The following is a 41,201-nucleotide window of genomic DNA, read 5'->3' as shown; positions in this document are numbered from 1 at the left end:
ACAGAAGTTAAGCTTCTTAGCGCCGAGAGTAGTTGGGGGAGCACCCCCTGCGAGGGTAGGACGTTGCCATGCTATTTCATTTGGAGGTTTAGCTCAGCTGGGAGAGCACCTGCCTTACAAGCAGGGGGTCACAGGTTCGAACCCTGTAATCTCCATTTGAGCCGTTAGCTCAGTCGGTAGAGCATCTGACTTTTAATCAGAGGGTCAACAGTTCGAACCTGTTACGGCTCATTGCCAGTTTTTGCGGGTGTGGCGGAATTGGCAGACGCACTAGATTTAGGATCTAGCGCCGCGAGGCGTGGGGGTTCGAGTCCCTTCACCCGCAGTTGTATTGTGTAGTAGTATGCCGACTTAGCTCAGTTGGTAGAGCATCTGATTTGTAATCAGAGGGTCGGGCGTTCGAATCGTCTAGTCGGCATTTTATTGTTATGCGGAAGTAGTTCAGTGGTAGAACATCACCTTGCCATGGTGGGGGTCGCGGGTTCGAATCCCGTCTTCCGCTTAGTTCCGAATTTTTCAACCTTGCCGGGGTGGCGGAACTGGCAGACGCACAGGACTTAAAATCCTGCGGTGAGTAATCACCGTACCGGTTCGATTCCGGTCCTCGGCATTAAATAAATATTTGCACCCATAGCGCAATTGGATAGAGTGTCTGACTACGAATCAGAAGGTTGTAGGTTCGACTCCTACTGGGTGCATTTTTTTGTTTTTATAAAAAAGTAACATCGGGAAATAGCTCAGCTTGGTAGAGCACTTGGTTTGGGACCAAGGGGTCGCAGGTTCGAATCCTGTTTTCCCGATTATATTAATATTTTACATGCGGAAGTAGTTCAGTGGTAGAACATCACCTTGCCATGGTGGGGGTCGCGGGTTCGAATCCCGTCTTCCGCTTGTTTTTTGGTATTTTTCGGGAAGTAGCTCAGCTTGGTAGAGCACTACGTTCGGGACGTAGGGGTCGCAGGTTCGAATCCTGTTTTCCCGACTATTGAAAATAAGATTATTCGAAGATTCAAAACTAGGACTATCTCGTAAACTATTTACGAGATAGTCCTTTTTAATTATCGGTCCAAATTAATTAGAAATGTATCACAGAGAGTGTCTGAATCAATTTTATTGACGATATGCGCTCAGAAACTCATTTCAACATACAATCTTAAGCGCAGTCTTACTTGATTACCATTTTTAGCAAAACTTATCTTAAATACCAAAAATGACGTTCTATTTTGAACTGCCAACAATTATTTAATCTAAATTCTTTGCAAATTTACAATTATCTTCTATAATGATAGTCAATATTAGTCAAAGTTAAGGTGAGAGCAGATGCAAGGGCAAAATATTTCTGATATTATCGAGGCCTATTTAAAACAGATCTTAAATGAATCAACTCGTGTCGAAATTCGGCGTTCCGAGATAGCAGAATTGTTTAACTGTGTTCCATCCCAAATTAATTATGTGATTAATACTCGTTTTACAATTCAACGTGGTTATCTTGTTCAAAGTAAGCGTGGCGGTGGTGGTTACATTCGCATCGAAAAGGTGAAATTATTAGACGATCGTGATATGCTAGACACACTTATAGGACTGGTTGGACAACAAATTAGTCAGCGTGATACGTTGGCAATTGTTCAAAAGCTTTATGAGGATAATGCGATCGAGCGAAGAGACGCCAATTTGATTTTGGCTGCAACTAGCCACGAGACGTTAGCTTTAAATGATCGACAATTGGAAGCAGAGTTAAGAGCACGAATTTTAACTAGTCTTCTAAATCATTTGCGTTATGAAAGAGAGTAAGCGAAAGTGAGGGACGCTTAATGGATAATTTATTTACACCGAGTGCAAAAAACGTTTTAGTTCTCGCACAGGAACAAGCAAAGTATTTCCGCCATCATGCTGTGGGTACGGAGCATTTATTACTTGCACTTGTCATTGAAAATGACGGGATTGCAGGTAAGACATTGCGGCAATTATCAGTTAATGAAACTGACATCCGTGAGGAAATTGAACGTTTTACCGGCTATGGTACTTCAACAGAAACCAAAAAGGACGTCTACCTTCCTTACGCACCTAAGGCCAAACAAGTGCTTTCGTATGCCGGTGATGAGGCTAAACGCATGGGCGCAATGAAGATTGGTACGGAACACATCTTACTGGGGTTACTTCGTGAAGATGATATTCTGGCTTCACGTATTTTAACTAACTTAGGATTAAGTTTGAGTAAAACTCGCCAAATGGTTCTCAAAAAATTAGGTGTTAATGATACAACAACTAAGCGCCGTGGCCAAACTAGAAATCGGCAGGCACAGCAAAGTGAAGGAACACCAACGCTGGACTCTTTAGCGCGTGATTTAACGCAATTAGCACGCGAAAATAAAATGGATCCAGTTGTCGGACGAAGTAAAGAAGTTCGGCGCTTGATTCAGGTCTTATCCCGCCGAACTAAAAATAATCCCGTTTTAATTGGGGAGCCCGGCGTGGGTAAAACTGCCATTGCTGAAGGCTTAGCACAAAAGATTATTAATGGTGATGTACCAGACGATATGCGTAAAAAGCGATTAATGGCGTTAGATATGGGATCGTTAGTTGCGGGCACAAAATATCGTGGGGAATTCGAAGATCGTTTAAAGAAAGTAATTGACGAAATTTATAAAGATGGACAAGTTATTCTATTTATTGACGAATTGCATACTTTAATTGGTGCCGGGGGTGCTGAAGGCGCGATTGATGCTTCTAATATTTTGAAGCCAGCCTTGGCTCGTGGTGAAATGCAGGTTATTGGCGCAACTACTTTAGATGAATACCAAAAATATATTGAAAAAGATGCTGCCTTAGAGCGCCGATTTGCTACAATTCAAGTTAATGAACCGACGGAGAAAGAGGCAGAAGAGATTTTACTTGGACTACGAAGTCGTTATGAAGAACATCATGGTGTCACGATTACTGACGAGGCTGTTCATGAAGCGGTTGTCCTTTCGGCACGTTATATTAGTGACCGTTTCTTACCAGATAAGGCAATTGATTTAATTGATGAATCGGCGGCTTCAGTGCGTCTAGATGCCGCCAGTAAGAAAACACCAGAAAATAAATTAGAAACACAGCTAACTAAATTAACTAAGTCTAAAGAAAAGGCCATTGAAGAACAGGACTTTGAAAAGGCTGCCGCTATTCGTGAAGACGAAATGAAGGTAAAGGCAAAGCTGGAAGCTAAGGCGGCCAAGGCCGGTGAAACAAACGGTGTGCGTAAGGATGTTAAGGTCATGCCAGAAGACATTGCGACGGTTGTTTCGCAATGGACTGGGGTACCGTTGACCCAATTGCGTAAAAGTGAAAGTGACCGTTTAGTTAATTTGGAAAAGGTTTTGCATAAACGAGTAGTGGGCCAAGAAGAGGCAGTTTCAGCTGTTTCACGAGCAATTCGCCGAGCGCGTAGTGGGCTAAAAGACCCACAGCGGCCAATTGGATCATTTATGTTTCTTGGACCAACTGGGGTTGGTAAAACTGAATTAGCGAAGGCTCTGGCTGAAGCAATGTTTGGTTCAGAGGATAATATGATTCGAGTTGATATGTCCGAATATATGGAGAAGTATTCAACCTCTCGTCTTGTGGGAGCACCGCCTGGCTATGTTGGTTATGACGAAGGCGGTCAGTTAACTGAGCAAGTTCGGCAGAAACCATACTCAGTTGTATTATTAGATGAAGTTGAAAAGGCGCATCCTGATGTCTTCAATATTTTATTGCAGGTGTTAGATGATGGTTATTTAACTGACTCTAAAGGGCGTAAAGTTGATTTTCGTAACACAATTTTGATTATGACGTCTAACCTTGGTGCAACAACCTTACGTGATGAAAAGTCGGTTGGTTTTGGCGCTAAAAATGCGCAGCAGGATTACAAAGCAATGCGAAGCCAAATCCTTCAAGAATTGAAAAATTCCTTCCGACCTGAATTTCTCAACCGGATTGATGAAGTTGTTGTCTTCCATTCCTTAACTAAGGCCGAGTTACATGAAATTGTGAAGATTATGGCTAAAACCGTGTTACGACGTTTACAAGAACAAAAAATTGCGGTTAAAATTACACCGGCTGCAATTGATGTAATTGCTAAGGTTGGTTTTGATCCTGAATACGGTGCGCGACCAATTCGGCGGGCACTCCAAACTGAAGTTGAAGATCGCTTGAGTGAGGAACTGCTTTCAGGACGAATTAAAATTGGCGATTCTTTAACTATTGGTGCGCGGCAGAATAAGATCACAATTAATATTCGCGACGAAAATAAAAAAACAACAGATTCAACCGTAAAAGCATAGTTGTTCTAGCTGTTTAAGGGTGTGAAGAAAATTCTTTCTTCGCACTCTTTTTTGTATGGCACTTACTGGCTAAAAAAGCGAACAATTGGTTTTCTATCGACTGAAATCACTCAGACGGCGAACATAAGGAAATTTGGCTTTTGAATTAATAAGGGTGGCGTAAAAAACAGATAGCAATACCCGTTGGAGGGAAAATCGGTCTAGCGTACCTGGTAATTAATTGTACCGCGGGTGGATTTGAAAAAAGTGGCTAAATCCTTTTTGAAACGTACTTTTGGCCGACCCAACGTTTTCAATTAATTTGAAGTATGTTATTCTAAAAACAATTAGCGCTTAATCCGTTATTAAGAAAGAAGCGAAGAGTTTGATCGATATAATAGCGACTGTGGACTCACAGGAGCAAGCAAAAATGTTATTAGCGGCAGACGTTGATACGTTATATTTAGGTGAGGATTTTTTTGGCTTACGCCTACCTCATAGTTTTAAAAGACCGGAAGTAGCAGAAATTGTTCATTTGGCCCATGCTGCAGGTAAAAAAGTAACGGTGGCAGTTAATGCCATCATGCATAATGATCGGATTGCTAAGGTTGCCGACTATTTAGATTTTTTGGCCGCTTTGCAAGTAGATCAAATTACAGTTGGTGATCCCGGTGTTATCTACTTATTGCAGCAAAAGAAATTAAACTTACCATTTATTTATGATGCGGAGGTATTAGTTACCAGTGCGCGGCAAGTTAATTTTTGGGCAAAACATGGTGCTAGCGGAGCAGTAATTGCCCGTGAGGTTCCCCATGATGAATTAACTGAAATGGTGACGGAATTACAGATTCCTGGTGAAATTCAAGTTTACGGCGCGACTTGTATTCATCAATCTGGACGGCCACTATTACATAATTATTTTAACTTTGTTAAAGAACATCAAGATCGTGCGGACCGGGCGCGGGGGTTATTTGTTTCGGCGCCCCATAAACCAGAGACACATTACTCAATTTATGAGGATTTTAACGGTACCCACGTGTTTGCCAATAACGATCTGAACCTGATAACTAAATTGGCCGAGTTAAATGATTTAGGGCTGACTCACTGGAAGTTAGATGGCTTGTTTGCTGACCGCGATCAATTTGTTAGTATTGCGCAAACCTTTGTGGCCGCAAAAAAAGCTATTTTGGCACAAAAATGGACGCCAGATCTGGTTGAGCAATTAGATGAGCAAGTAAGTACTAATCAACCGGCCAATCGTGGCTTGGATACTGGTTTTTACGAAATAGATCCTAGCGAGGTGCAATAAAATGCGAACTATTACAAATAAACCTGAAGTATTAGCACCAGCTGGTACCTTGGAAAAGTTAAAAGTTGCTATTAATTATGGTGCAGATGCTGTTTATATTGGCGGTGACGCTTATGGATTACGAACCCGCGCTGGTAATTTCTCATTTGATCAAATGCGTGAAGGGGTAGCATTTGCCCAAGCACATAACGCAAAAGTATACGTGGCGGCAAATATTGTTGCTCACGAAGGCGATGTTCAGGGTGCCGGTAAATTTTTCCGGACTTTACGTGACATCGGTATTAGTGCAGTAATCGTGTCCGACCCATCCTTGATTGAAATTGCGATTACTGAGGCACCAGGTTTACCGGTTCATTTATCAACCCAGGCTTCGGCCACTAATTACGAAACGTTAAATTTTTGGCAAAATGAAGGTTTGGAGCGAGTTGTATTGGCCCGTGAAGTGGGTATTGAAGAAATAAAGGAAATGCGGCGGCATACCAACGTTCAAATTGAGGCCTTTATTCACGGGGCGATGTGTATTGGGTATTCCGGACGTTGTGTTTTGTCCAATCACATGAGTATGCGTGATGCCAATCGTGGTGGCTGTGCCCAAAATTGTCGTTGGAAGTATGACTTGTTTGAAATGCCGACGATGGGTGAAAAACAAACTGAGGCGGACCCGAAGACGCCGTTTACAATGAGTGCCGTTGATATGGCAATGATTGAGCATATTCCTGATTTAGTTGAAGCCGGCGTTAATTCATTTAAAATTGAAGGCCGAATGAAATCAATTCACTATGTGTCGACAGTTGCCAATGTTTATCGTCGTGCAGTTGATAGTTACTGTGCCGATCCTGATCATTACGTTTTAAACCAAGCTTGGGTGGATGAATTGTGGAAGGTCGCCCAGCGAGAAATGTCAACTGGGTTTTACTATGGCACACCAACGGAAGACGATGAATTATTTGGTAAGCGCCGTAAGCGACCACAGTATACATTTGTTGGCCAAGTGCTTGATTATGATGCTAAACGACAAGTTGCGATGGTTCAACAACGTAATAACTTTGGTGTTGGCGATAAGATTGAATTTTACGGTCCGCATTTCACGCACCATGAAGAAGTTATTCAACAGTTGTGGGATAAAGATAATGATATTTTACGTCGTGCCCCTGACGCAATGATGGTTTACCAAGTACCAGTGGGTATTCCAGTAAAGGCCGGCGATATGTTACGTAAGGAACGGGCCAAGTAGTTGCTATTTTACTGATTTGGGTTAGACTGAAAGCATCAGCGTGTTTAGTATGCTTAATTTGCTAGCAGTCCACGCGCTAATAGCTAATCTGGTGGTAGCGTGTTTGGAGAGGCAGATTCTTGGGTTCGTCCAATTGACGAACAATTCATTTAATGGCCAAGTATCTTTTTCTAATACGCGCTGGTTTGTTGACAGCTAAATATAACAAGTGTATGATTAGTAATTGCTAAAACTGCGAATACAACTACTCTGCGATCTATTGTCCGGAGGGTAGTTTATAAGAAAACTCAAAAGTAGCTGACAAGTTTGAATAGAACAATGTCCTATTTTTGGTTTTTTTTTGCTTAAAATTCGGGTTAATTAGCAATTGTAATGCAACTTTAACAATTGTAATGTTTTTGTAATGTGAAGGCTAGATATGTTTGAAAAGGCGGCTTTTTACGTGCATGTGTTCAAGTTGATGCTTTTCGTCTTCGTTGAACAATTAATGTTCCAGAGCATTTGGATTGGCAGCAGTCTTGTTAGCAGTCCACACTGTGGGAAAACCAGACACTTTTCAAACATTCTCTAAGCAATTCGTAGATACTACAGAAGGGGTGAACAATTTGGCAGGTCATTTAGTTAAATACGGAAAACACCGTACGCGTCGAAGTTATTCACGTATTAAAGAAGTGCTGGATTTACCAAACTTGATTGAAATTCAGTCAAATTCGTATAACTGGTTCTTAGATGAAGGCCTGAAAGAAATGTTCAACGACATTATGCCGATTGAGGATTTCGCAGGGAACCTATCATTAGAGTTCGTTGATTATCAATTATTGGAAGCAAAGTACTCAGTAGAAGAAGCACGGCAGCATGATGCTAATTATTCAGCACCACTCCACGTGACTTTACGCTTGACTAACCATGAAACAGGCGAAATCAAATCGCAAGACGTTTTTTTTGGTGATTTTCCATTAATGACCGATCAAGGTACCTTTATTATCAATGGTGCCGAACGGGTTATCGTTTCCCAGTTAGTACGTTCACCTGGTGTTTATTTCAACAGTGAGCTTGATAAGAATAGCCGCACTATTTATGGTGCCACTGCCATTCCTAATCGTGGGGCGTGGTTAGAATACGAAACTGACGCCAAGGATATTTCATACGTTCGAATTGACCGGACGCGTAAGATTCCAATGTCAGAATTAATTCGTGCCTTGGGCTTTGGTTCTGATGACGACATTATCGGTATGTTAGGCGATAATGATAGTTTGATGCTAACCCTTGAAAAAGATGTTCATAAGAACACTGACGATTCTCGGGTTGAAGAATCGCTAAAAGATATTTATGAACGACTTCGGCCAGGTGAACCAAAGACAGCTGATAGTTCAAGAAGTTTATTGAACGCACGCTTCTTTGATCCAAAACGCTATGATTTAGCAGCGGTTGGTCGTTATAAAATTAATAAGAAGTTAACTTTAAAAACACGTTTATTGAACCAGACATTGGCCGAAACTTTGGCTGATCCAGATACTGGTGAGGTTCTTGCACAAAAGGGTGACGTTGTTGATCGTGGGGTTATGGAAAAATTGAGTCCTTATTTGGACCGCGATGATTTCATGACAACGACTTACACACCATCAGATGAAGGTGCCGTTACTGACCCAATGATCTTACAATCAATTAAAATCTTCTCTAAAGTTAATCCTGAAAAAGAAGTACCGTTAATTGGTAATGGTCACATTGAACTTGCTTGGAAACACATTCGTCCAGCTGATATCATCGCGTCAATGAACTACTTCTTAAACTTGCAAGAAGGCATTGGCACAACTGATGATATTGATCATTTAGGTAACCGGCGGATTCGTTCAGTTGGTGAATTATTACAAAATCAATTCCGGATTGGTTTGTCACGGATGGAACGTGTTGTACGTGAACGAATGTCAATTCAGGATACGTCAACCGTAACACCACAACAATTGATCAATATTCGGCCAGTTGTTGCTTCAATTAAGGAATTCTTTGGTTCATCACAATTGTCACAGTTCATGGATCAGACAAATCCGCTTGGTGAATTAACCCATAAGCGGCGGTTATCTGCCCTTGGCCCTGGTGGCTTAACGCGTGATCGTGCCGGTTATGAAGTTCGTGATGTGCATTATACCCATTACGGTCGGATGTGCCCAATCGAAACACCTGAAGGCCCCAACATTGGTTTAATTAACAGTTTAGCTAGTTATGCCGTTGTTAATAAGTATGGCTTTATCGAAACACCATACCGCCGTGTTGATTGGACGACACATAAAGTTACCGATAAAATTGACTATTTAACGGCCGATGAAGAAGATAACTACGTTGTTGCCCAGGCCAACTCACCATTAAATGATGATGGCTCATTCGTTGACGAAACCGTTTTGGCGCGGCGTGTTGATGAAAACTTAGAAATTTCTACTGATCGGGTCGATTACATGGATGTTTCGCCTAAGCAAGTTGTTGCCGTGGCGACAGCCTGCATTCCTTTCTTGGAAAATGACGATTCTAACCGTGCCTTGATGGGTGCCAACATGCAGCGACAAGCTGTTCCGTTGATTAACCCCCACGCACCATTAGTCGGAACTGGTATGGAATATAAGGCGGCCCATGACTCAGGGACTGCTGTTGTTGCTAAGCACGCCGGTACTGTTGAATACGTTGATGCTAAGCAAATTCGCATTCGCCGTGAAGACGGTACTTTAGACAAATATAATTTAATGAAATTCCGTCGTTCTAACTCAGGTAAGAGCTACAATCAGCGGCCAATTGTTAAGTTAGGCGATAAGATTGACGCTAGTGAAATTCTAGCTGACGGACCCGCAATGGAAAATGGTGAACTTGCTTTAGGGCAAAACCCAATCATTGCTTTCATGACTTGGAATATGTATAACTACGAAGATGCCATTGTCTTATCTGAAAAGCTAGTTCGTGAAGATGCGTACACGTCAATTCATATTGAAGAATATGAATCAGAAGCTCGTGATACAAAGCTTGGACCGGAAGAAATCACCCGTGAGATTCCTAACGTTGGTGAAGATGCTTTGAAGGATCTAGATGAATTTGGGGTCGTTCGAATTGGTGCTGAAGTTAAGGATGGCGATTTGTTAGTTGGTAAGGTAACGCCTAAGGGAGTTACTGAATTATCGGCTGAAGAACGTTTGTTACACGCTATCTTTGGTGAAAAAGCGCGTGAAGTTCGGGACACATCGCTACGAGTACCTCATGGTGGCGGCGGAATTATTCAAGACGTTAAGATCTTTACTCGTGAGGCCGGCGATGAATTATCACCTGGCGTTAACATGATGGTTCGGGTCTATATTGCCCAGAAACGTAAGATTCAAGTTGGGGATAAGATGGCCGGACGTCATGGTAATAAGGGGACTGTTTCAATCGTCGTTCCGGAAGAGGATATGCCTTACTTACCAGATGGCACACCAGTTGACATTTGTTTGTCACCAATGGGTGTTCCATCACGTATGAATATTGGTCAGGTTATCGAACTTCATTTAGGTATGGCAGCACGTAACTTAGGTATCCACGTTGCAACGCCAGTCTTTGATGGTGCGCAGGATAAAGATATCTGGGATGCTGTTAAAGAAGCCGATATGGATAACGATGCTAAATCAGTACTTTACGATGGCCGTACTGGTGAACCATTTACTAACCGTGTTTCCGTTGGGGTTATGTACTATATGAAATTAGCCCACATGGTTGACGATAAATTACATTCTCGTTCAATCGGACCTTACTCATTAGTGACACAACAACCATTAGGTGGTAAGGCTCAGTTTGGTGGGCAGCGTTTTGGTGAAATGGAAGTTTGGGCTCTTGAAGCTTATGGTGCAGCTTACACACTTCAAGAAATTTTGACTTATAAATCTGATGACGTTGTTGGCCGGGTTAAGACCTACGAGGCAATCGTTAAGGGTGAACCAATTCCTAAGCCTGGTGTACCAGAATCATTCCGTGTTTTAGTCAAGGAATTACAATCTCTTGGTTTGGACATGAAGGTTTTGGATGCCGATAATAAGGAAATTGAATTACGTGATATGGATGATGAAGACGATGATGTTGTAAGTGTTGACGCTTTGTCTAAATTTGCCAAGGAACAAGAGGCAGCTAAGGCTAAAAAGGCTGCTGAAGAAGCAACAAAAGCTAACAATGACAACGATAAATAATAGGAGGTCGGCCAAGTGATAGATGTTAATAAATTTGAGAGTATGCAGATTGGACTTGCATCTCCCGATAAAATCCGCAGTTGGTCTTATGGTGAAGTTAAAAAGCCAGAAACAATCAACTACCGAACACTAAAGCCCGAACGCGATGGCCTGTTTGATGAACGGATCTTTGGCCCGACGAAAGACTGGGAATGTGCTTGTGGTAAGTACAAACGAATTCGCTATAAGGGAATCGTTTGTGATCGCTGCGGGGTTGAAGTTACGCGTTCTAAGGTTCGTCGTGAACGAATGGGTCACATTGAACTAGCAGCGCCAGTTTCACATATTTGGTACTTCAAAGGTATTCCAAGTCGAATGGGTCTTGTTTTAGACATGAGCCCCCGCGCTTTGGAAGAGATCATTTACTTCGCATCCTACGTTGTCATTGAATCCGGCAACACTGCCTTAGAAAAGAAACAACTTTTAACTGAAAGTGAATACCGTGAAAAGTATGAACAGTACGGTCATGAGTTTAAAGCTAAGATGGGTGCTGAAGCCATCAAAGAATTATTAGATGACGTTGACCTAGATAAAGAAGTTGCTGGGCTTAAGGAAGATCTAAAGACTGCTCAAGGCCAAAAACGGACTCGTGCTATTCGACGTTTAGATATTCTTGAAGCTTTCCGCCAATCTGGTAATGAACCTAGTTGGATGGTTATGGACGCAATTCCTGTCATTCCACCGGATTTACGACCAATGGTTCAATTAGAAGGTGGCCGTTTTGCTACTTCTGATTTAAATGATTTATACCGGCGGGTGATCAACCGGAATAATCGTTTGAAGCGACTACTTGATTTAAATGCACCCAATATCATTGTTCAAAACGAAAAACGGATGCTCCAAGAGGCCGTCGATGCTTTGATCGATAATGGTCGTCGTGGCCGTCCAGTTACTGGGCCTGGTAATCGTCCATTAAAATCACTTTCGCATTTATTGAAGGGGAAACAAGGACGTTTCCGCCAGAACTTGTTAGGTAAGCGAGTTGATTATTCAGGTCGTTCAGTTATTGATGTCGGCCCAACGCTTAAATTCTATCAATGTGGTTTACCCCGTGAAATGGCGCTTGAATTATTCAAACCATTTGTCATGCATGAATTGGTTAAACGTGAATTGGCTTCTAACATTAAGAATGCTAAGCGTAAGATTGATCGCCGGGATGAAGATATCTGGGATGTTTTGGAAGATGTTATTAAAGAGCACCCAGTATTATTAAACCGGGCACCTACATTGCATCGTTTGGGGATTCAGGCATTTGAACCAGTTTTAGTTGATGGTAAATCAATTCGTCTGCATCCACTTGCCTGCGAAGCCTACAATGCCGATTTTGATGGTGATCAGATGGCGATTCACGTACCATTATCTGATGAAGCTCAAGCTGAAGCCCGGATGTTAATGTTAGCTGCTCACCATATCTTGGCACCACGTGATGGTAAGCCAATTTCAACACCTTCGCAGGACGTTGTGCTTGGTAACTACTTCTTAACAACTGAAGAAGCTGGCATTAACGGTGAAGGCATGATCTTTAAAGATCCTAATGAAGTTGTTTTGGCCTACCAGAATGGCTACGTTGAATTGCATACACGCATTGGTTTATCCACCAATTCGTTACTAGATAAGCCATTCTCTGATGAACAACGAAATAAAATTATGATTACTTCAGTTGGTAAGGTAGCCTTTAACGCAATTTTGCCAAAGGACTTCGTTTATTTGAACGAACCAACTAACGGTAACTTGATGGATGGGATTGATGATAAGTTCTTCATTGAACCTGGTACTGATATCAAGGCGGCAATTAAGGATCGTGATTTGAACCAGCCATTTAAGAAGAGCTTTTTAGCCGACATTATTGCACAAGTCTTCAAGATTTATAAGGTAACGGAAACATCTGAGTTATTGGATCGAATGAAGACTTTAGGCTATACAGAAGCAACACATTCTGGTATTACCGTTGGGGTTTCTGATGTCAATGACTTGCCTGAAAAGCCTGCCTTAGTTGCAGAAGCGCATAAGCAAGTTGCTTTGATTACGAAACAGTTCCGTCGTGGTTTAATTACTGATGATGAACGTTATCAACGTGTCATTGGCATTTGGAACAGCGTTAAGGATCAAATCCAACAACGGTTAATGGAAAATATGCCTGCGAACAACCCAATCTTTATGATGAGTGATTCTGGTGCCCGTGGTAATGCATCTAACTTTACACAGTTAGCCGGTATGCGTGGTTTAATGGCTGCTCCTAATGGACAAATCATGGAATTACCAGTTATTTCAAACTTCCGTGAGGGTCTTTCCGTTATGGAAATGTTTATTTCAACCCATGGTGCGCGTAAAGGGATGACCGATACGGCACTGAAGACCGCTAACTCCGGTTACTTAACTCGACGTTTAGTCGATGTTGCCCAGGATGTTATCGTTCGTGAAGAAGATTGTGGAACTGATCGTGGCTTAGAAGTATCTGCCATTATGGAAGGTAACGAAGTCATCGAACCACTTTATGATCGAATTCTTGGTCGTTACACGATGAAATCAATTTATGATCCTGAAACTGGTGAAGAATTTGCCGGTAAGAACGTTATGATTGATGAAACGTTGGCGCAAAAGATTATTAATGCCGGAATTAAGACCGTCACAATTCGTTCCGTCTTTACTTGTAACACTGAACATGGTGTTTGCCGTTATTGCTTCGGTCGTAACTTGGCCATTGGCGAAACCGTCGAAGTTGGTGAAGCCGTTGGGACAGTTGCTGCGCAGTCAATCGGTGAACCTGGTACACAGTTAACAATGCGGACTTTCCATACCGGTGGTGTTGCCGGTGGTGATATTACGCAAGGGTTGCCTCGTGTTCAGGAAATTATGGAAGCTCGTAATCCTAAAGGCCTTGCAACGATTACTGAAGTTACTGGTGAGATTACAGCAATTGATGAAAATCCAGCTGACCACACTAAGGAAATTACGGTTCAAGGCGAAACTGATACACGAACTTATAGTGTACCGTTTACGTCGCGAATCCGAATTAAGGAAGGCGACCTTGTTAATCGTGGTGATTCACTAACTGGTGGGTCAATTGATCCTAAACAACTATTACAAGTCAGTGATACCTTAACAACTGAAATCTATATGCTTCGCGAAATTCAAAAAGTATACCGGATGCAGGGTGTTGAAGTTTCTGATAAGCATATGGAAGTTATGGTTCGGCAAATGATGCGCAAAGTTCGTGTTATGGATCCTGGCGACACGGATATCTTGCCAGGAACATTACTTGATATTGCCGACTTTAAGCGAGCAAACTATAAGACCTTAATTGCGGGTGGCATTCCAGCAACAGCACGTCCTGTTTTACTTGGGATTACTAAAGCTGCTCTAGAAACTAATAGTTTCTTATCCGCAGCTTCATTCCAGGAAACAACTCGTGTCTTGACTGACGCCGCAATTCGGGGCAAGAATGATCCATTACTTGGTCTAAAAGAAAATGTTATTATCGGGAAGATTATTCCTGCTGGTACTGGTATGGCTAAGTATCGCCATACAGAACCAAAAGAAGTTGGTGTTGTTTCTGAGAACGTCTATTCAATTAGTGATCTTGAAAAGCAAATGAACGCCAATAACGGTGAGGGTCAACAACCAGATAATAATTAAAGATACAAAAAAACGTCGGACATTATCCGGCGTTTTTTTTGAAGGGAGTAGGATAAAGCCCGGTTTTGGATTTGTACGCTAATCTAATAACTGCGCTATGGATATTGGAAGGCCGGCGAACCCAAAACTTTAGCGCATGTTCTAGAACAATGTTCGAAAATAGTGAGAGGCTGGGACAAAAGTCCTGGCCCCTTTTTAGTGCCAGAAATATAAAATAAAAAGGGCCATACTTAAATAAGGAATGAAAGCAATTTGGTGTATTTTATGGTAGTACAAAATTGGATAGGTTAGCAAACAGAGACTGCAGGCCAGGACAATAATTTGGCCTAAACGCCAGCTACCAAATAATAGGGCGCATAGAACAAGTAGATCAACGTCACCACAGCCAAAACTATGTGTTAGACTACTGAATAGATAAAAAATACTTGCCGTAAACAGGGCACTTTTCCAATTCAGCGTTGAATGAGAGCAAAAAAAGCTAATGCCAGATAAATAAATTGCAAAAATTAAAAAAGTTGGAAAGTGAATAGCGTGGTAAAAAAGATCCATGAGACTGAAACAAAGACAGAAGGCCAGTAAACTTAGGCTGAAAATTAATTGCGATTTTGTACTACTAAAATAAAAGCAACTAACACTTAATGAACCGGCTACAATCTCGCCTAATAACAGTACTGGAGACAACTTTTCTTTGCAGTAACGGCAGCGTCCTTTATTCAATGAAAAGCCTAAAATTGGTATCAAGTCAATCGTATCTAAATAGTGTTGACAGTTGTCACAGTGCGACCGTGGTGCGATAATGGATTCGTGTCTAGGAACGCGCCAAGCAACAAGGGTCAAAAAAGAGCCAATAATTGTGCCGACTAGAAAATATAACATTAGCATTATAATTAACCTCGTTTCAGTTCTTACTGTATTGATGGATAGTAGTAGGGAAAGAGTGCTTCTATTCTAGAATGGTTCGTTACTAGTGAGTTAATCGTTAAATATGAAGAACGATAAAATGTGTACCGGGGGAAGTTTCCTTTATTTCAACTCCTTATTAATAAGCTACGTAAAAGCGTTGAATCTTTGTGACCGGTTGACACGCCTAGTACATCATGGTATTCTTACAAAGGTGCTTTTTGTTGAGCAGTTTTCCGCAAATGCGGACGTGCTGACTGTGAGCGACAGCACATTGTCTTCCAGATGTGTTTTCACTCTTTTTTGTTGCTTGAAACCAAGCCAAAGCAGTCGCTAAAAGCTACTTATTTAGTTACTCATGGTATTGGAGTTTTCTGTAATTCAAAAAGAGACGCCTGGAAGTGTGGACTTAAATTTTTATATGTTAAGAAGGGAGAATGCTTTAGATGCCTACTATTAATCAATTAGTACGAAAAGGCCGTAAATCTAGAACAACAAAATCTGATGCACCTGCTTTGAATTTTGGGTACAACAGTATGAAAAAGATCCAAACGAACAACCCTGCACCACAAAAACGTGGGGTTGCCACTCGTGTCGGCACGATGACACCAAAGAAGCCTAACTCAGCATTACGTAAGTATGCTCGTGTACGCTTATCTAATTTAATTGAAGTAACAGCTTATATCCCTGGGATTGGCCATAATCTTCAAGAACATAGTGTTGTCTTAATCCGTGGCGGACGTGTTAAGGATTTACCTGGTGTCCGTTACCATATTGTTCGTGGTACTTTAGATACTGCCGGTGTTACAGATCGTAAACAAGGCCGTTCTAAATACGGTACTAAGAAACCTAAAAAATAATTAAACTGGTTTAAAGTCAATTTTATTTAACTCGGGAGGTTACGTAATATGCCAAGAAAAGGCGCTGTTGCAAAACGCGACGTATTACCAGATCCAATTTACAATTCTAAATTGGTTTCCCGCTTAATTAACCGTTTGATGGTTGATGGTAAGCGCGGTACTGCGTCAACAATTCTTTACAAAGCATTTGATATTATTAAAGACTCAACTGGTAACGAACCATTGGAAGTCTTTGAAGAAGCAATGAAAAACATCATGCCCGTCCTTGAAGTTAAGGCTCGTCGTGTTGGTGGATCTAACTACCAAGTACCGATCGAAGTTCGTCCAGATCGTCGAACAACATTAGGTCTTCGTTGGTTGGTTCAATATTCACGTCAACGTGGTGAACACACCATGGATGAACGCTTAGCTCGTGAAATCATGGATGCTGCAAACAATACTGGTGCAGCAGTTAAGAAACGTGAAGATACCCATAAAATGGCAGATGCCAACCGTGCATTTGCACATTATCGTTGGTAATCTAAGTTATTTCGAAAGTAGGGCTATTATATGAGTTTTCCATATAGTAGCCCCTTTTGTTGAGATTGGACAGCGTGCTTGAAAAGGCGCTGGGATACCACTGGACAATTATGGCTGAACAGAAAGTCGCCTTTTTCTGGCACGCTTCGTTTATGCCGGCTTTGTTAGGGATTACTCACTTAATAAACTGAAATAAAAAATATAGTTATGCAATTATTGAGGCTGTTTAATCAGCTTTTTAAACGAGAGGAGAAACATTCTTAAATGGCAAATACTCGTGAATTTCCATTAGAACGAACACGGAATATTGGTATCGTTGCACATATCGATGCTGGTAAGACGACTACGACCGAACGTATTTTGTACTATACCGGTAAGATTCATAAGATTGGTGAAACCCACGAAGGTGCTTCACAAATGGACTGGATGGCACAAGAACAAGAACGTGGGATTACAATCACTTCTGCCGCAACAACGGCACAGTGGAAAAATCACCGCATTAACATCATTGATACCCCAGGACACGTTGACTTCACTGTTGAAGTTGAACGTTCATTACGTGTTTTAGATGGTGCAGTGGTTGTACTTGATGCTCAGGCCGGTGTTGAACCACAAACCGAAAATGTTTGGCGTCAGTCAACAACTTATAGTGTTCCCCGGATTGTTTTTATCAATAAAATGGATAAAATCGGCGCAGATTTTGACTATTCCGTTGATACAATTAGGGATCGCCTACAAGCCAATGCGTTACCTATTCAAATGCCAATTGGTGCCGAAGATAACTTTGAAGGTGTCATTGACTTAATCGAAATGAAGGCTGACCTTTATGACGAAGATGAATTAGGTACAAAATGGGATACCGTAGATGTACCTGATGAATATATGGAAGAAGCTAAAAAACGCCGTAACGCAATGATCGAGCAGTTAGCTGATATCGATGATGGTATTATGGAAAAATACCTTGAAGGTGAAGAAATCTCCAAGGATGAAATCAAAGCAGCAATTCGTAAGGCAACTTTGAATTTGGAAGCTTATCCAGTACTTGCTGGTTCAGCCTTCAAAAATAAAGGTGTTCAAATGATGCTTGATGCAGTTAACGATTTCTTACCATCACCACTTGATGTTAAGCCATACAATGCAACTGATCCTGAAACGGGTGAAAACGTTGAATTGACTGCTGGTGACGATAAGGATTTCGCTGCTCTAGCATTTAAGATTGCAACTGATCCATTCGTTGGACGATTAACCTTTATTCGGGTTTACTCCGGTACGCTTGAATCTGGTTCGTACGTTATGAATGCAACTAAGGATACACGTGAACGTGTTGGTCGTTTACTCCAAATGCATTCAAATCACCGGACTGAAATTCCTGAAGTTTTCTCTGGTGATATTGCGGCTGCAATTGGTTTAAAGAATACAACAACTGGTGATTCTTTGACGTCAGTTAAGCACCCATTGATTCTTGAATCAATGGAATTCCCAGATCCAGTTATTCAGGTTTCAATCGAACCTAAGACTAAGGCAGATCAAGATAAGATGGATGTTGCCTTACAAAAGCTTGCTGAAGAGGATCCTACTTTTAAGGCTGAAACTAATCCTGAAACTGGTGAAACTTTGATTGCCGGCATGGGCGAACTTCATTTGGATATTATTGTTGACCGGATGCGTCGTGAATTTAACGTTGAAGCAACTGTTGGTGCACCACAAGTTGCTTACCGTGAAACATTCACTAAACAAGCTTCTGCTCAAGGTAAGTTTATTCGCCAATCTGGTGGTAAAGGTCAGTATGGTGATGTTTGGGTCGAATTCACTCCTAACGAAGAGGGTGGCGGCTTTGAATTTACCGATGATATTGTTGGTGGGGTTGTTCCTCGTGAATTTATTCCAGCAGTTGAACAAGGTTTGAAAGAATCAATGGCCAACGGTGTTTTAGCTGGTTACCCATTAGTTGACGTTAAGGCCCGTCTTTACGATGGTTCTTATCATGATGTCGATTCTAGTGAAGCAGCCTTTAAGATTGCCGCTTCAATGTCACTACGTGCGGCTGCTAAAAAGGCCGGCGCAGTTATCCTTGAACCAATCATGAAAGTTGAAATTGTTGCCCCAGAGGATTACTTAGGTGATGTTATGGGCCACGTTACAGCTCGTCGCGGTCGTGTTGAAGGGATGGAAGCACGTGGTAACTCACAATTAGTTAACTCGATGGTTCCGTTATCTGAAATGTTTGGTTACGCAACGACTTTACGTTCTGCAACTCAGGGACGTGGAACGTTTACAATGACATTTGATCATTATGAGGCCGTTCCTAAGTCTGTTCAGGCTGACATTATTAAGAAAAATGGCGGTACACCTGCTGAAGATTAATTAAGCAAAAGTAACCGTTGCTGTACAATTAAAAGACGATTTATCTCAAGTGGATAAATCGTTTTTTTTATTTCTTCTATATAATATAGAGAAAGGTTAACTAATCTATAGCACAGTTGCCCCTAAAACGGATTTAAAGTGATCCAATGCCCAGGACTGTCTTTCTGGATTTAGGGTCGCTGTTGCCTGCTGATACACAATAATCTGGTAAGCCAAATTATAAGCGCCAACGGCAGTGTGCAGCACGCAGATATCGGTATCGACGCCAACTAAATTTAACGTCGTAATTTTAGTTCGCGCAAACGAAGATCTAGATCCGTCCCTGTAAAGGAAATGTAGCGAGTTTTATCAAACATATAAACGCGCTCATCATTTTGATGTTGCTCAAACCATGGTTGTAAATCACCAAAGAATCGGCGGTCCCAAGTATTACGAACGTTATGCGGTGGAAGAATGTTACTTTCGGGATGAAAAGTATCATGTGGTGTATGAACATCAGTTGGTAAAATTATCCAACTACCATGATCAACGAATCGATCTGCCAATTGAATGATTTTTGGGGCCAACGCCTGAGCAGGTAAACCGGCAGTTAGGACACCATTTTTTGCGACAAAATCATTGGTATAGTCGATAATCAGTAATGCTTCATTTTTATGTGCCAATTGAATCACCTCTAACTTAAAGTTGTGCTAAGCATACGAATGATAAGTTACCGTCAAGTAATATTAGTCAAAGTCAAAAACATATGGTACACTAACAAACGTTGCCCGTTGATTCAGGAATTAAATCTCAATTTTATAAAAAAGCCTTGTCAGATAATTTGTTTTCTTGTACAATAGACAAGGTGCTAATTTTGAAGAGTTAGTATCCCTGTATTAATGGAATACAGGAGCTTAGATGTGAAAGGTTGCGACACGCCCGGCTGCTTTGCCATGGCGGACGTGTTGGGAATTTTCACGGAGCAAGTTCATTTTTAAAACGAACGAAGGAGGGAAAAACATGGCAAAACAAAAGATTCGGATTCGGTTAAAAGCATACGAACATCGTGTCTTAGACCAATCTGCTGAAAAGATTGTTGAAACGGCAAAACGGACGGGCGCTACAATTTCAGGTCCTATTCCATTGCCAACAGAACGGACACTTTATACAGTGCTTCGTGCAACACATAAGTTTAAAGACTCACGTGAACAATTTGAAATGCGCACCCACAAGCGTTTAATCGATATCGTTAACCCAACACCAAAAACTGTTGATGCGTTAATGAAACTCGATTTACCAAGTGGTGTGGATATCGAAATTAAACTATAGTTCAAATACATTTATATTGGAGGTGTACTCATGACCAGAAAAGGAATCTTAGGAAAAAAAGTAGGTATGACGCAAGTCTTTACTGAATCAGGTGAATTAATCCCAGTTACAGTTGTTGAAGCAACACCTAACGTTGTGTTGCAGGTTAAGACAGTTGAATCTGATGGTTACGAAGCTATTCAAGTAGGTTATCAAGATAAGCGTGATGTGTTAGCAAATAAACCTGCTAAGGGTCATGTAGCAAAAGCTAAAACTGCTCCTAAGCGCTTCATTCGCGAATTTCGCGACGTTGCTTTAGGAGATATCAAAGTTGGAGACGAAATCAAAGTTGATACTTTCGAAGCCGGCGAAATCGTCGACGTAACGGGTACAACTAAGGGTCATGGTTTCCAGGGTGTTATTAAAAAGAACAACCAACATCGTGGACCTATGGCGCATGGTTCTCGTTATCATCGTCGTCCTGGTTCATTGGGTGCCATCATTAACCGTGTTTTCCCCGGCAAGCAATTACCAGGCCGCATGGGTAATAACACAGTAACAATTCAAAACTTAGAAATCGTACGTGTTGATACAGATCGCAATGTTATCTTAGTTAAAGGGAATGTCCCTGGTTCTAAGAAATCATTGATTACGATCAAGAATGCTGTTAAAAACACAGCAAAATAATAGCGGAAGGGAGGATTTCTAAATGCCAACTGTAGCATTATACAAACAAGATGGCAGCCAGAATGGCGACGTTACTTTAAACGACGACATTTTTGGCATTGCCCCTAATGAAAATGTCGTTTTTGATGCCATTTTGATGCAACGTGCATCATTACGCCAGGGTACACACGCTGTTAAGAATCGTAGCGCGGTACGTGGCGGTGGCCGCAAACCATGGCGCCAAAAAGGTACTGGTCGTGCGCGTCAAGGCTCAATTCGTTCACCACAATGGCGTGGCGGTGGTACGGTCTTTGGCCCAACACCTCGTTCATATAGTTATAAATTACCTAAGAAGGTTCGTCGCTTAGCAATTAAGTCTGTTTTATCGCAAAAGGTTATTGATGAAAACGTAGTTATCGTTGATGCCTTGAGTTTTGAACAACCAAAGACAAAGCTTTTTGCTGAAGCACTTAAAAACTTAGATGTACAAACAAAAGCATTAGTAGTTCTTGAAGACGGCAATGATCAGGCTGCACTAGCTGCACGTAACTTACCAAATGTAACGGTTATCCCTGCAAATGGTGTTAACGTGTTAGATGTTGTAGCTAACGATAAATTAATCCTGACTCAAGCTGCTCTCACTCAAGTAGAGGAGGCTCTTGCATAATGGAAGCACGCGATGTTGTTTTACGTCCAATGGTTACTGAAGCTTCAATGGCCAAAATGGATGATAAAAAATATACCTTTGAAGTTGATGTGCGCGCAAACAAGACGCAAGTCAAATATGCAGTTGAAAAAATTTTTGATGTTAAGGTTAAAAACGTTAATATCATGAATGTTCGCGGCAAAAAGAAACGTCAAGGCCAATTTGTTGGTATGACTAAGAAGCGCCGTAAAGCAATTGTTGCTTTAACAGCTGATTCAAAAGATATTAAGATTTTTGAAGACTAATAATTAAACGAAAATAAAAATTTAGGAGGGAAAAACGTGGGTATTAGAGTATACAAACCAACTACCAATGGTCGTCGTAATATGACCGGCTCCGATTTTGCCGAAATTACAAAGACAAAACCAGAAAAGTCATTGACGGAATACACCACAAAGACGGCTGGTCGTAATAACTACGGCCATATTACCGTTCGCCATCGTGCAGGCGGTCATAAACGTCAATATCGTCTGATTGATTTTAAACGTCAAAAAGATGATGTTCCAGCAATTGTTAAAGCAATTGAATATGATCCAAACCGTTCGGCTAATATCGCTTTACTACAATACGAAGATGGGGTTAAAGCTTACATCTTAGCACCAAAAGGATTAGAAGTTGGGACAAGAATTCAATCTGGTGTTGATGTTGATATCAAGCCAGGTAATGCCTTAGCACTAACTAACATTCCAGTTGGTACAGTTATTCATAACATTGAATTAAAGCCAGGTCATGGTGGTCAGTTAGTTCGTTCTGCTGGCGCTTCTGCTCAGGTCTTAGGTAAAGAAGGCAAATATGCCTTAGTTCGCTTAGGTTCTGGTGAAGTTCGCATGATTCTCCTTGTTAACCGTGCAACAATCGGTTCTGTCGGTAATGAACAACATGAGTTGATCAATATCGGTAAGGCTGGTCGTAAACGTTGGATGGGTATTCGCCCAACTGTTCGTGGTTCTGTAATGAACCCTAACGACCATCCACATGGTGGTGGTGAAGGTAAAGCACCTATCGGCCATCCATCTCCAATGTCACCATGGGGTAAGAAAACCCTTGGTAAGAAGACTCGTAACGTTCGCAAGCAATCATCTAAATTCATTGTACGTGGACGCAAACGTGGTAAACATTAATTTTAAACTGAGTTGTTTTAAAATAATTAATGCTGAAAAGGAGGTTTCATAATGAGTCGGAGCTTAAAAAAAGGACCATTCGCCGATGAACATTTATTGAAAAAAATTGCTGCGCAAGCAGACCAAGATAAAAAATCTGTTATTAAAACCTGGTCACGTCGTTCTACGATTTTCCCAAGTTTTATTGGTTATACAATCGCAGTTTATGACGGACGGAAGCATGTCCCAGTTTTCATTCAAGAAGACATGGTCGGCCATAAATTAGGCGAATTTGCACCAACACGTACGTTCCATGGTCATTCAGGCGACGATCGCCGTACGGCTGCTAAATAAGCGAGAGGAGGATAAAACATGTCAGAACAAGTTACTGAAGCACGTGCAATTGCTAAAACTGTTCGGATCGCGCCTCGTAAAGCTCGCTTAGTGGTAGATTTGATCCGGGGTAAAAGTGTTGCAGATGCAATTGCGATTTTGAAGTTTACGCCCAGAGCGGCTTCACCAATCGTTACTAAAGTATTGAATTCAGCTATTGCTAATGCTGAAAACAACTTCGACTTAGATGCTGAAAACTTGGTTGTAGCACAAGCCTTTGTTGATGAAGGACCAACGTTAAAACGTTTCCGTCCTCGTGCCAAAGGTTCTGCTTCACCAATTAATAAACGAACAAGTCACGTCACCGTCGTTGTAGCTGAAAAATAAGGAGGGATAACGCGTGGGTCAAAAAATTAATCCACTTGGTTTACGAGTAGGTATTTCTCGTGACTGGGATGCAAAATGGTATGCCGAAAAAGATTACGGCACACTTTTAAATGAAGACTTAAAAGTACGTAGTTTCATCAGCAAGCGTTTAGCTGACGCCTCTGTCTCCCGAGTTGAGATTGAACGTGCAGCAAACCGCGTTAATATTTCAATTCATACTGGTAAACCTGGTATGGTAATTGGTAAAGGCGGTTCTGAAGTTGAAACTTTACGTAAACAATTAAATAATTTAACTGGTAAACGAGTTCACATCAATATTGTTGAAATCAAACAACCTGATTTGGATGCTCATCTTGTCGGCGAAAGTATTACACAACAGCTTGAAGGTCGTGTTGCTTTCCGTCGTGCTATGAAGCAAGCTATTCAACGCACAATGCGTGCTGGCGCTCATGGTATTAAGACAATGGTATCTGGTCGTTTAAACGGTGCCGATATTGCTCGTAAGGAAATGTATTCAGATGGTACTGTTCCATTGCATACATTACGTGCTGATATTGATTATTCATGGGATGAAGCTAAGACGACTTATGGTCAACTTGGTGTTAAAACATGGATTTATCGCGGCGATATTTTACCAGGCCAAACACATGGTGATTCTTTAAAAGATAATGCACCATCAGCAAATAACCGTGGCGGTAATCGTCGTAACAATAACCGTGGCGGCAACCGCAACAATAACGGTCGTAACAATAACAACCGTAATAATGGAGCGAAGGGAGGAAACTAAACATGTTAGTACCAAAACGTGTAAAATTCCGTCGTGAATTTCGTGGCCACATGCGTGGTGAAGCGAAAGGCGGTAAGACAGTTGCCTTTGGCGATTATGGTTTGAAGGCCCTTGATTCTTCATGGATCACGAACCGTCAGATCGAAGCAGCACGTGTTGCAATGACACGTCAAATGAAGCGTGGTGGGCGAGTATGGATTCGGATCTTCCCTCACAAATCATATACTGAAAAAGCTATTGGTGTCCGGATGGGTTCTGGAAAAGGTACGCCAGCTGGCTGGGTATCTCCAGTTAAACGTGAAAAGATCATGTTTGAAGTCGGTGGCGTTACTGAAGAAGTTGCACGTGAAGCACTACGTCTTGCTTCGAATAAATTACCAATTCGGACCAAGGTTGTAAAACGTGAGGAAGTAGGTGGCGAATCAAATGAAGGCTAAAGAAATTAAAGACTTAACCACTGCCGAAATGCTTGACCGCGAAAAAGAATACAAAGAAGAATTATTTAATCTTCGTTTCCAATTAGCTACTGGCCAGTTGGAAAATACAGCTCGTTTAAAACAAGTTCGCAAAAATATTGCTCGCATCAAAACAGTATTGCGCCAACAAGAATTAAACCAGGACTAGTCGCGATACACCCACTTTTGGAATAGGAGGTCAAACATTTTGAGCGAAAATAATGAAACACGTAACGCAAGAAAAGTCGTTCAGGGTCGTGTTGTATCTGATAAAATGGATAAAACCATTACAGTAGCTGTTCAAACAGTTAAGCAACACGCAACATACGGCAAGCGTATCCGTTATACTAAAAAGTATTACGCACATGATGAAAAGAATGAAGCGCAAACTGGTGACATCGTTCGAATTATGGAAACTCGTCCGTTGTCTGCTAAGAAACGGTTCCGCTTAATTGAAATCGTTGAAAAAACGGTTATTTTATAAAATCTGAATTATTAACGAAGGGAGGACCTTTCCGTGATCCAACAAGAAAGTCGTTTAAAAGTCGCTGATAATTCTGGTGCTCGTGAGATTTTAACCATCAAAATTTTAGGCGGTTCACGCGTAAAGACAGCGAATATCGGTGATATTATCGTTGCAACGGTTAAACAAGCAACACCAGGTGGCGTTGTCAAAAAAGGTGACGTCGTAAAGGCGGTCATTGTTAGAACTAAAACAGGTGCTCACCGCACTGACGGTTCATACATTAAATTTGACGAAAATGCAGCTGTTATTATTAACGCTGATAAGAGTCCACGAGGAACACGTATCTTTGGACCTGTTGCACGCGAATTACGTGACAGCAACTTCATGAAGATTGTTTCCTTAGCACCTGAAGTACTTTAATTAACAATCTTTATAAAGAAGGAGGCTATTCCATGTTCGTAAAGACAGGCGACAAAGTTCGTGTCATTAGTGGTAAGGATAAGGGCAAAGAAGGTTCTGTTACAAAGGCTTTCCCTAAAACTGACCAAGTAATCGTTGAAGGTGTACATGCAATTAAAAAGCATCAAAAACCAACGAACGATAACCCTCAAGGCGGCATTGTAGAACAAAATGCGCCAATTCACGTTTCAAACGTTATGTTACTTGATCCTGAAACCAACGAACCAACTAAAGTTGGCTACAAAGTTGAAGACGGTAAAAAAGTACGCGTTTCTAAAAAAACTGGCAAAGTTATCGATAAATAACTTTTGTTGAAAGGAGGAAAACAACTAATGGCTAATCGCTTAAAAGAAAGATATGTTAAAGAAATTACCCCTGCTATGATGGAAAAGTTCAATTACACTTCTGTTATGCAAACTCCTAAAGTTGACAAGATCGTGTTGAACATGGGTGTTGGTGATGCTGTTTCAAATGCTAAAAACTTGGACCACGCTGTTGAAGAATTAGCATTGATTTCAGGCCAACAACCATTGATCACAAAAGCAAAGAAATCGATCGCCGGTTTCCGTTTGCGTGAAGGTATGTCAATTGGTGCTAAAGTAACGTTACGTGGCGAACGTATGTATGACTTCTTAGATAAGCTCATCAACGTTTCTTTACCACGTGTTCGTGATTTCCATGGCGTCAGCAAAAAATCTTTTGATGGTCGTGGTAACTTTACATTAGGTGTCCGTGAACAATTGATTTTCCCAGAAATCGATTATGATAAGGTTGATAAAGTTCGTGGCTTAGATATCGTTATTGTGACTACAGCAAATAGCGATGAAGAATCACGTGAATTATTAACTCAAATCGGAATGCCATTTGCAAAATAAAGGAGGTAAATATCTTGGCTAAAAAATCAATGGTAGCAAAGCAACAACGTCCTGCTAAATTCTCATCACAAGCTTATACACGTTGTGAACGTTGTGGTCGTCCGCATTCTGTATATCGCAAATTCCATTTATGCCGGATCTGCCTTCGTGAATTAGCACATGCTGGTCAAATTCCTGGCTTGAAGAAAGCTAGCTGGTAAAAAAGTCTAACTCAAAGGAGGGTAATTTAATGGTCATGACTGATCCAATTGCAGACTATCTAACTCGTATTCGTAACGCCAACATGGTGCGTCACGAATCTCTAGAAGTTCCTGCTTCAAATATGCTTCGTAGTATTTCAGAAATTTTAAAACGCGAAGGCTTTATTCGTGATTTTGAATACATTCAAGATGACAAACAAGGTTTAATTCGTGTGTTTTTAAAATATGGTAAAAACAATGAGCGTGTTGTCACTGGTTTGAAACGTATTTCAAAACCAGGTTTACGTGCGTACGTTAAGGCTGATGCTGTACCAAAGGTTTTAAACGGCTTAGGTATTGCAATTCTTTCCACTGCTGAAGGTGTTCTCACCGATAAAGAAGCACGTGCAAAGAACGTCGGCGGCGAAGTACTAGCTTATATCTGGTAATTATTTTTTAAACAAGGAGGTGTAACACGTGAGTCGTATTGGTTATAAAGTCATTGAAGTTCCTGAAAAAGTAACCGTTACTCGTGAGGGTGAAACCGTTACTGTAAAAGGACCAAAAGGTGAATTAACACGAGAATTTAATCCTTTAATTTCTATTACCATTGAAGGTAATAAGATTAGTTTTGAACGTGTTGATAACAGTAAAAAAGGCCGCGAATTACATGGTACAATGCGTGCCAATTTAGCAAACATGGTTGAAGGCGTAACTGATGGCTTCACTAAGAAGTTAAAATTAGTTGGTGTCGGGTACCGTGCACAACTACAAGGTAAAAAACTCGTTTTAAACGTTGGTTACTCTAACCCCGTTGAAATGGCAATTCCTGAAGGTTTAAGTTTAGAAGTACCTTCAAACACTGAAATTAACGTTTCTGGTATTTCTAAGCAAGATGTTGGTGAATTTGCTGCTGTAATCCGTAGCGTTCGCTCACCTGAACCTTATAAAGGTAAAGGAATTCGTTACGTCGATGAATATGTTCGTCGTAAAGAAGGTAAAACAGGTAAATAATGCAGCTTAAACAGCTGAAACAATAATTTTAAGAGGTGAACATTGTGATTTCGAAACCAGACAAAAATAAGACACGTCAAAAGCGTCATTTACGTGTTCGTGGTAAGATCTCTGGTACTGCTGAGCGCCCACGCTTGAATATTTATCGTTCTAATAAAAACATCTACGCGCAATTAATTGATGACGTAGCGGGTGTGACGCTAGCAAGTGCCTCGACATTAGATAAAGAAGTTAGCGAAGGAGCAAAAACCGAGCAGGCTACCGCCGTTGGTGCACTAGTTGCAAAGCGTGCTGTTGCTAAGGGCTTGAAAGATGTTGTCTTCGATCGTGGCGGCTATTTATATCATGGCCGTGTTCAGGCTTTGGCTGAAGCTGCACGCGAAAACGGACTAGATTTCTAGGAAAAGGAGGAAAACCCATTTATGACTACAACGTTTATTGATCCAAACAAATTGGATTTGGAAGATAATGTCGTTTCGATTAACCGTGTAACAAAAGTTGTTAAAGGGGGCCGTCGCCTTCGTTTCGCAGCAATCGTTATTGTTGGTGATCGTAATGGACATGTTGGCTTTGGTACTGGTAAAGCACAAGAAGTTCCTGAAGCTATTCGAAAAGCAGTTGAAGACGCAAAGAAGAACCTGATCGAAGTACCGATTGTTGGGACAACTGTTCCTCATGAAGTCATTGGTCGTTTTGGTGGTGGTCGTGTTTTGATCAAGCCTGCTATTGCTGGTTCTGGGGTTGCTGCTGGTGGCGCTGTCCGTGCTATCATGGAACTTGCCGGTGTTCAAGATGTTACAAGTAAGTTCTTAGGCTCTCACACACCAATTAATGTGGTCCGCGCTACTATTGAAGGTTTAAAGACGTTACGTCGTGCTGATAAAGTAGCAGAACTTCGTGGTATTCCAGTCGATCAATTAGAAAACTAGGAGGGGCGAAATTCATGGCACAATTAAAAATTACTTTAAAGCGCACTGTCGCACATCGTAAGCCAGCTCATCGCCGGATTGTTAAAGCTTTAGGACTTGGCCGTGTTGATAGCTCAGTTGTATTGCCTGATAACCCAGCAATTCGTGGACAAATCTTTAAGATTGCCTACTTGCTGGACGTTGAAGTAGCTAAATAAATTATAAGGAGGTGCGCACGCAATGGAATTGCATAATTTAAAACCAAGTGAAGGTTCACGTCAAATACGTAATCGTGTTGGCCGTGGTACTTCATCCGGTAACGGTAAAACTGCTGGCCGTGGCCAAAAAGGTCAAAAGGCTCGTAGTAAGGTACGTTTAGGCTTTGAAGGTGGCCAAATGCCTTTATTCCGTCGTATGCCAAAACGCGGCTTTACGAATATTAATCGTAAAGAATATGCACTGGTTAGTCTTGACGACTTAAATCGTTTTGACAACGGTACAGAAGTAACACCAGAATTATTAATTGAATCTGGCTTACTTAAGAAGCAAAAAGCTGGCGTTAAGCTATTGGCAAACGGCGAAGTCACTAAAAAATTAACAGTTAAAGTTAGCAAAGCATCGATGGCTGCTAAAAAAGCTGTCGAGGCCGCTGGCGGTAAAATTGAGGTGATTTAATGCTGTCGACCATCAAAAATGCTTGGCAAGTAAAAGATATTCGTAACCGAATAATTTTTACTTTAGGCATTTTGTTTATTTTCCGGCTTGGAACGGAAATAACGGTTCCCGGCGTTAATGCCAAGGCACTGACGTCGATTGCTTCGTCAGGATTAGTTAGCATGTTAAACATGTTTGGTGGTGGTGGTTTAACAAACTATTCCATCTTTTCAATGGGGGTTTCACCATTCATTACCGCACAGATTGTTATTCAGTTATTACAAATGGATATTGTGCCTAAATTTGTTGAGTGGAGCAAACAAGGGGAAGTTGGTCGACGTAAATTAAATCAAGTAACACGCTACTTAACTATTGTATTAGCGTTTGTTCAATCAATTGGGATTACGGCCGGTTTTAATGCGTTAAGTGGGCTTGGCTTAGTTAAACACCCAAATATCCAAACATACGTTATGATTGGGATCATCTTAACGGGTGGTACCATGTTAGTAACTTGGATGGGTGAACAAATAACTGATAAAGGTATTGGTAATGGTGTTTCTATGATCATCTTTGCTGGTATTGTTGCCCGAATTCCTACGGGGATTCAACAACTTTATCAAGAATGGTTTGGCACTAATCCTGATACTGCACAGTTCTGGTTATACGTGCTCTATTCGGTTTTGTTATTTGTTACTATTTTAGCTGTTGTTATAGTTGTTACTTGGGTTCAGCAGGCCAATCGGAAGATTCCAATTCGCTATACGCGAAGAGTAACCGACGCCGGGGATCAAAGTTATTTACCACTTAAAGTCAATGTGGCTGGTGTTATCCCAGTTATTTTTGCAAGTTCGTTTATTGCAACGCCACAAACAATTCTTCAAGCTTTCCAGGGTACGCATTCTGAAGATACTTGGTTCCAAGTTATGACCCAAATTTTCAGTATGACAACTGTTCCTGGTTCCATTCTTTATACTTTGTTGATTATTGTTTTTACTTTTTTCTACGCTTTTGTTCAGGTCAATCCAGAAAAGGTTGCAGACAATTTGCAAAAGCAAGGTAGTTACATTCCTAGTGTTTGGCCGGGTAAGGAGACCCAGAAGTATATTTCTGGGACTTTGATGCGACTTAGCACGGTTGGTTCAGTCTTTCTTGGTGTTGTAGCTTTACTACCAATTTTGGCCGCCAATATTTGGAATTTACCAGAATCAATCGGTTTAGGCGGAACTAGTTTGTTGATTGTTGTTGGTGTTGCACTCGATTCGTCACGCCAAATTGAAGGATTGATGATGAAACGACATTATGTTGGTTTCATTCGTTAAAGAAAGTGTGTTGAAGTGTTCACTTTGACACTTTCTTTATAATCTTGAAAGGGGAAAATTATGAACCTCATTTTAATGGGACTGCCAGGTGCCGGTAAAGGGACTCAGGCAGAACGGATTATTGATACTTATCATATTCCACATATTTCCACAGGTGACATGTTCCGTGCAGCAATGAAAGATCAGACTGAACTTGGTCTTAAGGCAAAAAGTTTTATTGATAAGGGCGAACTTGTTCCTGATGAAGTAACAAATGGTATTGTGAAAGATCGTTTAGGAGAGGCCGACACAAAAGTTGGTTATTTACTAGATGGTTTTCCAAGACAAATTAGTCAAGCTGAAGCGTTAGAGGCGATTACGGCCGAGTTGAATAAACCATTAGATGGTGTTATTAACATCGATGTTGATCCAGCATCATTAATGGAACGTTTAACTGGACGCTTCATTTGTAAGACTTGTGGTGCAACTTACCATAAAGTTTATAATCCACCTAAGGTTGCAGGGACTTGTGATCGCTGTGGTGGACATGACTTTTTCCAACGTGATGACGATAAGCCAGCGACGGTAAAAAATCGTTTGGCAGTCAACGAGAAAATGAACACACCCTTGTTGGATTTTTATAGCAAGAAGAATTTACTTTTCAACGTTGATGGTAATCGGGACATCGATGATGTTTTTCAGGATATTCGTAAAGTTCTTGATCCATTAGCCGGTAAATAAGTGTGACGAGTGATCTGCTAACTTGCGTCATAAGAGTCCTTTTGCTATAATGGGCAAGGTTATCTTTTCGAACTAGCCAAAGTCTAATTCGGACGTTGGCTTAATAAGAAAGGGTGAGTGCGCTAGCTCTCACCATTTTTATGTGTTGAATTGATGTGGTATAAAAGTCCTTAGCGCTTGCAATGAGCGCAATGGCTTTTGTCAATTGCGCAGCCTGTTTTCAGCAAGTTGCAACCCTAATATAACTAAGGAGGTACTTTTGCGTGGCGAAAGATGATGTGATTGAGGTTGAAGGAAAAGTTGTTGATACGTTGCCAAATGCGATGTTCAAAGTTGAACTCGAAAATAATGCAACAATCTTAGCAACTGTTTCTGGTAAGATCAGAATGCATTATATCCGGATCCTGCCGGGTGATCGGGTAACGGTTGAATTATCACCGTATGATTTAACGCGTGGCCGCATTACCTATCGCTTTAAGTAGCATTAATGCAGGTACGAAATAAGTTACGGTTTGTCATATTGCTAATGTGTTCAGCTTTTATAGGAGGTAAAATTCATGAAAGTACGACCATCAGTACGACGGATGTGTGAACACTGCCGCGTTATTAAACGTAAGGGCCGTGTTATGATCATCTGCTCTGCTAATCCAAAGCATAAACAGCGTCAAGGTTAATTCTAAAATCAATTTAATGGAGGTGTCATATTAATGGCTCGTATCGCAGGTGTTGATTTACCACGTGGTAAACGGATCGTAATCGCATTAACTTATATCTTTGGTATTGGTAATACGACTGCAAAAAAAATCTTAGCTACTGCTGGCGTTTCCGAAGATGTTCGTGAAGAAGATCTTACACCAGACCAAGAAGATAAGATTCGTGCTGCTGTCGATAACGTTATGGTTGAAGGTGATCTTCGTCGTAAGGTTAATTTAAATATCAAACGTCTACAGGAGATCGGTTCATATCGTGGCATGCGTCATCGTCGTGGTTTACCAGTTCGTGGTCAAAACACGAAAAACAACGCACGTACTCGTAAAGGTAAAAAAGTATCAATTGCTGGTAGAAAGCAATAATTCGGTAAGGGAGGTTAGCAATTAATGGCAACTAGAAAAACAACACGTCGTCGCCGGGTGAAGAAGAATATTGAAGCCGGTGTCGCGCACATTCATTCTACTTTTAACAACACTCTAATTATGATCACTGATCCACAAGGCAATGCGCTTGCTTGGGCATCAGCTGGTTCATTAGGCTTTAAGGGTAGTCGTAAATCTACTCCATTCGCCGCACAAATGGCTGCAGAAAGTGCCGCAAAGGCATCAATGGAATATGGTATGAAGGCTGTCGAAGTCGCAGTTAAAGGTCCAGGTTCAGGTCGTGAAGCAGCTATTCGTTCTTTGCAAGCTACTGGTTTGGAAATTACTGCTATTCGTGACGTAACGCCAGTTCCTCATAATGGATCTCGTCCTCCGAAACGCCGTCGTGTTTAATGTGAGTACGCTTCATTTTGAGTTTAAAACTGAAACGTATTTCATATTTAAAAGACACTTCTCGTTTTGAAAGGGGTAAGAAGCTAAATGATCGAATTTGAGAAACCAAACATTACCAAAGTTGATGAAAGTACAAACTATGGTAAGTTTGTCATTGAACCGCTAGAACGTGGTTATGGGACGACTTTGGGTAATTCTTTACGGCGAATTCTATTGGCATCATTACCAGGTGCTGCCGTCACAAGTGTTCAAATTGATGGTGTTTTGCACGAATTCTCAACCATTGATGGTGTAACGGAAGATGTTACCCAGATTATTTTGAACGTAAAAAAGCTTGCTTTGAAGTTGGATTCAGATGATGATAAAACAGTCGAAATCGACGTCAAAGGTCCAGCAACAGTAACTGCTGGTGATATTGAAGCCGACAGTGATGTTGAAGTTTTGAACCCAGATCTTTATATTTGCACTGTCGCTAGTGGTGGACATTTCCACGCACGGATGACGGTTCGTAAAGGTCGTGGCTATGTCGCTGCTGAAGATAATAAGGTAGACGATATGCCGATTGGTGTTTTACCAATTGATTCGATTTATACCCCGATCAGTCGTGTTAATTATCAAGTTGAGAGTACCCGTGTTGGGCAACGCAATGATTATGATAAGTTAACATTGGATGTTTGGACGGATGGTTCTATCAATCCTCGAGAAGCCATTAGTTTGGCGGCTAAGATTTTAACCGAGCATTTGGATATCTTCGTTAATTTGACTGATGACGCTAAAAACGCTGAAATCATGGTCGAAAAAGAAGAAACGCATAAAGAGAAAATGCTTGAAATGACGATTGAAGAGTTAGATTTATCAGTACGTTCATACAATTGTTTGAAACGTGCCGGTATTAATACTGTTCAAGAGCTCACTAATAAAACTGAAGCCGATATGATGAAAGTTCGTAACTTAGGTCGTAAGTCACTTGAAGAAGTGAAAGCTAAGTTAGCTGATCTTGGTCTTTCTTTGCGTAAAGAGGACTAGTGACATTTAAGTAATATAACCAACCAAGGGAGGGAACCTGTTAATGAGTTACCGTAAATTAGGTCGCACAAGCTCACAACGTAAGGCCTTACTTCGCGATTTAACGTCTGATTTAATCATGAATGAAAAGATTACAACTACTGAAGCTCGTGCTAAGGAAGTTCGTAAAACAGCTGAAAAGATGATTACTTTAGGTAAAAAGGGTGATTTAGCTGCCCGTCGTCATGCTGCTGCTTTTGTTCGTGATGAGGTCGCTGATGTTCATGAAGAAGACGAAAACGTTGTTATTCAAACTGTCTTACAAAAATTATTTGCCGATATTGCCCCACGTTACACTGATCGTACTGGTGGTTATACCCGCATTTACAAGACAATGCCTCGTCGCGGCGATGGTGCACCAATGGTAGTTTTACAATTGGTAGACTAGTAGTTCTGCGAGACGAAGTTAAATCATAGTATGATTTAACTTAATTATGGAGGATCACTTCTGAATTGTTTTGACTAGAGTGTTATGATGTTGGTTAGTTGTTTTTCCAAGTCTAGCTCGATGGTCGGCCAGTACACGTAACCGTTTGGTGCTGTACCGGAACACAATTTGGAATGTGATTTTTTTGTGTTCAAAAAGGAGTTACGTTTAATCGTGTAGGATGACGGTTAAACGTAACTCCTTTTTTACTGAATAAATACTTAGACAACTTTTCGAAGTTAATTTATAATCCCGTTAAAAATTAGAACGTAAACGGCCTAAGTATGATATTATTGAAACATTAATATGCAAGGAGACTGTTTAATTTTTAATTGTATTTTCTTGTGAAATTCGGAAGTCAGAATAATGTTGGTTGACTTTATGGTTAAAACTTAGTCAAGGTATTTAATTAGTATTTTTTAAGATTGACCAATTGGCCTAATAGACAATTATTTTATTTAATGACTTCTTTAAATAAAGGTGAGTTTAAGATTGGCGAAAATTATTGACGTAACAAACTTAAATTACCGCTACCCGCAGCAAACGGAACATCCGGCGTTGAAAGATGTTAATTTTTCAGTTGATCAGGGTGAGTGGGTGGCTATTATTGGTCATAACGGTAGCGGAAAATCAACGCTTGCCAAATCAATTGATGGGCTATTACCGATTGGCGAAGGTGATTCTGGAACCATCAAAGTAGGTGGGATAACCTTAACTGAAGATAGTGTTTGGGATATCCGCAAAAAAATCGGAATGGTATTTCAAAACCCAGACAATCAATTCGTTGGCGCAACGGTTGAGGATGATGTGGCTTTTGGTTTAGAAAATCACGGAATGCCCCGTGAAGAGATGGTGACCCGGGTTCATGAGGCATTAAAACGTGTGCGCATGCTTGAATTTGCTAAACGGGAACCAGCACGTCTATCTGGTGGGCAGAAGCAACGAGTTGCCATCGCAGGTGTTATTGCTCAGCAGCCGGATATTATCATTTTGGACGAGGCAACGAGTATGTTGGACCCTGAAGGACGGGTTGAGGTTTTAGAAATTGTTCGAAAGTTAAAAGAAGAAGAAAACATGACCGTTTTATCGATTACTCACGATATTGATGAGACTGAAAATGCTAATCGAATTATTGTCCTGGATGATGGACAATTACAAGAATCAGGTACCCCGGAAAAAATTTTTGCTTACGGTAATCGGCTAATTGCAATGGGTCTTGATGTTCCTTACGCCGAGCGTTTACGAACGGCATTACGTAAGCGTGGTACTATCGTTCCTGCGCAATATTTAAATGAAGAAGGGATGGTTGATTGGTTATGGACATCACATTTAAAGATGTAGGCTACACCTATCAAGTTGGAACTCCCTTTGAGAGTCGTGCGTTACACGAGATTAATTTAACTTTACGCGATCATGCTTTTACGGCTATTATTGGCCATACAGGTAGTGGAAAATCAACGTTGGTGCAGCATCTCAACGCATTACTAAAACCAACTAGTGGGACTGTGACGATTGGCGACCGGGTCATTACTCCAGAAACCAATAACAAAAATTTAAAACCCATTCGGCAAAAAGTCGGGATGGTTTTTCAATTTCCTGAAAGTCAATTATTTGAAGAGACAGTAGCAAAAGACATTGCCTTTGGACCGATGAACTTTGGTGTTAGTGAAGAGGAATCGTTAAAGCGAGCTAAAGAGATGGTTCAGCTGGTTGGACTTAAAGATGCCGTTTTGGAACGTTCACCCTTTGATCTTTCTGGTGGTCAAATGCGCCGGGTGGCAATTGCCGGTGTTTTAGCAATGAAACCAGAAGTTTTAATTTTAGATGAGCCCACAGCCGGATTAGATCCAGAGGGTCGGCGGGACATAATGGGAATGGTTCAGCGGCTGCATCAAGAAAATCAATTAACGGTTATTTTAATTACCCATTTAATGGAAGATGTGGCAAATTATGCTGATCAAGTGGTCGTCATGGAAAATGGTGGCGTGGTTAAAGTCGGAACACCGCGCGAGGTTTTTAGTAACGTTCAATGGTTGCGGGATAAACAATTAGGTGTTCCCGAGACAGCTGCATTTGCGGACCAATTAATTAAAAAGGGTTTTCAGTTTAAGCAGATGCCATTAACCGAAACTGAGTTGGCCGACGAGTTGTTACCACAATTACCACAGGCCGGGAGGAACGATAATGTCGAATAAATTATTATTGGGACGTTTTATTCCGGGTGATTCAATAGTTCACCGATTAGATCCACGAGTTAAGTTGTTAATGAGTTTTTATTTTGTTGGGATTATCTTTCTTGCAGATAATTGGCAAACTTATCTTTTCTTGTTTCTTTTCACAATGGTTGCAATTTTATTAACGAAAATAAAGCTAGGTTTTTTTATTAAGGGCGTTCGGCCTTTGATTTGGCTGATTCTATTCACTGTTTTACTGCAAATGTTATTTTCAAGCGGTGGAACAGTCTACTGGTCCTGGGGGCCAATTGTCATTTCTAGTTACGGTGTTGTTAACGGGATTTATATTTTTATGCGTTTTGTGTTAATTATCTTTATGTCAACTTTATTAACTTTGACGACACCGCCACTATCTTTGGCCGATGCGATTGAGTCACTTTTGAAGCCACTAAAAGTCATTCACTTTCCCGTTTATGAAGTTGCCTTAATGCTGTCAATTGCGTTACGTTTTGTGCCAACTTTAATGGACGAAACGGAAAAAATTATGAATGCGCAACGTGCACGGGGAGTCGATTTTGGGGAAGGTAATATTTTCCAACAAATGCGAGCAATTGTACCATTGCTAATTCCTTTGTTTGTAAGCTCCTTTAACCGCGCCGAGGATCTAGCAACGGCAATGGAGGCCCGCGGCTATCAAGGTGGTGAGGGGCGGAGTAAGTACCGTGTTCTTTCGTGGCAACTTGCGGATAATTTAACGATACTTGCTTTTGCCTTAGTAACCGTTGTTTTAGTAATCTTACGTTGATGATAATTTGTGAGGTGGGATTTAGCGCCCATTCTCTTTTTTTATGAGAAGGGACGGATAAAATTAATGGTGGTACGTTATAAAGTTACGTTGGCGTATGATGGTACCCAATTCGCTGGTTTCCAGCTACAGCCTAATCAGCGCACAGTTCAAGGTGTTATCGAAAAAGCATTAATGATAATGGCAAAGTCTTCACGAATTCCAGTCAGTGGGTCTGGACGAACCGATTCCGGTGTCCACGCCCTGGGCCAGGTAATTCATTTTGACTTTCCATTTTTACTGCCCGCCGAAAAAATGTTAAAGGCGCTTAATAGTTTGTTACCTTTGGATGTTAAGGTTGTCGCTTGTGAAATAGCTGAATCTAATTTTCATGCACGCTATAATACGACTGGTAAAAAGTATCGCTACCGTGTTAACCTTGATTATTATACAAATCCTTTTACACGTTTTTACACGGGTCACTGGAAGTATAGTTTAGACGTTAAAAAAGTCCAAATTGCGGTTAAAGATTATATTGGAACCCATGACTTTACCAGTTTTGCGGCATCAGGGGGCAGTATTAAAAACAAGGTTCGAACCATTTATGCCTCAACGGTTCACTTTGACCAACCGAATAACGAGCTTATTTTTGAGTTCTATGGTGATGGCTTTTTGTACAATATGGTCCGAATTATGGTTGGTGTTTTGCTGGAGATCGGTAATGGGCGACGAGCATTACATGATATTCCTCGACTTTATGCAGTTAAGGATCGCAGACAGGCTCGGCTTACGGCAGCAGCGAGTGGGCTGTACCTCGAAAAAGTTTATTATGGTGATGGGCCTGCCGATCAAATTAAATGAGATTACGATTTTAATTTGATGATCTTTTTCTTGTAAATCTTGACAAGTAAGTGATAAGCGGTAAAATATGGAGGTTTAGCGCAATAATATAGTAGGCGTTTTATGGAGAATTTCTACTTATTTGGACAATATCTTGTAAATCTTTAATATAGATTTGGTATTTGCGCGCTCTTCGGATAAACTTTTAGTAGATAAAGTAAGCTATCGCAATGAAATTGATGGAGGTATTTCATGAACGAAACGTTGGATTTAGAACATATTTTAGGTATTTTACGGAAACACGTAAAGACTATTGTTTGGTCAACAGTCTTGGTCACCGCGTTGGCCTTTATAATTACTTTCTTTTTTTTGACGCCTAAGTATAGTGCTTCAACACAAATTTTGGTTAATCGTAAACAGACATCCGAGGCATTACAGGCCCAACAGGTTCAAACGGATGTCCAGATGATTAATACATATAAAGACATTATTGTTAGCCCTAGTATTTTAGGTGATGTTAGTTCACAACTACATAAGACCAGTAATTTTAAAGGTGACGTTAATCTGCTAACTAACGAGATTAGTATTTCTAGTCAACAGAACTCACAGGTATTTGCAATTGCCGTGAAGGATTCCGATCCGTATATGGCAACTAATATTGCCAATACGACGGCCAGTGTTTTTAAGCAAAAAATCAGTAAAATGATGAATGTTGATAACGCTTCAATCATTTCTAAGGCTAGACCGGATACGACTGCCGTTTCGCCTAAATTAAAACTCAATTTATTAATCGGGGTCGTTCTCGGATTATTATTAGGTATTGGGATTGCTTTCTTACGTGAGTTTACTGATACAACGGTTAAGGATGAGGAATTCTTAAGTGATACTGTTGGCCTGACTAATATGGGAATTATTAATAGCATACCAGAATCAGATTTGACAAAGAAAAATAATAACGTAGTCAATAAACGTTCTAGTAAAGTGGAAAATAGGCGAACCGTTAACGAGAGAAGGGTCTAATAAAAATTATGGCATTATTTCGACGTAAAGAGAAAAAATTAGAAGATAAGAGTATGAAGTATGGTGTTGACCTTTATACATTATCAAACCCAACTTCAACAATTGCGGAACAATTTAAAACGATCAGAACAAATATTCAATTTTCAATGATCGACCGTAAGTTAGAAACCCTTTTAGTAACATCAGCAGGACCATCAGAAGGTAAATCAACTGTTAGTAGTAATTTAGCAGTTACGTGGGCCGGGCAAGGCAAAAACGTATTATTAGTTGATGCCAATCTGAGAAGGCCGACAGTTCACCAGACGTTCCAGGTCAGTAATTCACAAGGTTTAACTACCCTGTTAACTAATCCAAAGTTAAATCTGGATCAGGCAATTACTGAAACCGCAATTGATCATTTGTACGTGTTACCAAGTGGACCAATTCCGCCTAATCCGGCTGAACTCTTAGCAACTGAACGGATGAATCATTTAATTGAGGCTTTAAAAGAACATTTTGATTTAGTACTGTTTGACGTACCGCCAGTAATTTCTGTCACTGATACTCAGATTCTTGCCAGTAAGGTTGATGGTACAATTTTGGTGACGCCACAAGGAATAGTTGAAAAGGCTGCAATTTTAAAAGCAAAAGAGTTATTAGATAAAGTTCACGCAAGAATCTTAGGGACGGTTATGAATCGAGTGACACCGCAGAATTCCGGTGGCTACTATGGTGGTTATTATGGTGGCTATTACGGAACAGATGATAAGAAATGATCGATTTACATTGTCATATCTTACCAGGTGTTGATGATGGTTCAAAAACGATGGCCCAATCCTTGGCTATGGCCCAAGTTGCCGTTGAAAACGGGATTACACATATTTTAGTAACACCGCACCATATGGATAGCGACTACACTAACCACAAGCAAAAAGTCATTAAACATACGGTTCAATTTCAACAAGCAATTGATCAAGCAAAAATCCCGTTAAAAGTCTTTCCTGGACAAGAGGTTCACTTAACCGGAGATCTCTTGGCCGCCTTGGATCAGGATGACATTCTTTTCGCAGATACTGGCAATCGGTACCTAATGTTAGAATTTCCCCACCAAGAGGTTCCCGCATACGCGCAACGGATGATTTTTGATTTACAAGCAAGGAATATTATTCCAGTTATTGTGCATCCTGAACGAAACCAAGGTATTCAGGCTGATCCAACAATTTTGTATGATTTAGTTGCTAGTGGCTGCTTAACGCAGCTGACTGCCAGTAGCTATCTTGGTGTGTTTGGGGATGAAATCATGAAGTTCATGCAGCAGATTATTGATGCGGGTCTGGGCTTTGTTTTTGCTTCCGATGCGCATAACCTAAAAGGACGCAATTTTAGAATGAAGCGTGCCTTTGACAAGCTTCGTAAGGAAAAGGGGCAAGAACTCGTTGATACGTTCCAAAACAATGCTAAGGCTATTATAAATGGTGATCTAATTGTGCCAACTGGCTTTACCCAAGTTGCTAAAAAGAAAAAACGTTTTTGGCTTTTTTAAGTAAGCTAATGGTCTTGAATTAGTTTTATGAGTATCTCGGAATTAAGTTTATTTTTTTAAATATTTCTAATCAAATAGCGCTCAAAGGCTAATTAACCTTTGAGCGCTATTTTTGTTACTATAAATTATTCCATCCCAGTTTGTGACTTGTTGTCCGTAAGCAGTAAATAACTGACCGACTTCAAAAATAATTTAATTCAAGTTATGATTGCCTCATCAAATAATTGGTGAGG

General features: G+C 40.8%; 45 protein-coding genes, 10 tRNA genes and 2 pseudogenes. 55 read left to right on the top strand and 2 right to left on the bottom strand.

What is annotated here, in order from left to right; all coding sequences use genetic code 11:
* Window positions 1-82: 82 nt before the first annotated feature.
* From EKM98_RS08210 to rpoC, 16 genes are all read left to right on the top strand, one after another.
* Window positions 83-155, top strand: a tRNA-Val gene (locus EKM98_RS08210).
* 3 nt (window positions 156-158) lie between these two features.
* Window positions 159-231, top strand: a tRNA-Lys gene (locus tag EKM98_RS08205).
* 12 nt (window positions 232-243) lie between these two features.
* Window positions 244-325, top strand: a tRNA-Leu gene (locus EKM98_RS08200).
* Window positions 326-345: 20 nt separating this feature from the next.
* A tRNA-Thr gene (locus EKM98_RS08195) sits at window positions 346-418 on the top strand.
* 12 nt (window positions 419-430) lie between these two features.
* A tRNA-Gly gene (locus EKM98_RS08190) sits at window positions 431-502 on the top strand.
* Window positions 503-524: 22 nt separating this feature from the next.
* Window positions 525-610, top strand: a tRNA-Leu gene (locus EKM98_RS08185).
* 14 nt (window positions 611-624) lie between these two features.
* A tRNA-Arg gene (locus EKM98_RS08180) sits at window positions 625-698 on the top strand.
* A 28-nt stretch (window positions 699-726) separates the two neighbouring features.
* Window positions 727-800 (top strand) — tRNA-Pro (locus tag EKM98_RS08175).
* Window positions 801-819: 19 nt separating this feature from the next.
* Window positions 820-891, top strand: a tRNA-Gly gene (locus tag EKM98_RS08170).
* A 17-nt stretch (window positions 892-908) separates the two neighbouring features.
* A tRNA-Pro gene (locus tag EKM98_RS08165) sits at window positions 909-982 on the top strand.
* A 338-nt stretch (window positions 983-1,320) separates the two neighbouring features.
* Entirely contained in the window at window positions 1,321-1,791 is a 471-nt protein-coding gene (locus tag EKM98_RS08160) for a CtsR family transcriptional regulator (protein WP_125981943.1), read from the top strand.
* A 20-nt stretch (window positions 1,792-1,811) separates the two neighbouring features.
* Window positions 1,812-4,301: an ATP-dependent Clp protease ATP-binding subunit gene (locus EKM98_RS08155; protein WP_125981941.1), complete on the top strand. Its 2,490-nt coding sequence runs from the start codon at window positions 1,812-1,814 to the stop codon at window positions 4,299-4,301.
* 364 nt (window positions 4,302-4,665) lie between these two features.
* Window positions 4,666-5,589: a peptidase U32 family protein gene (locus EKM98_RS08150; RefSeq protein ID WP_125981940.1), complete on the top strand. Its 924-nt coding sequence runs from the start codon at window positions 4,666-4,668 to the stop codon at window positions 5,587-5,589.
* A 1-nt stretch (window position 5,590) separates the two neighbouring features.
* Window positions 5,591-6,823 carry a peptidase U32 family protein gene (locus tag EKM98_RS08145; protein WP_125981938.1) on the top strand — a complete coding sequence of 411 codons (1,233 nt, stop codon included), beginning with the start codon at window positions 5,591-5,593 and terminating at the stop codon, window positions 6,821-6,823.
* A gap of 605 nt (window positions 6,824-7,428) precedes the next feature.
* Entirely contained in the window at window positions 7,429-11,016 is a 3,588-nt protein-coding gene (gene rpoB / locus EKM98_RS08140; protein ID WP_125981936.1) for a DNA-directed RNA polymerase subunit beta, read from the top strand.
* A 15-nt stretch (window positions 11,017-11,031) separates the two neighbouring features.
* A complete protein-coding gene (gene rpoC / locus EKM98_RS08135) occupies window positions 11,032-14,691 on the top strand; it encodes a DNA-directed RNA polymerase subunit beta' (RefSeq protein ID WP_125981934.1) in 3,660 nt (1,219 codons plus the stop codon).
* A gap of 195 nt (window positions 14,692-14,886) precedes the next feature.
* Here the strand turns inward: rpoC and EKM98_RS12300 are convergent, their stop codons facing one another.
* On the bottom strand, window positions 14,887-15,567 hold the full coding sequence (locus EKM98_RS12300) for a prepilin peptidase (protein ID WP_225418551.1): 681 nt from the start codon (window positions 15,565-15,567) through the stop codon (window positions 14,887-14,889).
* Window positions 15,568-16,037: 470 nt separating this feature from the next.
* Here EKM98_RS12300 and rpsL point away from each other — a divergent pair, with 470 nt between their 5' ends.
* The 3 genes from rpsL (at window position 16,038) to fusA (ending at window position 19,334) form a co-directional block, all read left to right on the top strand.
* On the top strand, window positions 16,038-16,451 hold the full coding sequence (gene rpsL / locus EKM98_RS08125; RefSeq protein WP_068225482.1) for a 30S ribosomal protein S12: 414 nt from the start codon (window positions 16,038-16,040) through the stop codon (window positions 16,449-16,451).
* A 48-nt stretch (window positions 16,452-16,499) separates the two neighbouring features.
* The gene (gene rpsG / locus EKM98_RS08120; protein WP_068225481.1) at window positions 16,500-16,970 is read left to right on the top strand and encodes a 30S ribosomal protein S7; all 471 of its coding nucleotides are present in this window, start codon (window positions 16,500-16,502) and stop codon (window positions 16,968-16,970) included.
* Between the two features lie 264 nt (window positions 16,971-17,234).
* Complete coding sequence (gene fusA, locus EKM98_RS08115) at window positions 17,235-19,334, top strand: elongation factor G (protein ID WP_125981931.1); 2,100 nt, start codon at window positions 17,235-17,237, stop codon at window positions 19,332-19,334.
* Between the two features lie 105 nt (window positions 19,335-19,439).
* On the opposite strand, the pseudogene EKM98_RS08110 reads toward fusA, so the two are convergent.
* Window positions 19,440-19,996: pseudogene (locus EKM98_RS08110) on the bottom strand (cysteine hydrolase family protein).
* Between the two features lie 337 nt (window positions 19,997-20,333).
* Here EKM98_RS08110 and rpsJ point away from each other — a divergent pair.
* From rpsJ to EKM98_RS07930, 36 genes and pseudogenes are all read left to right on the top strand, one after another.
* On the top strand, window positions 20,334-20,642 hold the full coding sequence (rpsJ, locus tag EKM98_RS08105; RefSeq protein WP_068225479.1) for a 30S ribosomal protein S10: 309 nt from the start codon (window positions 20,334-20,336) through the stop codon (window positions 20,640-20,642).
* Window positions 20,643-20,672: 30 nt separating this feature from the next.
* Window positions 20,673-21,308, top strand: a complete 636-nt coding sequence (gene rplC / locus EKM98_RS08100) for a 50S ribosomal protein L3 (RefSeq protein ID WP_068225478.1) — start codon at window positions 20,673-20,675, stop codon at window positions 21,306-21,308.
* A gap of 22 nt (window positions 21,309-21,330) precedes the next feature.
* Window positions 21,331-21,954: a 50S ribosomal protein L4 gene (rplD, locus tag EKM98_RS08095; RefSeq protein WP_068225477.1), complete on the top strand. Its 624-nt coding sequence runs from the start codon at window positions 21,331-21,333 to the stop codon at window positions 21,952-21,954.
* The gene (gene rplW / locus EKM98_RS08090; protein ID WP_125981929.1) at window positions 21,954-22,238 is read left to right on the top strand and encodes a 50S ribosomal protein L23; all 285 of its coding nucleotides are present in this window, start codon (window positions 21,954-21,956) and stop codon (window positions 22,236-22,238) included. The genes rplD and rplW overlap by 1 nt, the downstream gene beginning before the upstream one ends.
* Window positions 22,239-22,274: 36 nt before the next feature.
* A complete protein-coding gene (gene rplB, locus EKM98_RS08085; protein ID WP_125981927.1) occupies window positions 22,275-23,114 on the top strand; it encodes a 50S ribosomal protein L2 in 840 nt (279 codons plus the stop codon).
* 51 nt (window positions 23,115-23,165) lie between these two features.
* A complete protein-coding gene (gene rpsS, locus EKM98_RS08080) occupies window positions 23,166-23,447 on the top strand; it encodes a 30S ribosomal protein S19 (RefSeq protein WP_068225474.1) in 282 nt (93 codons plus the stop codon).
* A gap of 18 nt (window positions 23,448-23,465) precedes the next feature.
* Window positions 23,466-23,813, top strand: coding sequence for a 50S ribosomal protein L22 (rplV, locus tag EKM98_RS08075; RefSeq protein ID WP_068225473.1), 348 nt, complete (start codon window positions 23,466-23,468; stop codon window positions 23,811-23,813).
* Between the two features lie 13 nt (window positions 23,814-23,826).
* Window positions 23,827-24,471, top strand: a pseudogene (rpsC, locus tag EKM98_RS08070) (30S ribosomal protein S3); the annotation flags it as partial.
* 131 nt (window positions 24,472-24,602) lie between these two features.
* Complete coding sequence (gene rplP / locus EKM98_RS08065) at window positions 24,603-25,037, top strand: 50S ribosomal protein L16 (RefSeq protein WP_125981925.1); 435 nt, start codon at window positions 24,603-24,605, stop codon at window positions 25,035-25,037.
* Entirely contained in the window at window positions 25,027-25,224 is a 198-nt protein-coding gene (gene rpmC / locus EKM98_RS08060; RefSeq protein WP_068225470.1) for a 50S ribosomal protein L29, read from the top strand. The genes rplP and rpmC overlap by 11 nt, the downstream gene beginning before the upstream one ends.
* A 39-nt stretch (window positions 25,225-25,263) precedes the next feature.
* On the top strand, window positions 25,264-25,539 hold the full coding sequence (rpsQ, locus tag EKM98_RS08055; protein ID WP_075168919.1) for a 30S ribosomal protein S17: 276 nt from the start codon (window positions 25,264-25,266) through the stop codon (window positions 25,537-25,539).
* 33 nt (window positions 25,540-25,572) lie between these two features.
* Window positions 25,573-25,941 carry a 50S ribosomal protein L14 gene (rplN, locus tag EKM98_RS08050; RefSeq protein ID WP_068225469.1) on the top strand — a complete coding sequence of 123 codons (369 nt, stop codon included), beginning with the start codon at window positions 25,573-25,575 and terminating at the stop codon, window positions 25,939-25,941.
* Window positions 25,942-25,973: 32 nt separating this feature from the next.
* Window positions 25,974-26,285, top strand: coding sequence for a 50S ribosomal protein L24 (gene rplX / locus EKM98_RS08045; protein WP_068225468.1), 312 nt, complete (start codon window positions 25,974-25,976; stop codon window positions 26,283-26,285).
* Between the two features lie 27 nt (window positions 26,286-26,312).
* The gene (rplE, locus tag EKM98_RS08040; RefSeq protein ID WP_068225467.1) at window positions 26,313-26,855 is read left to right on the top strand and encodes a 50S ribosomal protein L5; all 543 of its coding nucleotides are present in this window, start codon (window positions 26,313-26,315) and stop codon (window positions 26,853-26,855) included.
* 14 nt (window positions 26,856-26,869) lie between these two features.
* Entirely contained in the window at window positions 26,870-27,055 is a 186-nt protein-coding gene (locus EKM98_RS08035; protein ID WP_010011761.1) for a type Z 30S ribosomal protein S14, read from the top strand.
* Between the two features lie 29 nt (window positions 27,056-27,084).
* Complete coding sequence (gene rpsH, locus EKM98_RS08030; protein WP_125981923.1) at window positions 27,085-27,483, top strand: 30S ribosomal protein S8; 399 nt, start codon at window positions 27,085-27,087, stop codon at window positions 27,481-27,483.
* Between the two features lie 28 nt (window positions 27,484-27,511).
* A complete protein-coding gene (gene rplF / locus EKM98_RS08025; RefSeq protein WP_068225465.1) occupies window positions 27,512-28,048 on the top strand; it encodes a 50S ribosomal protein L6 in 537 nt (178 codons plus the stop codon).
* A gap of 35 nt (window positions 28,049-28,083) precedes the next feature.
* Window positions 28,084-28,449, top strand: a complete 366-nt coding sequence (gene rplR / locus EKM98_RS08020; RefSeq protein WP_068225464.1) for a 50S ribosomal protein L18 — start codon at window positions 28,084-28,086, stop codon at window positions 28,447-28,449.
* A 21-nt stretch (window positions 28,450-28,470) separates the two neighbouring features.
* Window positions 28,471-28,977 carry a 30S ribosomal protein S5 gene (rpsE, locus tag EKM98_RS08015; protein WP_068225463.1) on the top strand — a complete coding sequence of 169 codons (507 nt, stop codon included), beginning with the start codon at window positions 28,471-28,473 and terminating at the stop codon, window positions 28,975-28,977.
* A 14-nt stretch (window positions 28,978-28,991) separates the two neighbouring features.
* Window positions 28,992-29,174: a 50S ribosomal protein L30 gene (gene rpmD / locus EKM98_RS08010; RefSeq protein ID WP_068225462.1), complete on the top strand. Its 183-nt coding sequence runs from the start codon at window positions 28,992-28,994 to the stop codon at window positions 29,172-29,174.
* Window positions 29,175-29,196: 22 nt separating this feature from the next.
* On the top strand, window positions 29,197-29,631 hold the full coding sequence (gene rplO / locus EKM98_RS08005; RefSeq protein WP_068225461.1) for a 50S ribosomal protein L15: 435 nt from the start codon (window positions 29,197-29,199) through the stop codon (window positions 29,629-29,631).
* A complete protein-coding gene (gene secY / locus EKM98_RS08000) occupies window positions 29,631-30,929 on the top strand; it encodes a preprotein translocase subunit SecY (protein WP_125981922.1) in 1,299 nt (432 codons plus the stop codon). Before rplO ends, secY begins: the two co-directional genes overlap by 1 nt.
* A 60-nt stretch (window positions 30,930-30,989) precedes the next feature.
* Complete coding sequence (locus EKM98_RS07995; RefSeq protein ID WP_100070893.1) at window positions 30,990-31,649, top strand: adenylate kinase; 660 nt, start codon at window positions 30,990-30,992, stop codon at window positions 31,647-31,649.
* Window positions 31,650-31,912: 263 nt separating this feature from the next.
* On the top strand, window positions 31,913-32,131 hold the full coding sequence (gene infA, locus EKM98_RS07990; RefSeq protein ID WP_068225458.1) for a translation initiation factor IF-1: 219 nt from the start codon (window positions 31,913-31,915) through the stop codon (window positions 32,129-32,131).
* A gap of 75 nt (window positions 32,132-32,206) precedes the next feature.
* Complete coding sequence (rpmJ, locus tag EKM98_RS07985) at window positions 32,207-32,323, top strand: 50S ribosomal protein L36 (RefSeq protein ID WP_068225457.1); 117 nt, start codon at window positions 32,207-32,209, stop codon at window positions 32,321-32,323.
* 33 nt (window positions 32,324-32,356) lie between these two features.
* Window positions 32,357-32,722, top strand: coding sequence for a 30S ribosomal protein S13 (gene rpsM, locus EKM98_RS07980; RefSeq protein ID WP_125981920.1), 366 nt, complete (start codon window positions 32,357-32,359; stop codon window positions 32,720-32,722).
* A 24-nt stretch (window positions 32,723-32,746) separates the two neighbouring features.
* Window positions 32,747-33,136 carry a 30S ribosomal protein S11 gene (rpsK, locus tag EKM98_RS07975; RefSeq protein ID WP_068225455.1) on the top strand — a complete coding sequence of 130 codons (390 nt, stop codon included), beginning with the start codon at window positions 32,747-32,749 and terminating at the stop codon, window positions 33,134-33,136.
* Window positions 33,137-33,223: 87 nt separating this feature from the next.
* Window positions 33,224-34,162, top strand: coding sequence for a DNA-directed RNA polymerase subunit alpha (locus EKM98_RS07970; protein ID WP_068225454.1), 939 nt, complete (start codon window positions 33,224-33,226; stop codon window positions 34,160-34,162).
* A gap of 43 nt (window positions 34,163-34,205) precedes the next feature.
* Window positions 34,206-34,589 (top strand): 50S ribosomal protein L17, encoded by a 384-nt coding sequence (gene rplQ, locus EKM98_RS07965; RefSeq protein WP_068225453.1) that lies wholly within the window; start codon window positions 34,206-34,208, stop codon window positions 34,587-34,589.
* Between the two features lie 531 nt (window positions 34,590-35,120).
* Complete coding sequence (locus EKM98_RS07960) at window positions 35,121-35,969, top strand: energy-coupling factor ABC transporter ATP-binding protein (protein ID WP_068225452.1); 849 nt, start codon at window positions 35,121-35,123, stop codon at window positions 35,967-35,969.
* Window positions 35,945-36,823 carry an energy-coupling factor ABC transporter ATP-binding protein gene (locus EKM98_RS07955; RefSeq protein ID WP_068226249.1) on the top strand — a complete coding sequence of 293 codons (879 nt, stop codon included), beginning with the start codon at window positions 35,945-35,947 and terminating at the stop codon, window positions 36,821-36,823. Before EKM98_RS07960 ends, EKM98_RS07955 begins: the two co-directional genes overlap by 25 nt.
* Window positions 36,813-37,607 (top strand): energy-coupling factor transporter transmembrane component T family protein, encoded by a 795-nt coding sequence (locus EKM98_RS07950; RefSeq protein WP_068225451.1) that lies wholly within the window; start codon window positions 36,813-36,815, stop codon window positions 37,605-37,607. The genes EKM98_RS07955 and EKM98_RS07950 overlap by 11 nt, the downstream gene beginning before the upstream one ends.
* 69 nt (window positions 37,608-37,676) lie before the next feature.
* Window positions 37,677-38,447, top strand: coding sequence for a tRNA pseudouridine(38-40) synthase TruA (gene truA / locus EKM98_RS07945; RefSeq protein ID WP_100071634.1), 771 nt, complete (start codon window positions 37,677-37,679; stop codon window positions 38,445-38,447).
* A gap of 231 nt (window positions 38,448-38,678) precedes the next feature.
* Window positions 38,679-39,446 (top strand): YveK family protein, encoded by a 768-nt coding sequence (locus EKM98_RS07940; RefSeq protein WP_125981918.1) that lies wholly within the window; start codon window positions 38,679-38,681, stop codon window positions 39,444-39,446.
* 8 nt (window positions 39,447-39,454) lie between these two features.
* Complete coding sequence (locus EKM98_RS07935; RefSeq protein WP_191983378.1) at window positions 39,455-40,201, top strand: CpsD/CapB family tyrosine-protein kinase; 747 nt, start codon at window positions 39,455-39,457, stop codon at window positions 40,199-40,201.
* A complete protein-coding gene (locus EKM98_RS07930) occupies window positions 40,198-40,968 on the top strand; it encodes a tyrosine-protein phosphatase (RefSeq protein ID WP_191983377.1) in 771 nt (256 codons plus the stop codon). The genes EKM98_RS07935 and EKM98_RS07930 overlap by 4 nt, the downstream gene beginning before the upstream one ends.
* Window positions 40,969-41,201: the final 233 nt, after the last annotated feature.

It is taken from the genome of Loigolactobacillus iwatensis (genome assembly GCF_003950295.1).
GTDB classification, from domain to species: domain Bacteria; phylum Bacillota; class Bacilli; order Lactobacillales; family Lactobacillaceae; genus Loigolactobacillus; species Loigolactobacillus iwatensis.
The sequence above is the reverse complement of the archived record's forward strand: the minus strand, read 5'-3'. Positions and strand labels throughout refer to the sequence as shown.

Excerpts from the sequence above, each read along its gene's own strand:
- EKM98_RS08160 (WP_125981943.1), top strand. The coding sequence starts at position 1,321 with ATGCAAGGGCAAAATATTTCTGATATTATCGAGGCCTATTTAAAACAG.
- EKM98_RS08155 (WP_125981941.1), top strand. The coding sequence starts at position 1,812 with ATGGATAATTTATTTACACCGAGTGCAAAAAACGTTTTAGTTCTCGCA.
- EKM98_RS08145 (WP_125981938.1), top strand. The coding sequence starts at position 5,591 with ATGCGAACTATTACAAATAAACCTGAAGTATTAGCACCAGCTGGTACC.
- EKM98_RS12300 (WP_225418551.1), bottom strand. The coding sequence starts at position 15,567 with ATGTTATATTTTCTAGTCGGCACAATTATTGGCTCTTTTTTGACCCTT.
- rpsL (WP_068225482.1), top strand. The coding sequence starts at position 16,038 with ATGCCTACTATTAATCAATTAGTACGAAAAGGCCGTAAATCTAGAACA.
- rpsG (WP_068225481.1), top strand. The coding sequence starts at position 16,500 with ATGCCAAGAAAAGGCGCTGTTGCAAAACGCGACGTATTACCAGATCCA.
- fusA (WP_125981931.1), top strand. The coding sequence starts at position 17,235 with ATGGCAAATACTCGTGAATTTCCATTAGAACGAACACGGAATATTGGT.
- rpsJ (WP_068225479.1), top strand. The coding sequence starts at position 20,334 with ATGGCAAAACAAAAGATTCGGATTCGGTTAAAAGCATACGAACATCGT.
- rplC (WP_068225478.1), top strand. The coding sequence starts at position 20,673 with ATGACCAGAAAAGGAATCTTAGGAAAAAAAGTAGGTATGACGCAAGTC.
- rplD (WP_068225477.1), top strand. The coding sequence starts at position 21,331 with ATGCCAACTGTAGCATTATACAAACAAGATGGCAGCCAGAATGGCGAC.
- rplW (WP_125981929.1), top strand. The coding sequence starts at position 21,954 with ATGGAAGCACGCGATGTTGTTTTACGTCCAATGGTTACTGAAGCTTCA.
- rpsS (WP_068225474.1), top strand. The coding sequence starts at position 23,166 with ATGAGTCGGAGCTTAAAAAAAGGACCATTCGCCGATGAACATTTATTG.
- rplV (WP_068225473.1), top strand. The coding sequence starts at position 23,466 with ATGTCAGAACAAGTTACTGAAGCACGTGCAATTGCTAAAACTGTTCGG.
- rplP (WP_125981925.1), top strand. The coding sequence starts at position 24,603 with ATGTTAGTACCAAAACGTGTAAAATTCCGTCGTGAATTTCGTGGCCAC.
- rpmC (WP_068225470.1), top strand. The coding sequence starts at position 25,027 with ATGAAGGCTAAAGAAATTAAAGACTTAACCACTGCCGAAATGCTTGAC.
- rplX (WP_068225468.1), top strand. The coding sequence starts at position 25,974 with ATGTTCGTAAAGACAGGCGACAAAGTTCGTGTCATTAGTGGTAAGGAT.
- rplE (WP_068225467.1), top strand. The coding sequence starts at position 26,313 with ATGGCTAATCGCTTAAAAGAAAGATATGTTAAAGAAATTACCCCTGCT.
- rpsH (WP_125981923.1), top strand. The coding sequence starts at position 27,085 with ATGGTCATGACTGATCCAATTGCAGACTATCTAACTCGTATTCGTAAC.
- rpsE (WP_068225463.1), top strand. The coding sequence starts at position 28,471 with ATGACTACAACGTTTATTGATCCAAACAAATTGGATTTGGAAGATAAT.
- rpmD (WP_068225462.1), top strand. The coding sequence starts at position 28,992 with ATGGCACAATTAAAAATTACTTTAAAGCGCACTGTCGCACATCGTAAG.
- rplO (WP_068225461.1), top strand. The coding sequence starts at position 29,197 with ATGGAATTGCATAATTTAAAACCAAGTGAAGGTTCACGTCAAATACGT.
- secY (WP_125981922.1), top strand. The coding sequence starts at position 29,631 with ATGCTGTCGACCATCAAAAATGCTTGGCAAGTAAAAGATATTCGTAAC.
- EKM98_RS07995 (WP_100070893.1), top strand. The coding sequence starts at position 30,990 with ATGAACCTCATTTTAATGGGACTGCCAGGTGCCGGTAAAGGGACTCAG.
- rpmJ (WP_068225457.1), top strand. The coding sequence starts at position 32,207 with ATGAAAGTACGACCATCAGTACGACGGATGTGTGAACACTGCCGCGTT.
- rpsM (WP_125981920.1), top strand. The coding sequence starts at position 32,357 with ATGGCTCGTATCGCAGGTGTTGATTTACCACGTGGTAAACGGATCGTA.
- rpsK (WP_068225455.1), top strand. The coding sequence starts at position 32,747 with ATGGCAACTAGAAAAACAACACGTCGTCGCCGGGTGAAGAAGAATATT.
- EKM98_RS07970 (WP_068225454.1), top strand. The coding sequence starts at position 33,224 with ATGATCGAATTTGAGAAACCAAACATTACCAAAGTTGATGAAAGTACA.
- rplQ (WP_068225453.1), top strand. The coding sequence starts at position 34,206 with ATGAGTTACCGTAAATTAGGTCGCACAAGCTCACAACGTAAGGCCTTA.
- EKM98_RS07955 (WP_068226249.1), top strand. The coding sequence starts at position 35,945 with ATGGACATCACATTTAAAGATGTAGGCTACACCTATCAAGTTGGAACT.
- EKM98_RS07950 (WP_068225451.1), top strand. The coding sequence starts at position 36,813 with ATGTCGAATAAATTATTATTGGGACGTTTTATTCCGGGTGATTCAATA.
- EKM98_RS07940 (WP_125981918.1), top strand. The coding sequence starts at position 38,679 with ATGAACGAAACGTTGGATTTAGAACATATTTTAGGTATTTTACGGAAA.
- EKM98_RS07935 (WP_191983378.1), top strand. The coding sequence starts at position 39,455 with ATGGCATTATTTCGACGTAAAGAGAAAAAATTAGAAGATAAGAGTATG.
- EKM98_RS07930 (WP_191983377.1), top strand. The coding sequence starts at position 40,198 with ATGATCGATTTACATTGTCATATCTTACCAGGTGTTGATGATGGTTCA.